At 68.6% G+C, this 56,774-nt stretch carries 50 protein-coding genes, 2 pseudogenes and 1 riboswitch (1 of these 53 running past the window's edge); of the genes and pseudogenes, 28 read left to right on the forward strand and 24 right to left on the reverse strand.

Annotated features, from left to right (window positions below; translation table 11 throughout):
- Nucleotides 1-409 (reverse strand): annotated as a pseudogene (locus FL344_RS01210) (protein-L-isoD(D-D) O-methyltransferase); the annotation flags it as partial.
- An 87-nt stretch (nt 410-496) separates the two neighbouring features.
- On the opposite strand from FL344_RS01210, the pseudogene FL344_RS39985 reads away from it, so the two are divergent.
- Nucleotides 497-664: pseudogene (locus tag FL344_RS39985) on the forward strand (di-heme oxidoredictase family protein); the annotation flags it as partial.
- 64 nt (nt 665-728) lie between these two features.
- On the opposite strand, the gene FL344_RS01220 reads toward FL344_RS39985, so the two are convergent.
- The 4 genes from FL344_RS01220 to FL344_RS01235 form a co-directional block, all read right to left on the reverse strand.
- Nucleotides 729-2,897 carry a diguanylate cyclase gene (locus tag FL344_RS01220; RefSeq protein WP_141594622.1) on the reverse strand — a complete coding sequence of 723 codons (2,169 nt, stop codon included), beginning with the start codon at nt 2,895-2,897 and terminating at the stop codon, nt 729-731.
- Nucleotides 2,894-3,175, reverse strand: a complete 282-nt coding sequence (locus FL344_RS01225; protein WP_141594620.1) for a septum formation initiator family protein — start codon at nt 3,173-3,175, stop codon at nt 2,894-2,896. Before FL344_RS01225 ends, FL344_RS01220 begins: the two co-directional genes overlap by 4 nt.
- 74 nt (nt 3,176-3,249) lie before the next feature.
- Nucleotides 3,250-3,765, reverse strand: a complete 516-nt coding sequence (locus FL344_RS01230) for a TlpA disulfide reductase family protein (protein ID WP_141617186.1) — start codon at nt 3,763-3,765, stop codon at nt 3,250-3,252.
- Between the two features lie 5 nt (nt 3,766-3,770).
- Nucleotides 3,771-4,253: a Fur family transcriptional regulator gene (locus tag FL344_RS01235; RefSeq protein ID WP_186817827.1), complete on the reverse strand. Its 483-nt coding sequence runs from the start codon at nt 4,251-4,253 to the stop codon at nt 3,771-3,773.
- Nucleotides 4,254-4,697: 444 nt separating this feature from the next.
- On the opposite strand from FL344_RS01235, the gene FL344_RS01240 reads away from it, so the two are divergent.
- The 3 genes from FL344_RS01240 (at nt 4,698) to FL344_RS01250 (ending at nt 7,271) form a co-directional block, all read left to right on the forward strand.
- Nucleotides 4,698-5,852 (forward strand): hypothetical protein, encoded by a 1,155-nt coding sequence (locus FL344_RS01240; RefSeq protein ID WP_228564672.1) that lies wholly within the window; start codon nt 4,698-4,700, stop codon nt 5,850-5,852.
- A gap of 29 nt (nt 5,853-5,881) precedes the next feature.
- Entirely contained in the window at nt 5,882-6,199 is a 318-nt protein-coding gene (locus FL344_RS01245; RefSeq protein ID WP_141617188.1) for an FmdB family zinc ribbon protein, read from the forward strand.
- A 325-nt stretch (nt 6,200-6,524) separates the two neighbouring features.
- On the forward strand, nt 6,525-7,271 hold the full coding sequence (locus tag FL344_RS01250) for a hypothetical protein (RefSeq protein ID WP_141617189.1): 747 nt from the start codon (nt 6,525-6,527) through the stop codon (nt 7,269-7,271).
- A 21-nt stretch (nt 7,272-7,292) separates the two neighbouring features.
- On the opposite strand, the gene FL344_RS01255 is transcribed toward FL344_RS01250, so the two are convergent.
- Nucleotides 7,293-8,021 (reverse strand): PHP domain-containing protein, encoded by a 729-nt coding sequence (locus FL344_RS01255; protein ID WP_011553715.1) that lies wholly within the window; start codon nt 8,019-8,021, stop codon nt 7,293-7,295.
- A 62-nt stretch (nt 8,022-8,083) separates the two neighbouring features.
- The gene (locus FL344_RS01260; RefSeq protein ID WP_090492493.1) at nt 8,084-8,359 is read right to left on the reverse strand and encodes a hypothetical protein; all 276 of its coding nucleotides are present in this window, start codon (nt 8,357-8,359) and stop codon (nt 8,084-8,086) included.
- Nucleotides 8,360-8,588: 229 nt separating this feature from the next.
- Between FL344_RS01260 and FL344_RS01265 the strand changes: the two genes are divergently transcribed.
- Entirely contained in the window at nt 8,589-8,798 is a 210-nt protein-coding gene (locus FL344_RS01265) for a hypothetical protein (protein ID WP_011553713.1), read from the forward strand.
- Nucleotides 8,799-8,856: 58 nt separating this feature from the next.
- On the opposite strand, the gene FL344_RS01270 is transcribed toward FL344_RS01265, so the two are convergent.
- Both FL344_RS01270 and FL344_RS01275 read right to left on the reverse strand, forming a co-directional pair.
- Nucleotides 8,857-11,010, reverse strand: coding sequence for an alpha-amylase family glycosyl hydrolase (locus FL344_RS01270; RefSeq protein WP_194862943.1), 2,154 nt, complete (start codon nt 11,008-11,010; stop codon nt 8,857-8,859).
- Between the two features lie 91 nt (nt 11,011-11,101).
- Nucleotides 11,102-12,991: a serine/threonine-protein kinase gene (locus FL344_RS01275; protein ID WP_228564673.1), complete on the reverse strand. Its 1,890-nt coding sequence runs from the start codon at nt 12,989-12,991 to the stop codon at nt 11,102-11,104.
- An 89-nt stretch (nt 12,992-13,080) separates the two neighbouring features.
- Between FL344_RS01275 and FL344_RS01280 the strand changes: the two genes are divergently transcribed.
- Nucleotides 13,081-14,466 carry a sigma 54-interacting transcriptional regulator gene (locus tag FL344_RS01280; protein WP_141590449.1) on the forward strand — a complete coding sequence of 462 codons (1,386 nt, stop codon included), beginning with the start codon at nt 13,081-13,083 and terminating at the stop codon, nt 14,464-14,466.
- Nucleotides 14,467-14,601: 135 nt separating this feature from the next.
- Nucleotides 14,602-15,531 (forward strand): DUF4382 domain-containing protein, encoded by a 930-nt coding sequence (locus FL344_RS01285; RefSeq protein WP_228564674.1) that lies wholly within the window; start codon nt 14,602-14,604, stop codon nt 15,529-15,531.
- 129 nt (nt 15,532-15,660) lie between these two features.
- Here FL344_RS01285 and FL344_RS01290 read toward each other — a convergent pair whose 3' ends face one another.
- Together FL344_RS01290 and FL344_RS01295 are read right to left on the reverse strand one after the other, a co-directional pair.
- Nucleotides 15,661-16,620 (reverse strand): hypothetical protein, encoded by a 960-nt coding sequence (locus FL344_RS01290; protein ID WP_141617192.1) that lies wholly within the window; start codon nt 16,618-16,620, stop codon nt 15,661-15,663.
- Nucleotides 16,621-16,631: 11 nt separating this feature from the next.
- Nucleotides 16,632-17,324: a hypothetical protein gene (locus FL344_RS01295; RefSeq protein ID WP_141590446.1), complete on the reverse strand. Its 693-nt coding sequence runs from the start codon at nt 17,322-17,324 to the stop codon at nt 16,632-16,634.
- Between the two features lie 193 nt (nt 17,325-17,517).
- Between FL344_RS01295 and FL344_RS01300 the strand changes: the two genes are divergently transcribed.
- Together FL344_RS01300 and FL344_RS01305 are read left to right on the forward strand one after the other, a co-directional pair.
- Nucleotides 17,518-17,874: a hypothetical protein gene (locus FL344_RS01300; RefSeq protein ID WP_141617193.1), complete on the forward strand. Its 357-nt coding sequence runs from the start codon at nt 17,518-17,520 to the stop codon at nt 17,872-17,874.
- Nucleotides 17,875-17,935: 61 nt separating this feature from the next.
- On the forward strand, nt 17,936-18,574 hold the full coding sequence (locus FL344_RS01305) for a pentapeptide repeat-containing protein (protein WP_141590444.1): 639 nt from the start codon (nt 17,936-17,938) through the stop codon (nt 18,572-18,574).
- A 16-nt stretch (nt 18,575-18,590) separates the two neighbouring features.
- Here the strand turns inward: FL344_RS01305 and FL344_RS01310 are convergent, their stop codons facing one another.
- Nucleotides 18,591-19,190: a sigma-70 family RNA polymerase sigma factor gene (locus FL344_RS01310; protein WP_141617194.1), complete on the reverse strand. Its 600-nt coding sequence runs from the start codon at nt 19,188-19,190 to the stop codon at nt 18,591-18,593.
- Between the two features lie 220 nt (nt 19,191-19,410).
- On the opposite strand from FL344_RS01310, the gene FL344_RS01315 reads away from it, so the two are divergent.
- From FL344_RS01315 to FL344_RS01335, 5 genes are all read left to right on the forward strand, one after another.
- Complete coding sequence (locus FL344_RS01315; RefSeq protein WP_141617195.1) at nt 19,411-21,408, forward strand: alpha-1,4-glucan--maltose-1-phosphate maltosyltransferase; 1,998 nt, start codon at nt 19,411-19,413, stop codon at nt 21,406-21,408.
- Nucleotides 21,409-21,424: 16 nt separating this feature from the next.
- On the forward strand, nt 21,425-23,080 hold the full coding sequence (gene treS / locus FL344_RS01320) for a maltose alpha-D-glucosyltransferase (RefSeq protein ID WP_141590441.1): 1,656 nt from the start codon (nt 21,425-21,427) through the stop codon (nt 23,078-23,080).
- A complete protein-coding gene (locus FL344_RS01325; RefSeq protein ID WP_141617196.1) occupies nt 23,077-24,411 on the forward strand; it encodes a phosphotransferase in 1,335 nt (444 codons plus the stop codon). The genes treS and FL344_RS01325 overlap by 4 nt, the downstream gene beginning before the upstream one ends.
- Complete coding sequence (glgB, locus tag FL344_RS01330; RefSeq protein WP_141617197.1) at nt 24,408-26,612, forward strand: 1,4-alpha-glucan branching protein GlgB; 2,205 nt, start codon at nt 24,408-24,410, stop codon at nt 26,610-26,612. The genes FL344_RS01325 and glgB overlap by 4 nt, the downstream gene beginning before the upstream one ends.
- Nucleotides 26,613-27,495: 883 nt before the next feature.
- Nucleotides 27,496-27,705, forward strand: a complete 210-nt coding sequence (locus FL344_RS01335; protein ID WP_141590438.1) for a hypothetical protein — start codon at nt 27,496-27,498, stop codon at nt 27,703-27,705.
- A 203-nt stretch (nt 27,706-27,908) separates the two neighbouring features.
- Here FL344_RS01335 and FL344_RS01340 read toward each other — a convergent pair whose 3' ends face one another.
- Genes FL344_RS01340 through FL344_RS01350 form a run of 3 tightly spaced genes read right to left on the reverse strand, consistent with a single transcriptional unit; the run spans nt 27,909 to nt 30,042 of the window.
- Nucleotides 27,909-28,430, reverse strand: a complete 522-nt coding sequence (locus FL344_RS01340) for a gamma-glutamylcyclotransferase (protein ID WP_141617198.1) — start codon at nt 28,428-28,430, stop codon at nt 27,909-27,911.
- A gap of 20 nt (nt 28,431-28,450) precedes the next feature.
- Nucleotides 28,451-29,047 carry a GbsR/MarR family transcriptional regulator gene (locus FL344_RS01345; RefSeq protein ID WP_141590436.1) on the reverse strand — a complete coding sequence of 199 codons (597 nt, stop codon included), beginning with the start codon at nt 29,045-29,047 and terminating at the stop codon, nt 28,451-28,453.
- Nucleotides 29,044-30,042 carry a polyprenyl synthetase family protein gene (locus tag FL344_RS01350; RefSeq protein WP_090492460.1) on the reverse strand — a complete coding sequence of 333 codons (999 nt, stop codon included), beginning with the start codon at nt 30,040-30,042 and terminating at the stop codon, nt 29,044-29,046. The genes FL344_RS01345 and FL344_RS01350 overlap by 4 nt, the downstream gene beginning before the upstream one ends.
- 206 nt (nt 30,043-30,248) lie before the next feature.
- Between FL344_RS01350 and FL344_RS01355 the strand changes: the two genes are divergently transcribed.
- The 9 genes from FL344_RS01355 (at nt 30,249) to FL344_RS01395 (ending at nt 41,085) form a co-directional block, all read left to right on the forward strand.
- Complete coding sequence (locus FL344_RS01355) at nt 30,249-31,739, forward strand: MFS transporter (RefSeq protein ID WP_141617199.1); 1,491 nt, start codon at nt 30,249-30,251, stop codon at nt 31,737-31,739.
- A 258-nt stretch (nt 31,740-31,997) separates the two neighbouring features.
- Nucleotides 31,998-34,001: a M36 family metallopeptidase gene (locus FL344_RS01360; RefSeq protein ID WP_228564675.1), complete on the forward strand. Its 2,004-nt coding sequence runs from the start codon at nt 31,998-32,000 to the stop codon at nt 33,999-34,001.
- A 95-nt stretch (nt 34,002-34,096) separates the two neighbouring features.
- Nucleotides 34,097-34,606 (forward strand): TlpA disulfide reductase family protein, encoded by a 510-nt coding sequence (locus FL344_RS01365; protein ID WP_141617201.1) that lies wholly within the window; start codon nt 34,097-34,099, stop codon nt 34,604-34,606.
- Nucleotides 34,607-34,640: 34 nt separating this feature from the next.
- Entirely contained in the window at nt 34,641-34,943 is a 303-nt protein-coding gene (locus FL344_RS01370; RefSeq protein WP_141617202.1) for a hypothetical protein, read from the forward strand.
- A gap of 155 nt (nt 34,944-35,098) precedes the next feature.
- A complete protein-coding gene (locus FL344_RS01375) occupies nt 35,099-35,368 on the forward strand; it encodes a hypothetical protein (RefSeq protein ID WP_141617203.1) in 270 nt (89 codons plus the stop codon).
- Complete coding sequence (locus tag FL344_RS01380; RefSeq protein WP_141617204.1) at nt 35,369-36,928, forward strand: efflux RND transporter periplasmic adaptor subunit; 1,560 nt, start codon at nt 35,369-35,371, stop codon at nt 36,926-36,928.
- Between the two features lie 5 nt (nt 36,929-36,933).
- A complete protein-coding gene (locus FL344_RS01385; RefSeq protein WP_141617205.1) occupies nt 36,934-40,020 on the forward strand; it encodes an efflux RND transporter permease subunit in 3,087 nt (1,028 codons plus the stop codon).
- A gap of 42 nt (nt 40,021-40,062) precedes the next feature.
- Nucleotides 40,063-40,332, forward strand: a complete 270-nt coding sequence (locus FL344_RS01390; protein ID WP_141617206.1) for a DUF2277 domain-containing protein — start codon at nt 40,063-40,065, stop codon at nt 40,330-40,332.
- Between the two features lie 111 nt (nt 40,333-40,443).
- The gene (locus FL344_RS01395; protein ID WP_141617207.1) at nt 40,444-41,085 is read left to right on the forward strand and encodes a cysteine hydrolase family protein; all 642 of its coding nucleotides are present in this window, start codon (nt 40,444-40,446) and stop codon (nt 41,083-41,085) included.
- A gap of 26 nt (nt 41,086-41,111) precedes the next feature.
- Here FL344_RS01395 and FL344_RS01400 read toward each other — a convergent pair whose 3' ends face one another.
- The 4 genes from FL344_RS01400 to sugE all read right to left on the reverse strand — a co-directional run bounded on the left by FL344_RS01400 (nt 41,112) and on the right by sugE (nt 45,302).
- Entirely contained in the window at nt 41,112-42,644 is a 1,533-nt protein-coding gene (locus tag FL344_RS01400; protein WP_141590427.1) for a methyl-accepting chemotaxis protein, read from the reverse strand.
- A gap of 200 nt (nt 42,645-42,844) precedes the next feature.
- A complete protein-coding gene (locus FL344_RS01405) occupies nt 42,845-43,546 on the reverse strand; it encodes a hypothetical protein (protein WP_228564676.1) in 702 nt (233 codons plus the stop codon).
- A 174-nt stretch (nt 43,547-43,720) separates the two neighbouring features.
- A complete protein-coding gene (locus tag FL344_RS01410; RefSeq protein ID WP_141617208.1) occupies nt 43,721-44,920 on the reverse strand; it encodes an MBL fold metallo-hydrolase in 1,200 nt (399 codons plus the stop codon).
- 61 nt (nt 44,921-44,981) lie between these two features.
- Complete coding sequence (gene sugE / locus FL344_RS01415) at nt 44,982-45,302, reverse strand: quaternary ammonium compound efflux SMR transporter SugE (RefSeq protein WP_011553683.1); 321 nt, start codon at nt 45,300-45,302, stop codon at nt 44,982-44,984.
- A 17-nt stretch (nt 45,303-45,319) separates the two neighbouring features.
- Nucleotides 45,320-45,390, reverse strand: a riboswitch (guanidine-III (ykkC-III) riboswitch).
- A 200-nt stretch (nt 45,391-45,590) separates the two neighbouring features.
- Here sugE and FL344_RS01420 point away from each other — a divergent pair.
- The gene (locus FL344_RS01420) at nt 45,591-46,208 is read left to right on the forward strand and encodes a hypothetical protein (RefSeq protein WP_228557983.1); all 618 of its coding nucleotides are present in this window, start codon (nt 45,591-45,593) and stop codon (nt 46,206-46,208) included.
- A 41-nt stretch (nt 46,209-46,249) separates the two neighbouring features.
- Here the strand turns inward: FL344_RS01420 and FL344_RS01425 are convergent, their stop codons facing one another.
- Nucleotides 46,250-47,392, reverse strand: a complete 1,143-nt coding sequence (locus FL344_RS01425) for a hypothetical protein (RefSeq protein WP_228564677.1) — start codon at nt 47,390-47,392, stop codon at nt 46,250-46,252.
- A gap of 194 nt (nt 47,393-47,586) precedes the next feature.
- On the opposite strand from FL344_RS01425, the gene FL344_RS01430 reads away from it, so the two are divergent.
- A complete protein-coding gene (locus FL344_RS01430) occupies nt 47,587-48,591 on the forward strand; it encodes a formylglycine-generating enzyme family protein (RefSeq protein ID WP_141617211.1) in 1,005 nt (334 codons plus the stop codon).
- Nucleotides 48,592-48,725: 134 nt separating this feature from the next.
- Nucleotides 48,726-49,616 carry a GNAT family N-acetyltransferase gene (locus FL344_RS01435; RefSeq protein WP_141617212.1) on the forward strand — a complete coding sequence of 297 codons (891 nt, stop codon included), beginning with the start codon at nt 48,726-48,728 and terminating at the stop codon, nt 49,614-49,616.
- Nucleotides 49,617-49,647: 31 nt separating this feature from the next.
- On the opposite strand, the gene FL344_RS01440 is transcribed toward FL344_RS01435, so the two are convergent.
- Both FL344_RS01440 and FL344_RS01445 read right to left on the reverse strand, forming a co-directional pair.
- On the reverse strand, nt 49,648-50,247 hold the full coding sequence (locus FL344_RS01440) for a YdeI family protein (protein WP_228564678.1): 600 nt from the start codon (nt 50,245-50,247) through the stop codon (nt 49,648-49,650).
- Entirely contained in the window at nt 50,234-50,662 is a 429-nt protein-coding gene (locus FL344_RS01445) for a VOC family protein (protein WP_141617213.1), read from the reverse strand. The genes FL344_RS01440 and FL344_RS01445 overlap by 14 nt, the downstream gene beginning before the upstream one ends.
- A gap of 78 nt (nt 50,663-50,740) precedes the next feature.
- On the opposite strand from FL344_RS01445, the gene FL344_RS01450 reads away from it, so the two are divergent.
- A complete protein-coding gene (locus tag FL344_RS01450) occupies nt 50,741-51,460 on the forward strand; it encodes a YafY family protein (protein WP_141617214.1) in 720 nt (239 codons plus the stop codon).
- A 91-nt stretch (nt 51,461-51,551) separates the two neighbouring features.
- Here FL344_RS01450 and FL344_RS01455 read toward each other — a convergent pair whose 3' ends face one another.
- Nucleotides 51,552-52,301, reverse strand: a complete 750-nt coding sequence (locus tag FL344_RS01455) for a hypothetical protein (RefSeq protein ID WP_141617215.1) — start codon at nt 52,299-52,301, stop codon at nt 51,552-51,554.
- Between the two features lie 193 nt (nt 52,302-52,494).
- Here FL344_RS01455 and FL344_RS01460 point away from each other — a divergent pair, with 193 nt between their 5' ends.
- Nucleotides 52,495-55,881, forward strand: a complete 3,387-nt coding sequence (locus FL344_RS01460; RefSeq protein ID WP_141617216.1) for a DUF4082 domain-containing protein — start codon at nt 52,495-52,497, stop codon at nt 55,879-55,881.
- Between the two features lie 134 nt (nt 55,882-56,015).
- Here the strand turns inward: FL344_RS01460 and FL344_RS01465 are convergent, their stop codons facing one another.
- On the reverse strand, nt 56,016-56,774 hold the 3' end of the coding sequence (locus FL344_RS01465) for a thiamine pyrophosphate-requiring protein (RefSeq protein ID WP_141617217.1). Its footprint extends 1,026 nt past the window's final position; 759 of the gene's 1,785 nt are visible here — the last part of the coding sequence; the start codon falls outside the window, past its right edge; its stop codon occupies nt 56,016-56,018.

Raw genomic sequence — 56,774 nt, forward strand, 5'->3', positions numbered from 1 at the left:
GCGCCAGGCTCCGCTCCAGCCCCACCACGCGCCCCGAGGGCCCCACCGCCAGTGACGCCACCATCGCGTCCTGCGCCAAGCCCAACGTGCAGTCCAGCACCGCGTCTCCGGCGCGAAGCTCGGCCACCCGAACGAAGGCATCCGGCTCCCCCGCCCGCAGCCGCATCCGCCGCAGGTGCGCCATGCCCGCGTGGAACCCGAACGAGCCCTCCGCGTCCCACAGCGTCACGCCGTCACCGCCCACCACCAAAAGCGCCGCCGCCTTCGTCCCCAGCCACGGCGCCACGCTCTCCTTCGCGCGCCGAGGCAGGAAGGGCACACCCCACCGCGCCGCCACGGCCCGCGCCTCGCGCACCAGCGCCGCGTCCACCTTCGTGCTCGTCGTCACCGCCAGCGGTACCAGGGTCACCCTCCTGACTCGCATCCACCATGCCCGCAGCGAAGGAGCAACGGATTCCGCCATCCACGACGCTACACGGTCGGCTCGAGCGGCGTGGTGCCCGTGGACGGCCAGGCCACGGGCGCGGATTGGCGCACGGCCCCGCTCTGGGGCATCGGCCTGACGGCGGGCGTCAGCGGCGGCGAGGGCCAGGCGGCGCGCAACAACTTCGCCAACATGAACAGCACGGACCGCAACGCGCGGCTGGCGTTCCTGCGCTCGCTGCAATCCGCTGAAGGCAACGCCCGGGGGCCGCGCGTCATGGGCGGCCCCCGGCTGCATCAGGGACTCAGGACGCGTTCGCCGCCTTCAGCTGCTTGCGTCCCCCCTGCATGATGTCCACGGTGACGGACTGGTTCCGGCCGTTGCGCTTCGAGTGGTAGAGGCACTGGTCGGCCAGGTCGATGAGCTGCTGCTTCTCCATGGCGCTGTCGGGGAAGGTGGCGATGCCCAGCGACATGGTGATCTTCAGCGGCCCCATCTCCGTCTGGAAAGTCTCCGCCTTCACGGCCTCACGGATGCGCTCGGAGATGGTGAAGGCGCCCTTGGCGTCCGTCTCCGGCATGATGATGACGAACTCCTCGCCGCCGTAGCGGGCGACGATGTCCGTGTCGCGCGCCATCGTCTTGATGATGCGGGCCACGCCCTTGAGCACCTGGTCGCCCGTCGGGTGGCCGTAGGTGTCGTTGACGCTCTTGAAGTGGTCCACGTCCGTGAGGATGAGCGAGAACTTGCGCTGGTAGCGCCGGGACTGGGCCAGCACCTCGTCCGCCTTCGCCTGGAAGGTGCGGTGGTTGTACAGGCCGGTGAGGCCGTCCGTGGTGGCCATGCGCTCCATCTGCTCGTAGAGCTGCGCGCGCAGCACCGCCTGCGCGGCCTGGATGGCGATGACCTCAATCATCCGCAGCACGTCCTGCTCGAACGCGGCCTTCTTGCGCGAGCCGGCCACCAGCGTGCCCAGGATGCGGTCCCCCGCAACCAGCGGGAAGATCTTCAGCGCCCCCAGGCCGCGAATCTGCGTCTCGTCGTCGAAGATGATCTGCCGGTCCATGGCCTTGATGTCGCGGCCCGGCAGCGGCGCCCCGTAGCGGACCACGTTGGCCACCAGCCCGTTGTTGTCCTCGAAGCTCTGGCCAGACAGCGCCTGGCCCTGCGCCGTCACGCCGGACATGCGCACCACGCGGTGCATGCGCTTGCCGTCGACCTCGGACACCAGCGTCACCGCGCAGAAGTCCAGGCCCGCCAACTGCCGGGTGCTCTCCAGCACCGCCACGAACACCTGGTCCGGGCTGCCCGCGCGGTTGAGCTCCTCGATGGCGCGGAAGAACCGGTCCTTCTCGTCGCGCGTCTTGCGGATGTAGCTCATCACCCGCTCCACCTCGATGGAGCGCAGCACCTCACCGGCGATGGTGGAGAGCAGCTTTTCGTCCTGGTCGCTGAAGGGCTCGTTCGCCAGCCGGTCCGCCACCAGCACGCCGCGCACCAGGCCGCTGGCCTCCAGGATGGGCACCGCGAGCAGCGCCTGCACCGCGGGGCCGCCGCCCTCGTAGTGCGTCACGCCCTTGAGCCCGTTCGGCGAGTTCATCCGCACCGGGGCGCGGCGCTTGAGCACGCCGCCGATGATGCCCTCCCCCGCGTTGAAGCGCTCGCGCTGCACGCGCTCAGAGCCGGAGCGGCAGTCGTACAGCTTGAGGCTCCGGTCATCCGACGTGAGCAGGAACGCGGCGCAGGTGTACGTGCGCAGGCCCGTCTCCGCGATTTCGAGCGCGGCCTGCACGGCGCCTTCGATCTCCTTCACCGAGGCCACCAGCCACTTCTCGTCCGAGCTCATCCCACTGAAGCTGTCCTGCGTACCGGACGACACCAGCCGGAAGGTGCGCGCCCGCTCCTCCACCTCGCGGATGCGCTTTTGCACCGCGTCGCTCTCCGCCCGGCGCGCGGCGGCGATGCGTGCCGCCAGCACCAGGTGGTAGAGGCCGGAGAACAGGGCCAGGAAGGCCGCGTGTGTCAGGTAGCCCGTGGCGTTGGGCACCGGACCGCCCAGGGTCACCAGCGCGTCGTACACCAGCGCCACGCCCAGCAGCGTGAGGCCCGCGTTGCGCGGCAGGAAGGCCACCAGGAACGCCATCAGCAGGTAGACGATGGGGAACAAGTCCCCGCCGCCAATCGCCACCACGACGAAGGCCGCGGAGATGAGCGAGCCGCCCAGGTCCAGGTCATCGCGCAGGTCGACGACGGCGCCCACCGCGCCGCGCATGGCCCGGCGCCAGGCGGCCACGGCGATGCCCACCAGGAGGCATCCCACCAGGGCCGCCTCGGTCCACCCCAGGGTGTTCAGCCCCCGGAAGCCGCCGCGCGCCAGGTGGATGAACGTGGCGAGCGAGGCCGCGGCGGGAATGGACCGGACCGCGAGACGCAGCAACCTTCCGGGAGACGGAAACTCGGGAAGCGACGTCATGGGGACTCCAGGTGGAAGACAATCTCGCCCGGCTTCACGAAGCCGAGCTCCTCACGCACGGCGCGCTCCAGCGCGGCCGGGTCCTTGCGCAGTGCGGCAATCTCATTGCGCAGGGCCTCATTCTGAGCGGACAGGGTGCGGTTGCGGGCCTGCACCGACTCCACGTCCTGCCGGAGCGAGAGGTAGCGGCGGAAGCCCTTCGCGTCCACGACGGACACGAGGCTCAGGGCCGCAGCCAGCCCTACCGCCACCAACAGGAACTTTCGCCTCGCCGTCATGAACGCGGAGGACCGTACCAGTGGCCCCCTGCCCCGCAAGATTTCCGCTCCAGGCCTGTAGCAATGCCGGGGAACTACTCGGGCTGGGTCAGGAGCTTCTCCACGGCCTTCGCCATATCGGCGTGGGATTCCACGCCATGCCAGCCGGCCACGGCCCGGCCCCGGCGGTCCAACAGCACGGTGGTGGGCAGGCCCTGGATGGCCCCGAAGGCGCTGTGGCCTTCAATCATCGCCTGGTTCGCGACCAGCACCGGGTAGCGCAACGCATAGTGGTCCGCGAAGGGGGCCAGGACCTTCTCCCCTTCTAGGTCCATGCCCACCGCCACCACCTGGAAGCCCCGGGGGCCGTAGTCCTTCTGGAGCGCCTCCAGCGTGGGCATCTCCGCCAGGCACGGGAAGCACCACGTCGCGAAGAACGAGACGAGCACCACCTTCCCGTCCAGCGCGCGCACGTCATGCGGCGTGGGCCCCACCGACGGCAGCGCCAGCGCGTTGAGGAAGGCATACCCCGCGTCCACCGGCCGGGTGCCCCGGCAGCCGGCCAGCGCCACCAGCGCCACGACGGCACCCCGTAGCAGCACGCGGGACATGGCGATCAGGCCTCCGAGGCGGCCGGCCCGGCCCGCTGACAGTCACGACACAGGCCGTACAGCTCCATCTTGTGCGACGTCACCTTGAAGCCGTGCTTGCGGGCCACGGCGTCCTGGAGCGCCTCGATGCGCTCGTTCTCGAACTCGATGATGGTGCCGCAGCGCGTACAGACCAGGTGGTCATGGTGGTCGCGCCCCGCGGCCGCCTCGTAGCGCGTCTGCCCGTCCCCGAAGTTGCGCGCGTGGGCCAGGCCGCACTCGCTGAGCAGCTTCATGGTCCGGTACACGGTGGCGACGGACACCTTGGTGTCCTGTTCACGCACCTTGTTCCACAGCTCCTCCACCGACAGGTGGCCTCCCACCGCGAAGAACGTGTCGATGATGAGGCTGCGCTGCCGCGTGCTCTTCAGGCCGTGCTGGGCCATGTAGCGGGCAAGCACCTCGTCCTTGTCCGGGTCGTCGTGGTGATGGCTGTGACTGTTGCTCATGTAAAAAACCCTTCAAAGTCGCCGCGGGTCCGCGCCATGCCTCGGGCGCACTTGGGTGGAGGCCCGCGCTGCCTCGCCCTCCGCTCTTGTTGTAACCAATTCGGCCAACTCTCGCGACCCGGCCATTTCCCAACAAAGGCGCCCCGCCGGAGAAGAAAACGTCACCGGCAGGTGTTGGCCTCCGGACGCGGCGGGCCTGATACTCCGGTCCCATCCTCCCCGCAACGCTTGGCGTGCGGCCCTGGGGAGCGCCTCCCCTCCCGTCCGCTCGCCCCCGCGACTTGCATTCGCCGTAGGCTGTTTAGATTGGAATCGGACTGGCTCATTGACACCTGTCTGTGGGCGAAGATAGAGGCATCCGCCCTCGTAAACGAGCATTTTTCCGCGACATTCATGAACAGTCCCTGGCAGAGAAGACGACAGCCCGACGACGTCCCCACCCCCGTGGCGGTTGCCGTCTCGGACTTCTGCCGGCGCGCGAAGGCACCCGCCCCGGCACCCGAGGTCCGCGAGGCGCTGGCCCTCCTCGCCGAGGCTGATGATTTCCGCGTCCGTGCACTGACGGACGGCGAACCCGAGGCGTCCCCTCTGGGGCCCTTCGCCGTCGTCGACATCCTCAACGGCACCCAGGCCTCCGTGGCCGCGCAGCGTCAAGCGTGCGGCTTCTACGAGGTCGCCCGCGAGCTGGCGCACGTGCGCGAGCAGAAGACGCCACCGCCCGCGCCGGCTCCCGCCGAGCCCCCCCTCACCTTCGCCCCGCCGCCCGCCGCGGACGCGTCCGCCGGGAAGAAGGGTGGCAAGGCCGCGAAGGAGGACCTGGAGGCCACCGTCAAGGAGCGCATCGCCCCGCGAAAGCGCGCCCCCACGGAGGACACCCTGGGCTCGCCCGCCGACTTCGCCGAGGAGCCCGCCCTCTCGCGCAGGGACCTGCCGCGCCCCCGGGGCCGGTTCACCCGCGTGGAGGCGCCGCGCGCGTCCTTCATGGAGCTGACGCGCCTGACCGGCAAGCCCGTCGTGGAGGCCGCCATGGAGGCCGCCGACCACCGCTTCGCGCTGCTGCGGGCCCTGTCCCAGCGCTTCAATGGCGCGCGGGGCGAGCTGACGCAGGTGGATCTGGAGAACGTGCTCCGGGACCACGGGCTGATGGATGCGATGGTGGAGAAGGAGCGCCGCCAGGTGCTGGACGGCTTCACCACCCAGCGGGGCGCCGCCGGCCGCGTGGCCTGGGCCCTGGGCCTGAGCCCGTCGGAGCTGCAGCGGCTGGTCTCCATGCTGTCGCTGACGGAGGACGTGGAGGGCCTGCGCGAACGCTTCCGCCGCGAGGCCCTGGCCACGCCCCACCTGACGCACCGGCTGGACCTGCTCGGGCGCGAGAAGTACCTGACCGACCTGGGCATCCAGAAGAAGTTCGCCGACACGCTCCGCAAGGAACTGGAGCGGCTCGTCGGCGACGTCCTGCACGATGCCGGAGACCTGCACGAACTGGCGGATGCCGTTGCCCGCAAGCACGGCGCCCCGTCCGAGCTCGTCTTCCGCGCCTTCGAGCGATTGGGACTGGCGGATGGACTGCGCAAGCAGTTGCTGGCCGGCTCCCGCTGACTCAACACCCTGACGAGGCACTGAGAACCATGCCCATCTACGAGTACTCCTGCCAGAGCTGTGGAAAGATGATCGACGTGCTGCAGAAGATCTCCGACCCTGCCCCTGCCACGTGCAGCGCGTGCGGCGCCGAGGGGTCGATGACCAAGGTCGTCAGCCGCTCGAGCTTCGTCCTCAAGGGCGGGGGTTGGTACTCCGACCTGTACAGCTCCACCAAGAAGGACGGCAGCAGCTCGTCGTCGAGCAGCAGCTCCTCCTCGTCGTCGAGCGCATCCTCGGCGGCCAGCAGCGCGCCCAGCACGCCCGCTCCGGCCCCTGCGCCGGCGGCCTCGGGCGACAAGAAGTAACCCCCAGGCCCGCGCCCACCCGGGCCGGGCCCGCCGAAAATTCGCTCCGGGCATGGGAGCGGCGCACACTCACGCCCCGTGCCCTTCCCCCCCTCCAAGCGTCCTCCCCGTCAGTGCGCGCTGTGTGGCCATCCAGAGCTGACGGACACCCGCGGGCTCGGCCGTTTCCTGCTCGTCGCGGATCCCCATGGCCGCGGCCCCATCTGCCCGCCCCAGCGCGGATGCCGCGGCGGCAAGCGCGAGGCGATGGAGCCATCCCCGCTGACGCAGCCGGCCCGGTGAGCTAATCAGGACACCTGCCGCGCCCTGTCCCCGCGGAGGTGCCATGCCGCTCGCCTCATTCCGAATCCTGTCCCTGTCCATGCTGACCGTGCTTGGCGCGGGCTGTGCGTCCCAGACGCGCATGCCGCCCGAGGCGCGGACCTCCCTCAACCAGACGCTCTCCGGCCCGGAGGCGGAGCAGTACCTCCGCGTCTCCAGCAACGTCACGCCGCTCTTCGGAGACGCCTCCAAGCGCCTGCTGACGCCCTACGCCCCCGAGGACGTCCGGCTCCTCGACGACACGAAGGGCGCCCCCATCAACCCGGGCGCCGTGGAGCGCGTGCTCCCCGCCGGGACGAAGCTGCGCATCACCCGCGTTGAGTTCCCCACCTCCTGGGTCATCACCGAGCGCGTCCTCTACAGCCCGCGCGCCTGGCCCTGGGTGTACCTCACGGAAGCCGGCGCCCCCGCCAACGCGCCGCCGCTCATCCTGGTGATGCCGCCCAACCTGGAGCGCCCGGAGGACTTCCGCACGGAGCTGGAGAAGTACCTGTCCGCGCGGGACTTGAAGCCCACCCTGGACGCGCTGCCGCCCGCGGTGCAGGAGGCCGTGCGTGAGAAGCGACTGGTGGCCAACATGTCCATGGACGCGGCCCGCATGGCCTGGGGCCCGCCGGAGACGGTGCGGCGCTCCCTGGAAGGCACGGCCAGGCACGAGGAGTGGATCTACCCCGGTGGCCGCCGCCGCGCCTTCTTCACGGACGGACGCCTCGCGCGCGCCGAGGAAGGCGGCAACCCGGTCGCCCCCTGAGCTGACTTCGGTGAGCGCCGGCTAACGACGGCGGCGCTTGCCACCACCACCCCGGCCGCCACCACCGGACTTGCGCGCGGCCTGGGCCTCTCCCGGGCGCGTGAGCCGGGGAAGGTCGCCGGCCATCACCGGCCAGAAATCACCCTTCTGCAGCTCGGCCACCAGTTCGGCCTGCGTCTGCACGGGCCGCTTGAAGAGCGTGGCGCCCCGGCCGACCTCGTCGAGCGAACCCCGGGCGTCACTGCCTCCCACACAGGGAAGCTTCAGCGCCGCGGCGGCCTCCACGGCCAGGTCATTGGACGTCTGCTTCACCCGGGCGTTGTAGCCCTCCACGGCGCTCAGCACGCCGAGGGAGCGGATGAAGTCCATGGCCGGATTCTGCGAGTCCCGGTCATAGGGCCGCGCGGCGACGATGGCGGCACCCAGGGCCTTCACCTTGGGGAGGCACTCGGCGGCGCTCCACGGCTTCTCGCGGTTGCTGCCCCACATCTGCACCGGCTCCGGGGCCAGCTCCGGCTTCGGGAAGAAGCACAGGTACTGTCCACGATCCGTCACCAGCTCCAGCCCGACGAAGACCTTGAGCTTCGACTTCGCGCCAATCTCGAAGAGCTCGTCGCAGCCGTCCTGGGTGTTCGTCTCGGTGAAGGCCACACCGTCCAGGCCGAACAAGGCGGCCCGCTCCAGCACGGCGCGAGGGTCCAGCTCGCAACCCTTGGACAGGTGGGAATGGGCGTGCATGTCGATGAGCATGGGCGCTGCTCCCTAACAGGCTCCCCCGAGCCCTGTCGAGCCTGCAACGCCCTGCCCGCGGCTCAGGCGAACGCGTAGGACTGGAAGGTACCCTGGGTGGCCTGGGTGTTCTTCTCCTCGTAGGTGCGGATGAGGTACCCCATCAGCATCAGCGAGGACGTGTTCTCCAGCACCCGGGACGGGTCCTTGGAGATGAGGTTCGCACTGTAATTGAGGAAGAACTGGGCCAGCTCTTCACCTGCCTCCTTGACGATGAGCGCATTCAGCGCGGAGGGCTCCATCGTCCGGATGGTGTTGATGAAGTCTACGGCCAGGTCCTTCTTGGTCTTCATGTCCACGGGCCTTCCCCCTTCCCCACTCCGCCACCACTCGCGGCCCTCTGCCACGAGCGCCCCACGCAATCCGGTGCGACCCGAGCAACATAGGCACGGGCGGGAGACTGCAAACCCCCAGGCATGGACGATCAACATCCCCACAACAGGGAAGCCGGGTTTTTGACACCCCGGAACGGCGCGTGCGATAACTTCCTATTGTCCTGAATCAGCACCGCACAAGGAGTGGCAGGCGATGTTCACGGGCGTGAAGGTCTTCTCCGCCACCAAGGCGAAGGAGCGCGAGGAGCTGGGTGAGAACGTCACCCGCTGGCTGAAGAGCAACTCCGACCTGGAGATTGTGGACCGGGTCGTGTGTCAGTCATCCGACAACGAATTCCACTGCTACACTCTCGTGCTTTTCTACAAGCACGGCAAGAGCGAGCAGGCGGCCCCTCAGTCCTGAGTGGGATGCGCCGGCGGTAGGGGGACGGCCCACCCCTCCACCGGAACATCCCAACCTGTTACTCCTGGTGGGGCACGTAGACAGCGACGCCGCGCGGCGGGACGACAAGCACCGTCTCCGTGCCGGCGAGCTGCAGCGTCTGCCCGGAGAAAATGTCCACGTAGGTGCCGCTGCTCGCGGCCAGGCTTCCCATCAACTCCAACACCACTGAGCGCTCCAGGGCGCTCCGGTTGATGGCCACCAGAGCACCCTTCCCGTTCGGCAGATCGCGCTGGAACACGTAGAGGTCGTCCTCCACGCGCAGGGTCCGCCGCGCGCCCGTCTGCAGCGCCTCGTGCGCCCGGCGCGCCTGCCCCAGCTTCCGCACGAAGTCGAGCAAGTCCCGCTCCAGCGGCGCAAGCGCGCTGCCGAAGCGCATGAAGCGGCGGTTGTCCGGATCATTCGCGCCCGGCAGGCCGACCTCGTCGCCGTAATACACCAGCGGCACGCCCGGCTGCGTCAGCACGAAGGCGAAGCCGTACTTCATCTTCTCGAAGGCGGCCGGATCCGTCACCACCGTGGACGGGCGGTTGGGACCGAAGGGATCACTCCCTCCCTCGTGCAGTTGCCCCGCGGCCTGGGAGATGAAGCGCGCCACGTCGTGGTTGCCCAGAAAGGGCGAATTGAGCGTTCCCGGCACATAGGCCTCCTCGTTGGCGCGCACGGCGTCGTCCACACGCTGCAAGCCCTTGCCGTCCGCGAAGGCCTCGCGCACGGGCCAGTACAGGGGAAAGTCGAACTGGCCGTCCAGCTCCCGCGGGCTGATGTAACGGGCAATCTGTGGGCGCCCATCCGTGAAGACGTACGTCTCGCCCACCAGGTAGAACTCGGTGCCCGTCATCGCGGTGATGTCATTCAGCTTCCCGCGGATGGTGCGCCCGGCCACCTGCTCCATGTGCTTCACCGCGTCCATGCGGAAGCCGTCGAAGTCCGCCTGCTCCAGCCACCAGAGCGTGTCCGCGGCGAACTGGTCCACGAAGTCCGACGAGCGCCAGTTGAAATCCGGCAGGTAGTCCGTGAACTTGCAGGTGAGGCGCTTGGCGTCCCAGTCGCAGTCCTGCGTGCCACACACGCAACTGGCGGCGGTGTTGAACCAGCCGTCCCGCGCGTGGTTCGCCCAATATGGGTGCTCCTCGTGGACATGGTTGAGCACCAGGTCGGCGATGACGCGGATGCCCCGCTTGTGCGCGGCCGCCGTGAGCGCGCGCAGCTCCTCCAGCGAACCGAAGCGATGCTGCGTCTCGCGAGGCTTCGACGGCCAATAGCCGTGATAGCCGGTGTAGTACTTGCCACCGGTGCCGATGAAGCGCCCCTCGGGGTTCTGATCCACGGGGGAGATCCACAGCGTGCGGATGCCCAGCGCGTTGAAGTACCCCTCCTCCAGCTTCTGGGTGATGCCCGCGAAGTCCCCGCCAAGATAGTTGGCGATAGGGTCCACGTCCGCCACCGGCGCGTCGTTCTCCCGCCGACCATTGTGGAAGCGGTCCGTGAAAGCGAAGTACATCAGCCCCGAGTCCCAGCGGAAGCGCTCCGGCTCCACCCAGAACGGCAGGTAGAGCGACTCCGCCTCGCGGCCCTGGCTGTCCTTGGCCACCACCTTCACGTGGTGCTTGCCCTGCTCCAGTCCCTGCACGTTCAGGCTGAAACGGCCGGTGGCGGCGTCATAGGCGTCCGGCCGGGGCGTGCCGTCCAGCGACAGCACCATGCCCTCACCCGCCGGGCCAGCCTTGTCCGTCCCATCGAGGTAGGAGACGGCCACGTCCAGCGAGCCCTCGGGCGTCACCGTGAAGCGGTTCAGCTCCAGCACGGGCTGGCGGCAGTCCGGGACGATGACGCGCGAATATTCCTCCGCGCGAACCCAGCGCGAGTACGGGTTCTCCGGGTCCATCTCCTGCTTGTCGCCCACCACGAAGCGGTAGCCGTAGGCGCGCGGCTCCAGCCCTTCCAGGCGGAGCGTGAACACGCCGTCCCCCCGGTCGGTCATGGGCTGAGACAGGGAGGCGAAGTTGTTCCATTCCCCCATGACCTGAACAGTGCCCGCCACCGACTGCTGCGGTGCGTAGGTCAACGTCACGTCGCAGGTCCGGACTGGGATGGAGTCAGACTCGCCACATGCGGCTGCCGTCAGCAGCGCAGGGAGCGTCAGGCGTCGGGGAAGGCGGAAACGCTTCATGCGAGCCCCCTTGTACGGGAGGCGCGCTCGCTTTTCCAAGCCCCTGGCGGGGAGCCAGGGGCTCCAATGCGTCGAATCGTGGACGCCCGACCTAGCGGGCTTCGTATTCCTGCAGAATGCGCAGGACGGTGCTCGCGAGCGGATGGTCCGACGGGGCCAGCTCCAGGAAGCGGTGGTAGTGGCGAGCCCCCTCCTCGATTCGCCCCAGCTTCACCTCCACGGCACCCAGCAGCAGGTAGCACTCAGCATTGCCGGGCTCGAGCCGGGCGCACTCACGGGCGGAGTTCCGCGCGTCGGTGTACTTCCCCTCGCGCTGGAGGGCGCGCCCGGCGGTGAGCACCCGGTGCGCGGGCCCCACCGTCACCGGCGACACCGCCAGGGCGTTGCCCGCCTCGCCCAGCAACACCACCTGGGCCTGCCGCGTCTGTCCTCGAACGCCCGTGCCAGCCGCGTGAACGACCTTGCCGCTCCGCGCCCCGGAGACCGGACGCGCCATGCTGGAATGCCCGGCCGCGACCTCGACTGCGTCATCCGGCGTGTCGGCGTTTCCCGACACCTCGTCGTCATCCGCGTTCTCGACCATGGCCTCGGAGGCCCGCGGAGGCACCTCCTCCGCGGCCTGGGGCTTCGAGGGCGCGGCCACGGGTGGAGCGGGAGGCAACGTGGGCGGAATGATCCGCTGCGCCACCGGCGGCCCAGGCGCGCGCGCCTCTTCCTTGGCGGCAGCCAGCAAGTCGGAGCCCACCTGCGTCACCGCCACCACGGCGAGCACCGCGGCCACCACCAGGCCGACACCGGCCACCCACTGGGAGCTGCTGCTGCCTTCGGCGAACAGGCCCACCCGCGTCGCACGCGGCGCGGGAGCCCCCTTCTCCGCGTCGTCCACCTCGACGGGCCCGCTCTCCTCGGTGCGGTAGTCCGGCTCCAGGCCCAGCGCTGGCACACCGTGCTGCGTGGGCGCGGGCAGCGGGGGCGCCTCGCGCCAGATGGACATCTCCTCCGAGAAGGAGGCCGGCACCCGGACATCCATCCCGAGCGCCTCCAGGTCCGGGCGGTACAGCTCCCGCAGCAGGTACCCCACGGACATGGGCGAAAAGCGCGGGGTGGTCGAGTAGAGGAACCCGGCCAGGGCATCCCCGAGCGCATGGGCGGACTCGAAACGGGAATCCTTCTGGAGCGCGAGCGCCTGCTGGATGATGGCATCCAGCGCCACCGGGATGTCGGGCCGCACCTGTCGCGGCGAGGGCAGCGGCTGGCCGCTGTTCAATCGCCGCAACACCGTGTGGACCTGACCCTCCAGCGGCAGCCGGCCGCAGAGCATCTGGAACAGCACCACGCCGGTGGCCCAGACGTCCGTGCGGGCATCCACCGCTTCCCCGCGCGCCTGCTCCGGCGAGAAGAACAGGTACTTCCCCTTCACCACGCCGGGCTCGGTGTTGAAGCTGCGCAGGGAGCGCGCCTTCGCGATGCCGAAATCGACGATCTTGACCTGCCCCTCGTAGCCGATGAGGACGTTGTCGGGGGAGATGTCGCGATGGACGATGCCCAGCGGCTCGCCCTTTTCGTCACTGCGAGTATGGGCGTAGTGCAGGCCGCGGCACATCTCCATGGCGATGAAGACGGCGATGGGCACTGGCAGGGCGTGGAAGCCGGAGCGCAGCGCCCGCTTCAGGATGCGGTTCAGCGGATGGCCTTCCACCAGCTCCATGGCCAGGAAGTACTGCCCGTCCACCTTCCCGAAGTCGAAGACCTGGGCAATGGCCCCGTGCGACAGCGTGGCGGAGATGCGCGCCTCGCTGATGAACATGGACACGAAGGCTTCGTCGTTGGCGTACTCCGGGAGCACCTTCTTGATGAGCACGGACTTGGTGACGCCCGCCGCGCCCCGGAGCCGGGCGCGCCACGTCTCCGCCATGCCGCCCTGGCCGACCCGCTCTTGAAGTTCATACCGGCCGAATCGTTCTCGTGGCGCACTTGCCATCGCGGGTGACACCCCCTTTCAAACCTTACCGCATAACCCGGGAATGCGGAGGCAAACCCCTGCAAGGCGGCTGTGATATCGTCCGCGCCGTGGCGAGTCTGGGAGATGAGGACGGGGACGACGAGCTGGTCCGCACCGATGCGTTGCCGGCCATTCGTGTCCAACGGGTGCGTACCCGGTTGGTGGTGTTGTCGGGTCCGGACGCTGGCCGCGACTGGCCGCTGATGCCGGGACGCTATCGCGTGGGGTCGGGCCGGGATGCGGACATCCTCCTGTCGGACCGGGCGGTGTCGCGCCAGCACCTCATCCTCGAGGTGAACGAGAGTGGCGTGCGCGCGGTGGACCCGGGCTCGCGCAATGGGTCCTATTGCGAAGGCATGCGCTTCCAGGAGCTGGAGGTGCGCACGGGCGCGGTCCTCAAGCTGGGCACCACCGAGCTGAAGCTGATGCCGGAGAGCGAGCGGCCCCGGGCGCGCCCGCTGTCCGCGCGCAGCGCCTTCGGCTCACTGGTGGGAAACAGCCGCCGCATGCGGGAGCTCTTCACGCTGCTGGAGCGGCTGTCCGCGGGTGAGTCGGACGTGCTCATCCAGGGCGAGACGGGCACGGGCAAGGAGCTGTGCGCGGAGGCCATCCACACGCACAGCCCTCGGGCCCGGGGACCTTTCGTCATCGCCGACCTGGCGGGCATCGCCCCCTCGCTGCTGGAGAGCGAGCTCTTCGGACACGTGAAAGGCGCCTTCACGGGTGCGCACTCCGACCGCGCGGGCGCCTTCGAGCGCGCCCACGGCGGCACGCTCTTCCTGGACGAAGTCGGCGAACTGCCGCTGGAAGTCCAACCCCGCTTGCTGCGCGCGCTGGAGCGCCGGCAGGTGAAGCGCGTGGGCTCCAACGACTACCGCACCTTTGACGTGCGCGTCGTCGCGGCCACGCACCAGGACCTGGAGGGCTCGGTGCAGGCCGGGCGCTTCCGTGGTGACCTCTTCCACCGGCTCGCGGTGCTCCGCGTCGGCCTTCCGCCGCTGCGGGAGCGACTGGAAGACGTGCCGCTGCTCGTCGATACGGTGCTGCAACGGATGGGACGTCCGCCCAGCGCGCTGTCGGACCAGACGCGCGCCCTGCTCGCGCAGTACCCGTGGCCGGGCAACGTGCGCGAGCTGCGCAACGTGGTGGACCGGGTGGTGAACCTGGGCGACGAGGCCCTGCCGGACATCCCGGACCTGCCTTCCCCCGCCGAGGACCCCACCACCCTGCCGCCGCCTTCGGACGACCCGGAGAGCACGCGCCCCATCTCCCTGGACCTCCCCTTCAAGGAAGCCAAGGACCGCATCATCGAAGGCTTCGAGCGCGACTACCTGCGCGCCCTCATCGACCGCTGCGAGGGCAACGTGTCCCGCGCGGCCCGCGAGGCGGGCATCGACCGCGTGTACCTGCGCAAGCTGCTGCGCAAGCACGGCCTGGACACATCACCGGCGTAAGTGGGTGTGGGCCTCCAGGCCCCCTGCTTTCGCGGCGACATCCGCAGGATCGCGTGGCCGGATGTTTCCGGGCCGGGTCATTACGTGTCGAACGGCCCGGCATTCCAGCGGGCCCTATTCCGGGACGTGCCGACCATGACTATTCGCTCGCGCCTACGCTCGACCCTGTTGGCCCTGCTACCCATCGCCCTGCTCCCGCTGATGGCGTGTGGTAGCAACGAGGGCAAGGTCACCCTGCTTCTGACCGACGCACCGGGAGACGACATCCGCACCGCTGTCGTCACCATCTCCGAAATCTATCTGCAAGGCGGCGACGGCGAAGGTGGCCGCGTGGTGCTGCGCGATACCCCCGCCACCGTGAGCTTGCTGGAGCTCGCCAACTCCACGTCCGAACTGGTGTCTGACGCGGTGGTCCCCAATGGCGACTACTCCGAGATTCGCTTCGTCATCACCGGTGGCTACATCGAGGTGGCGAATGAGGACGGCGCGTCGACCGTGTTCGCGTCGTCAGCCGACTACGCCGGCCTGCCCGAGGGCACGCAGGTGGACGGCCAACTTCACATGCCCAGCTTCGGCACGTCCGGGCTGAAGGTGAAGTTCTCCGAGAAGCTGACCATCGAAGGCGAGCAGAAGGTGCTGCTCGTGGACTTCGACGTCGGCCAGAGCTTTGGCAAGGAAGCCGGCAACGCGGGCAAGTGGGTGATGCATCCGGTCATCAAGGCCGCCGAGGTGACGGCCTCCGGCAGCATCCGCGTGACGGCGGACACGGCCCCGACGGTGACGCTGCCCGTGGTGGACGGCCATCAGGTGACGCTGGGCGACTTCAACGCGGTGATGACGAACGAGGCGGGCAGCAGTGAGCGGCTGGCGCTGACCGACGAGGATGGCGACGGCACCTACGAGGCGGTCTTCAAGTTCCTCATTCCGGGCACCTTCACGGTGCACCTCGAGCCGCCCTCCTTCGTCAGCGCCTCCACCACGCCCGACCAGCCGGTGACGGTGGAAGTGGGTTCGGGCCGCGACGTGGCGAGTCACTTCACGATTACGGGTGCGACCCAGCAGTAGCGCGGGCGCGACCTGCACACGGTTACGTGGGGACTGGCGCGGGGTCGGTTCCCAGGGCGAGGCGTCGGGACAAGCATCCCGGCGCCTCGTTTTTTTCTGTGTCACCGACGCGTCCGCGTCGAAGGCCGCTCAGTAGACGACGAGCGCCTGCGGCGCGTGGTAGCTGACGATGGTCAGCACCGGGATGCGCGGCGCTTCGTCATCCGTCTCCGCGCCGCCCGACGTGAGGCGGACACCGTCAAAGCGCGCGAGGATGACGTAGTCGCGCCGGGTCTCCAGGAACGGGTCGGCGCTCGCCAGACGACCGAGTGCCTCGCGGCCCGTCTCGTCGGAGATGTTCTCCACGAAGCGCCGCGTGGTGTTGCGGCCGGAGCGCTCGGACGCGCTCACCGCGCCCCCGACCTGCCCTGGCCCCGTGAGCACGGACTGTCCGGCCAGGTCACCCGAGTACGAGGTGACGGAGTCGATGCGCTCGCCATGGCCCACGACCCCGTCCGTCTGGACGGAGCTGAGGGCCTGCTCCACCAGCCACACCGTGGGACGCTCACCTTCCGAGCGCTGGTCCGCGACCTGCGCGCGCAGCAGCACGTAGCGGCCCTTGTACGTGTCCGGCCGGTCCATGGCGGAGGCCAACGAGAAGATGGGGATCTGTTTCTCCTGGAGGTAGCGCAGCTCGCCCGTCACGCTGCCACCGCGCTGGGCCACCACGCGGGCAATGAGCTTCGCGCCTTCGGGACGCACGCTCAGGTCCTGCGCCCAGGCGCGGCCCAGCAGCGCGTTGAGCTGGGTGAAGGGCGTGTGCTCGATGCAGGCCTTCAGGCCATCCCACGCCTCATCCCGCGAAGCGCCCTGGAGGCGCCGCGCGGCGGCTTCACACACGGCCGGGTTGGCGTACCGGGCGGCGAACGCCTTGGGGTCCGAGGTGGGGCTGGGCGCGGGCGGCTCCGGCGGAGGCCTGGCGACGAACACCTCCTCCTTCGGATGAGGCGCATCCTCCGACCACGTCACGTGGGAATGCGAGGCGCCGCAGCCGGCGGCGAACGTGCCCATCAGGGCCCAGGAGGACAGCTTCCAGGAAGGACGGCGCATGGGCGGAACTCCTAGAGGGAAGCGGAGCCAGGGCTGGAAGAACGGTTGCGCTTCTGGACGGTGGGCGCGGGGTGCGCTCCGGAGCGAGGCAGCACGACGGCGCACGCATCCGCGCACCTGTCACTCAGGCACGCCTGCGTCTGGGGCGCGGTGGCCTGCTGGGCGACCTCGGCATAGCAGCGGTCCGCGGTGCCCGGGCAGTTGGCGCGGGCGGCGCACTCGCAGCATGGCGAGGCCACCGTGGCCATGAACTGCACCTCTTGAAGGACGTTGGCCAGCGCGCGGTAGCAGGAGCGAGCGCCGGGAGCGAAGCGGCCCTTGGCGTCCACCACGAACGACGTGCCTTCCAGTCCGCACTGGTCCACGGCGGTGATGTAGCGCCGCTCACAAAGCGCGGTGAGCGTCGCGTCCGGGCGGCCCTCGCGGATGTTGCCCACCGCCTCCGTGCACAGCGCGCGGGCCACGTCCTGGAGGAGCTTCTTGTTGGACGCGTCCTGCGAATCGCTGGGCGCGCCCGCGGACAGGTCCGCCTCGAACACGCATTCCTTCCCAGCACGCAGGGTGTCCACGGTGCAGGACCACGCGGTGGGGGACTCATCCGCGACAGGGGGCGCCGCGAGCGCTTCAGGCGGAATCGCTGGCGCGCTGGAGTCGGGCGCCGAGCCCAACAGGAAAAGGGAGACGAGGATCGCCTTCATGGACATGGCAGGTTAGGACGGCGCCTCGCCGGGCACAAACCGGCCCGCCGCAACTGTTCCGCGAACCGCGGCGTACTCCCCTTCCCTACCTCCTCCGCGCCGAACCGACGTCCACCTCCGGACGAAGCGGAGGCCTCGGAGTCCTGGAGCATCCGCCCCGGGGCACGCATGATGGCGCCGGTTTCCTTGCAAGGGGTGGATGGTGGGACGTGCGGACGACGCGACGTGGCGGCCATATGAAGACGGGGGCTCCATCGGGTGGATGGGGACCCAGGGCGGCACCATCGCGCGGGATGAGGACTTCGGCGGCCTGGCGCGGCTCACCTACGAGTTGGATGACACCCGCTCCTTCCATGCCATCGCCTGCTCCGTCACCGGCTGGCTCCTCTACCACCGCTTCTTCGACAACGCGGCGGCGGCCACCGCCGCCTTCGAGGAGATGAAGCCCGCCTTGGAGACGCTCCTCACGCAGCTTCCCGAAGGAGGGCCGACGTCTCCCGCGAACACCCGCCTGGCGGGGCCCCTGCTGGCGGCCTTCACCGTCCGTCATGGATAGAGAGTCCGGGGCGAAATGACCTGGCCCGCGAGCGCCATCTGGCGTTAGTGACGGGCCCGCCATGGCCTCCCAGCGCATCCACGAAGAAGACAGCTTCGAGAACGAAACCTTCGCTGACCTGAACCTCCAGGAGACGGACCTGGGCGGGAAGGAGTTCTACCGCTGCACGTTCCTCAACTGCACCCTGCAGGAGAGCCGCTGGACGAGGGCTCGGATGGAGTCCTGCGTCTTCACCGGTTGCGACCTCACGCGAGCCCGGTTCACGGAGACGTCCCTGCGCGACGTGCGCTTCGAAAGCTCCAAGCTGATGGGCATCGACTGGACGGACGTGGGCACCTTCCCCGAAGTCACCTTCGACGGCTCCAACCTGCGCTACTGCACCTTCGCGGGGCTCAGCTTGCGGAAGACGGCGTTCCTGCGCTGCACGGCGCTGGAGATGAACTTCATCGACACGGATCTGTCCGAGTCGGACTTCAGCGATTCGGACATCACCGGCAGCAACTTCCGCGGCTGCACGCTCACGAAGGCGGACTTCGGAACCGCGAAGGGCGTGTTCATCGACCCCGCGCGCAACCGGGTGAAGGCCACGCGCATCCCCGTGGATGCCGCGGTGAACTTCGTCCAGACGCTCGGGCTCGTGGTGCCCGGCTACGATGAGGGCCCGAAGGCGAAGACGGAGCGCAAGAAGGGCCGCTCCTGACTCACCGGCATGGGGGCTAGGCGGGGGGGCGCAGCATCTCCAACAACGCCCCCAGCTTCTCCAACGCGAGCCGCGCACGGGTCTTCACCGTGCCCAATGGGTCTCCGGTGCGCTCGGCAATCTCCCGCTGGGAGAGGCCTTCGAAGTAGGCAAGCTCCACCACCGCCCGCTGGTCCGGAGGAAGCTGGGCCAGCGCCGCCATCACGCGAGCACGCGCCTCCCCCTGGCTGAGCGCTTCGTCCGGCGCGGCGGGCGCGGCGCTGACCGGAGGCTCCTGTTGCACGGCCCCTTCCACCACGCGGGCCGCCGTTCCCTGCGCCCGCAGCCGGTCGATGGCGCGCGTGCGCACAATCGTCGTCACCCAGGCCTCCAGGCCGCCGCGTTCTGGATTGAACTCTCGGGCGCGCCGCCAGACCTCCAGGAAGGTCTCCTGCAACACCTCTTCCGCGTCAGCGTGGGTCGGTAGCAACCGCAACGCGATGGCGAAACACCGTCCGCCGCAGCGCGCGTAGACGTCGCGCATGGCCTGCGGGCTTCCCATGGCGACTTGCCGGAGGAGGGCCCGGTCCAGCGCTGGGTCGCTTGCTCGGGGCACAGCGAAGGAAGGAGGCGCCATGTTCGTCCCGGATAGCTCAAACGGCAGGGCAGTTCCCAGCTTCAAGTATCGGCAAGCGGGCACCCGGGCGCGCCGTGCCTTCCAGGGTGGGCAGTGCCCGCCCCCATCCCTAACGTTGACGAGCCAACGCGGCTGGCGTGGAAGGCGTCCAGCATCGACAACAGCCGCGATTCGCCGCGAGGCAATCACAACCCAAGACCTATAAGGGCCGCCAGCCACCATGACTGAACGACTCGGAAGCGTATTCATCGAGGGAGTCAGCCCCGAGCTGGACGCTGGACGTCACGCCGTGAAGCGCGTCGTGGGAGAGCGGTGCACCGTCAAGGCGGACGTCTTCAAGGAAGGCCACGACGTCCTCGTCGCCGTCGTCCGCTGGCGCCAGGTGACACCCAGGGCGCAGCAGACCGACTGGGAGGAAGTGCCCATGCGCTTCCTCGGCAATGACCGGTGGGAAGGCGAATTCCCCCTGAAGCGGAACGGCCGCTACGAGTACACGATTGAGGCCTGGCCAGACCTCTTCCGGACCTGGACGTCCGAGCTGAAGCGCAAGGTCGACGCGGGCCGCGACGTGCGCAGCGAGTTGCTGGAAGGCGCCGCCCTGCTGGAAGGCGCCGCCGCCCGTGCCCGTACGGCGAAGCAACTGGACGACGCGCGAGTGCTGGACGAGGCGGCCGTCCGGCTGCGACAGCCCCCCTCCCCGGACCTCCTCGCCGTGGCCCTGGCCCCCGAGCTGGCCGACGTGGCCTCGACCCATCCGGACCGTTCACTGGCCCGCCGCTACGACAAGGTGTTGGAGGTCTTCGCGGACCGGGAGAAGGCCCGCTTCAGCGCGTGGTACGAATTCTTCCCGCGTTCGGCGAAGCGCGACGGCGTCACCCACGCCACCTTCCGGGACGCGGAAGGCTGGCTGCCGTACATCCAGCAGCTCGGCTTCGACACCGTCTACCTCCCGCCCATCCACCCCATTGGCCGCACGGCGCGCAAGGGCAAGAACAACAGCCTCACCGCGGCGCCTGACGACGTGGGCAGCCCCTGGGCCATCGGCGCATCGGAAGGCGGCCACAAGGCCGTGCACCCGAAGCTGGGGACGCTGGAGGACTTCCGGCACTTCGTGGAGACGGCGCAGGCCCACGGCATCGAGGTGGCGCTGGACCTGGCCTTCCAGTGCTCGCCGGACCACCCGTACGTGAAGGAGCATCCGGAGTGGTTCCAGCACCGGCCGGACGGCACCATCAAGACGGCGGAGAACCCGCCCAAGCGCTACGAGGACATCGTCAACTTCGACTGGATGGGCCCCGCCCGTGAGTCGCTCTGGGCGGAGCTGGAATCCGTCGTCCTCCACTGGGTGAAGCAAGGGGTGAACACGTTCCGCGTGGACAACCCGCACACCAAGCCCACGCAATTCTGGGCCTGGCTCATCCGGCGCGTGCAGGAAGCCCATCCCCAGGTCCTCTTCCTGTCCGAGGCCTTCACCCGTCCCAAGGTGATGAAGGCCCTGGGCAAGGTGGGCTTCACCCAGTCGTACACCTACTTCACCTGGCGCAACTTCAAGGGCGAGCTCCAGGAGTACCTGGAGGAAATCACCCAGCCGCCGGTGTCCGAGTACTTCCGCGGCAACCTCTGGCCCAATACGCCGGACATCCTCCCGGAGTTCCTCCAGAACGCGGGACCCGGTGCCTTCCGTCTGCGCGCGGCGCTGGCCGGTACGCTCTCCTCCGTGTGGGGCATGTACTGCGGCTACGAGCTGTGCGAAGGCCGCCCCATCCCGGGCAAGGAGGAGTACACCGATTCGGAGAAGTACCAGCTGGTCGCGTGGGACCTGGACCGGCCCGGCAACATCCGGGATTGGATTGCGCGCCTCAACGCCGCGCGCCGCACGCACCCCGCGCTGCACCAGTACGGGACGCTGCGCTTCTTCTCGTCGAACAACGACCGAGTCCTCTTCTACGGCAAGCGCACGCCAGACGGCGGCAGCACGGTGCTGATGGCGGTGAGCCTGGACCCGTATGCCGCCCAGGAGGCGCTGCTGCACGTGCCACTGGAGTGGCTGGGCGCGCGCCCTGACGAGACGTATCAGGTGCACGAGCTGATGTCGGACCAGCGCTCGCTATGGCAGGGTCCGGACGTGCAGGTGCGCCTGACGCCCGAGCAGCCCGCGGCCCTCTGGGCCGTTCACCGGTTCCGCCGTACCGAGAACGCGTTCGACTACTACGAGTGACAACCCGAGAGGCGTAATGGACCTGGATCCCCTCTGGTACAAGAAAGCCCTTATCTACGAGCTGCACCTGCGTGCCTTCCATGACTCCAATGGCGACGGCCACGGGGACATCCCCGGTCTGATTGAGAAGCTTCCGTACCTCCAGGACCTGGGCATCAACTGCCTCTGGTTGCTGCCCCACTACCCTTCGCCGCTGCGCGACGACGGCTACGACATCGCGGACTTCTACGGCGTCCACCCGGACTACGGCACGCTCGCGGACTTCCAGCGGCTGGTGGATGAGGCGCACAAGCGCGACATCCGCGTCATCACCGAGCTGGTGGTGAACCACACCAGTGACCAGCACCCCTGGTTCCAGGAAGCGCGCAGCGACCCCAACAGCCCCAAGCGCAACTGGTACGTCTGGAGCGACACCGACGAGCAGTACAAGGGCGCGCGCATCATCTTCCTGGACACGGAGCGCTCCAACTGGACGTGGGATCCGGTGGCCAAGCAGTACTTCTGGCACCGCTTCTTCAGCCACCAGCCGGACCTCAACTACGACAACCCCGAAGTGCAGGAAGCCATGCTGGACGTCATGCGCTTCTGGCTCAACATGGGCGTGGACGGGTTCCGCTGCGACGCCGTGCCCTACCTCTTCGAGCGTGAAGGTACCAACTGCGAGAATCTCCCGGAGACGCACGCCTTCCTCAAGCGCCTGCGGAAGACCATCGACTCCGAATACAAGGGGAAGATGCTGCTGGCGGAGGCGAACCAGTGGCCCGCCGACGTGCGCGTGTACTTCGGCGACGGCGACGAATTCCACATGGGCTTCCACTTCCCGGTGATGCCCCGCCTCTACATGGCGGTGCGCCGCGAGGACCGCACGCCCATCGTCGAAATCATGCAGCAGACGCCGGACATCCCGGACAACTGCCAGTGGGCCATCTTCCTACGCAACCATGACGAGCTGACGCTGGAGATGGTGACGGACGAGGACCGGGACTACATGTACCGGGAATACGCCACCGATCCGCGTATGCGCATCAACCTGGGCATTCGCCGCCGGCTGGCGCCGCTGATGGACAACGGCCGCCGGCGCATCGAGCTGATGCACAGCCTGCTCTTCACCCTGCCCGGCACGCCCGTCCTCTATTACGGCGACGAGATTGGCATGGGCGACAACATCTACCTCGGCGACCGCAACGGCGTGCGCACGCCCATGCAATGGACGGGAGACCGCAACGCGGGCTTCAGCCGCGCGGATTACGCACGCCTGTACGCGCCCGTCATCGCCGACCCGGTGTACGGCTATCAGTCCATCAACGTGGAAGCGCAGGAGCGGGTGAAGTCCAGCCTCCTGCACTGGGTGAAGCGGATGATTCGCATCCGCCAGCGCTACCCCGTCTTCTCGTTGGGGAACCTGCGCTTCCTCCAGACGGACAATCGCAAGGTGCTGGCCTTCATCCGTGAATGGGAGGGCCAGACGGTTCTGGTGGTGTGCAACCTGTCGCGCTTCGCCCAGCCCGCAGTGCTCGACATGCGTGAGTGGGAGGGCGCTGTGCCGGTGGAGCTGATTGGAGAAACCCCCTTCCCGCGGGTGAGTGAGATTCCGTATCAGCTCTCCATGGGCCCCTTCATGTTCCTGTGGTTCCGGCTGGACAGGTCCCAGCAGGTGAGGAGCCTCGAATGACAACCCTCGACTTGACCAAGCTCCCTGAGTACCTCAAGCACCAGCGCTGGTTCAGCGGCAAGGCCTGGCCCATCAAGCACGTCACGGTGATGGACCACGCCGCCGTCGAATCGGGCGGCTGCTCCTTCAGCCTCGCCGTGGTGGAGGTCATCTACGAACTGGGCAGCCCGGAGCGCTACCTGCTGCCCGTCCATCCCTCCACCGAAGGCGTGCGAGACGCGCTGGAGAGCGATGAATGCCTGCGCGGCCTCTTCGACCTCATCCGAACCGGAGGCCAGGTGGCGTCCGCGTCCGGCCGCGTGCAAGGTGAATGGATTGGCGGGCAGGACGGATTGCTCGCGCTCCCCGCGTCACCGGAGGTGCGGCGGCTGCAGGTGGAGCAGAGCAACACCTCGGTGGTGCTGGGTGAGAAGGTCATCCTGAAGATCATCCGCAAGCTGGAAGCCGGCGTGAACCCGGAGCATGAGGTAGGCCGCTTCCTCGCGACCAAGACGTCGTTCCGCGCCACGCCCACGCTGTTGGGCGCGCTGCATCTGGAAGGGGCGGCGGGCGCGACGCTCGCGGTGGCCCACCGCTTCGTGCCGGATGCGACGGACGGCTGGAAGTACACGCTGGACCGGCTGCGCCAGGAGCGCGCCGTGGGCCCGCGCTTCCAGTCGGAGATGCGCGACCTGGGCTCGCGTCTGGGCGAGCTCCACCTGGCGTTCGCCTCGGCGACCGACGAAGACCCGGCCTTCACGCCAGAGCCACTGTTGCAAGAGGACCTCCAGCGCTGGAGCGCCTCCATCGTCGGGGAGCTGGGCGTGACGCTGGCAGACGCCAGCCGGCAGAACCCGGAGCTGGAGAACCGGCGCGAGGACCTCATCGAGTACGCGAAGCGCCTGGCGCAGGTGCCGCCCTCCGGGCAGAAGATTCGCATCCACGGCGACCTCCACCTGGGACAGGTGCTGCGCGCCAACAACCAGTGGCTCATCTTCGACTTCGAAGGCGAGCCCGCGCGCTCCTTCACCGTCCGCCGGGAGAAGTACAGCGCGCTGCGCGACGTGGCGGGGATGATCCGCTCGTTCGACTACGCGGAGGCGACGGTGGCGCTGGAGGGTGGCACGCCCCACGAGCGCATCAGCACCATCCGCGACGCCTTCGTGGAAGGGTACCGGCAGGTGACGCGCGGCGCGCCCTTCCTGCCCCCGGACGACGACACTTTCGACGTGATGCTGCGTGCGTTCGAGCTGGAGAAGCTCCTCTACGAAGTGCGATACGAAATGCAGAACCGGCCCGACTGGGTGCGCATCCCCCTCCAGGCCCTCTTGCGTATGGAGGCATCCAAGTGAGGAAGCCAGCCGACAAGGCCCAGGTCGACGCGGAGCTTCAGCGCGTCGTGGAGCTGAGGCACCCGGAGCCGCACTCTGTCCTGGGCATCCACCCGGATGGAGACGGCGTGGTGATTCGCGCCTTCCGCCCGGACGCCGTGGCCATCCACGTGCTGCCGGAATCCGGCGGTCGCGTCGCGATGACGCACCGGCTGGGCGGCGTCTACGAGGCCCGCATCAACGGCAAGGACCAGACGTTCAACTACTTGCTGGAGGTGGAGTACCCCGGCAAGCGCGTCTTCACGCTTCGCGACCCGTACAGCTTCCTCCCTACCCTGGGGGAGATGGACCTGTATTACGCCGGTGAAGGCCGCCACGAGCGCCTCTGGGAGCGCATGGGCGCGCACCTGCTGCACCACCACGGCGTGCGCGGCACCTCGTTCGCGGTGTGGGCCCCCACAGCGGCGGGCGTGTCCGTGGTGGGTGACTTCAACGGCTGGGACGGCCGCCTGCACTCCATGCGCCGCATGGGCTCCTCCGGCATCTGGGAGCTCTTCGTCCCCGAGGTGGGCGAAGGCACCCGGTACAAGTTCGAGATTCGCCCCGGCCAGGGCGGGCCCAACGTCCTCAAGGCGGACCCGTTCGCCTTCCGTACCGAGGCCCCCCCCGCCACGGCCTCCGTGGTGCACGACCTGGCGCGCTACACCTGGGGCGACTCGGCATGGCTGGAGCAACGTGCGCAGCGGCGGGACGTCCATCACCAGCCGTGGAGCGTGTACGAAGTCCACCTGGGCAGCTGGCGCCGGGTGGTGGAGGACGGCGACCGGCCCATGACGTACCGGGAGCTGGCACCGGCGCTGGCCGAGTACATCAAGTTCACCGGCTTCACCCACATCGAGCTGCTCCCCGTGGCCGAGCACCCCTACGGTGGCTCCTGGGGCTACCAGGTGGGTGGCTACTACGCGCCCACGGCGCGCTTCGGCCACCCGGATGACCTGCGCTTCTTCATCGACCACATGCACCAGGAAGGCATCGGGGTGCTCGTGGACTGGGTGCCCGGACACTTCCCGCGCGACCTGCACGCCCTGGGACAGTTCGACGGCACGGCCCTGTATGAGCACGCGGACCCGCGCAAGGGCGCGCAGCCGGACTGGGGCACGCTGGTCTTCAACTTCGGCCGCAATGAGGTGCGCAACTTCCTCATCGCCAACGCGTTGTTCTGGATCGAGGAGTACCACATCGACGGACTGCGCGTGGACGCGGTGGCGTCGATGCTCTACCTCGACTACAGCCGCAAGCAGGGCGAGTGGATTCCCAACCGCTGGGGCGGCCGGGAGAACGAAGAGGCCATCCACTTCCTGCGCGAGCTGAACGAGACGGTCCACCGCAAGCACCCGGGCGTCGTCGTCATCGCCGAGGAGTCCACGGCCTGGCCCAAGGTGTCCGCGCCCGTGTCCGAAGGCGGGCTGGGGTTCGACTACAAGTGGAACATGGGGTGGATGCACGACACGCTGTCGTACTTCTCCAAGGACCCCATCTACCGGCAGTACCACCACAACCAGCTCACCTTCGGCCTGCTGTACGCGTTCAGCGAGCAGTTCATGCTGCCGCTGAGCCATGACGAGGTGGTGCACGGCAAGGGCAGCCTGTACGGGCGCATGCCGGGCGACCCGTGGCAGAAGCGCGCCAACCTGCGTGCCCTGTTCGCGTGGATGTGGGCGCACCCGGGCAAGAAGCTCGTCTTCATGGGCGGTGAGTTCGGCCAGCCGGCCGAGTGGAACCACGACAAGAGCCTGGACTGGCACCTGACGCACGACCCGGGGCACCACGGCATCCTTCAGCTGGTCTCGGACCTGAACCGCATCTACCGGGACATGCCCGCGCTTCACGACGCGGACGGCGAGCCCATGGGCTTCCAGTGGCTCCAGCCGGACTCGGCCGCGTACAACGTGTTCGCGTTCGTGCGGCGCGCGCGTCAGCCAGGACGGCATGTGGTGTGTATCGCCAACCTGTCGCCAACGGTGCGTGAGAACTACCGCGTGGGCTTCCCGTTCCAGGGCCGCTACGTGGAGTTGCTCAACACGGACGCCGAGCAGTACGGCGGCTCCAACCTGGGCAACATGGGCCAGATTCACACCGAGCCCACGGGCTGGGATGGCCAGCCGGCTTCGGCCACCCTCACCCTGCCCCCGCTGTCCGTGTTGTGGTTCACGCCGGGCTGAGCCCATGCCTCGACACAGGGGCGTTCGCCGCAGCATCACCGCGGACTCCCCTGCCCGCCCTCAAAGACAACCATCAATCACTGACAATTCAATCTCAAACACAAATCAAGACACATTAAAACAACCAGACATCCGGCCAGCGAACGGGAACCAGCCAGGCACAGACCGAGCAGGCCCGTGGACTCGACACACGGGGTGCCAAAAATCACTGAACATCCAGTCAGCCAAAAGACGGCGATCAGCCATGCAACGACACTGAACGCGCGGACATGTAGGCATTGATGTTTCAGGCGGTGCCCGAATCACTGAACATCCAACCAGCTGCAAGCCTCAATCAGGGCGACACGCGACACTGAACGCGCGAACATGTAGGCATTCGCGACCAAGGCGTCACCCGAATCACTGAACATATCATCAGCAGACAGGTCGCGATCGGGGCTCCGCACACCACTGAACACGCGCCCATGTGGGCATTGGCGCAATCGAGGGCACTCGTCTCACTGAATGCGCCATCAGTAGCGGGAGCGACCAGAACCCAGCGTGCCACTGAAGCCCACTTACAGCGGCACCGCGATCATGAGACCGAAAATGCCTGATAGCTCGTTCATGTAGGCATGGCCCAACCGACCACCGCACGACCCACTGAACATCCAGACAGGCAAACTGTCCCGATCAGCCATGTTGGGCCCCCTGCCCCGATGTTCATGTAGGAACGAAGGTCTCAGGCCCCCCTGAAAATACCTGATGGTTCGTGCATGTAGGCACTGCCTCACCAGGCTCCGACACATCGCCCATACACCAGGCGAGCAGGCGACGCCGCTTGCTCCCTCCTCCATCCGACCCCAGCCTACTTCTGGGCGATCGACTCACCAGGAGGACGGGGATGACGAAGAAGAGGATCATTGAAGGGTACGGCGGGACCAGTGAGCAGCGTCAGCGCCACCTTCAAAACGACAACTTCTCGGAGCGGGCGCCTCGAACGCCGGATGAGACGGAGGCGGTGCGCAGCACGCCCGACAAGGACGGGCGCGAGATCACCATCCATCCACTGGAATCCGAGGACTCGGACGACCTATGGCACGGCAAGCCGTGAGCCGAGCCCAGGGACTGGGCCTCAGCGCATGAACAGCAAGTAGAGCACCGCGCTCAGGGCGATCGACACCAGGATGCTGCCGATACAGCCGAGCCGGTTCGAGAAGAAGAAGAACATACGCGCCGCCCAAGCTGTGCACTCCCAGCGCGGAGGGAAGGCACGCCGCTGGATTTTGTCCGAGGGCCTACGGAACGCCTCGGGGGCTACTCGCCGCGCTTCAGCCGCTCCACGTAGGCCGCTGGCAGGCCCGCGGCCTGGGCACCGCGCACCAGCGCGTCCACGAAACGGGTGCTGACCGGGCCGTCCGCCGACGCACGCCGCGGATTCGTGACGAACGCCGTGGCCTCCAGCTCCTGCCCATCCACGCGCACGCGCACCGGCCGCTCCACGCACATGCTCGTCACGAAGCCTTCCTTGTGCTGGATGATGGGCCAGTCCTGGCCGCGAATCTCGAACAGGCGGCCGTACACCTTCTGGCCCGCGGAATCCGTCAGCCCCGCGACGCGCCCACCCCACCAGCGCGACGGGAAGTCATAGACCAGATCCACATCCACGGCCTGGGCCAGCCGCCCCTCGGGCAGCTCGAAGAAGTCGTAGCTGTGCTGGGACCGCCACTCCTCGAACGCGGCGCGGTCCAGGATGGTCGAGTACGCGAAGTACAGGCGCGTGGCCGACGGGTCCGCGCCCGCACGGGCCTTCATCACCTGATCATAGTGCGAATCCATGTCCGCCCCTTTGACTGAGACTACTTCGAGCCCCGGCGCGCCCCGGTGGCCTCGTCCCGGAAGACGGACAGCACACCGGACACATCCAGCCGGGACGTCTTGATGAACAGCCGCAGCGCGCGCTCCACGTGCTCGGCCAGCGTGGCCATCTTCTCCAGTCGCTGAAGCCGGTCCGGGGGCAGCCCCGACTGGGTCTCCGCCAGCCGCCGGGCCTCCGCCAGGTCGGCGCGGATGCGCGCGACGAAGCCCGCCTCGCGCTCCTCGATGACGTGCGTCACCATCCGGACCAGGTCGTTCTCCGCGCCGTAACGCCAGACGGTGTCCTGGGGCAGGCGCACGCGCTGGATGACGCCCCAGCGCTCCAAGTCGCGCAGCAGCATGGAGACCCCGCCCTTGGACAGGTCCAGCTCCCGCTCGATTTCGCCCGCTGTCAGGGGCTCACCGCGCAGGTACAGCAGGGCCCAGACCCGCCCCTGGTTGCGCTTGAACCCCCAGAACTCAATGACATTGCCCACCGCGTCCACCGCGATGGCTTCCCAGGGCGCCAGCCGGCCATCTGCTGGCGGCGCCTCCGAGGCAACGCTACCGGGTCCCCCCGTCCACAGGTAGCCTTTCATGCAGCGCGCCCCTGGACTTGTTCGGCGATGCCGGCCGACAGCTTCCGCGCCCAGCTCACCAGCTCCGCACCCGCGGGCTCCTTGGCGAAGTGGCCCAGCTTGTCGAGCGCCGCCTCGATTTCGACGTTCATCCGCGCCATGGAGGCGTCGACGGCGCCCGTGGCCTCAATGGCCGCGCCAATCTCCTTCGTGCGATCTGGCGTGATCGCCGAGAACGCCCACGCGTCCTTCAGTTTGCGCCGCAGCGACTCATCCTTGGCCACCGCCAGGAGGATGGGCATGGACGGCGTGCGCGAGTGCACGTCCGCGTAACGCGGCTTGCCTACGTCCGTGCCCAGGATGTCGCGAATGTCGTCGGCAATCTGGAACGCCACGCCCAGGTGACGCCCGAAGCCGTCAAAACGTTCCACCGCCTCGGGGTGCTCCGCCAGCGTCGCCGCCGCGTTGCCACACCAGCCGAACAGCGAGCCCGTCTTGCCCTCGGCGATGAAGCGCAGCCGGTTGAGCGGCAGGTCCAGGTCGCCGCGAGCCTCCACCTCGGCGATGGCGGCGCGGGTCATCTCGGAGACGACCGACAGCGCGCTGCGCGTCAGCCGCGCGTCCAGTTGGGACAGTTGGTACAGGCCCGTGGACAGGATGAGGTCGCCGCTCATCACCGCGACGATGTTGCCCCAGCGCGCGTTCACCGTGGGCCGGCCCCGGCGGAACATGCCCGCGTCCACCACGTCGTCGTGCAGCAAGCTCGCGGAATGGATGAGCTCCGCGGCCACGGCCACGTCCACCAAACGCTCCGCCGGAACGCCCACCGCGCCGCCGAACAGCCGCGCCAGCATGGGGCGCGCGCGCTTGCTGCCGCTGCCCAGGCACAGGTGGCGGGCCGCCTCCATCAGCGTGTCGCCCTTCACGTCCGGACCGGCATCGCCATCCACCAGGGTGCTGCCAAGCCGCTGCTCCACCGCCCCCAGAAAATCCGTCAGCTCCCGAGCCAGATCCATAGTGCGCCGTCTCCTCGTTCGTTCATATAGTTCAAGACCGCTTGAACTGCACCTGATTCCAGCGCTGCCCAGCAGCCAGGCGCGAACGGGTGTTGGAGCATGTGGGACAGCCGCGCCGCTCCTGCCCGGAGAGCGGCCGAGCACCCTGGGGCCCACCGGGGGTGGATTGAGAGCGCCCGGCGGAGCGTGCGACAGAGAGCGGACCTGTGACCCGCGCAGCCTCCCGTCGTCAGCTCCTCCGCAGCTTCAGCTTCGCCTCCCTTGCTTCCGCGGTTCCGCTGTTCCGACCCGGCGCATCCCTGCCCGGCTCGACGGCGCCGCTCCTGGGAGCACCGCCCGCGGACGGGCCCGGACCGAGGGTCCGCCCTCATCAGGGACGGTTGCGCCGAACACTGGGCGTCTCCGTGGTGGAGGGCATGTTCTCGGAGGTCTTCACTGCGTGCGCGGGTGCGACGGTGCTGACCGCATGGGCCATCGCCCTGAAGCTGGGGCCCTTCCTCGTCGGCGTGATGACGGCCCTGCCCTTCTTCGCACAGTTCGTGCAGTTCCCCGCAGCCTGGCTGACGGGCCTCTTCGGCCACCGGCGCGTGGCCCTCACCGCGGTGTGTCTGTCCCGCGTGGTGATATTCCCCCTGGCGGTGCTGCCCTGGCTGGGCCTGCCCTTCGAATCCCAGCAGCGCCTGCTGCTGACAGTGGCCGGTGTCTCCGCCGCGTTGAGCGTGGTGGGCAACAACGCCTGGGTGGCGTGGATGGGAGAACTGGTGCCCCGCGCCGTCCGGGGTCGCTTCTTCGGACGCCGTACCGCGCTCACCACGCTGGCGGGTACGCTGGCCTCCCTCGGCGCGGGCCTCCTGATGGACCGGCTGCGCCCCGCGGACGGCGTGGGCGTGGCCCTGCCGCTGCTCGCGTTGGGGGCGTGCGTCATGGGCATCGTCACCACCCTGTTCATGGCCTCGCAGCACGACCCGGCGCCCCCGGGCACCACCCCGCCCCTGGAGCTCAAGGGCGCGCTGGTCCCTTTCAAGGATGGCAACGCGCGCCGGGTGCTCACCTACCAGGTGGCCTGGAACGCTGCGGTGGGGGTGTCCGCGCCCTTCTTCGCGCTGCACAGCCTCCAGAACCTCAAGATGACCTTCGTCATCATGGCGCTGCATGCCGCGTCGGTGGCCGGCGTGCGCATCCTGGCGGCGCCACTCTGGGGCCGCGCGATTGACCGCTGCGGCGCCCAGCCCGTGTTGATGGCGTGCTCACTGGGCATCGCCGCCATCCCCGCCCTGTGGCTGCTGCCCTCCGCGGGGACGCTGTGGCCCCTGCTCTTCGACGTCCTCCTCGCCGGGGCGCTGTGGAGCGGCCATGGTCTGGCCATCTTCGAGCTGCCTCTGACAGTCGCCCCCCGGAAGAACCGCCCCTTCTACCTGGCGGCCTTCGCCACCGCCGGCGGCCTGGCCTATACCGCCGCGGCCGCGCTGGGAGGCGCTATCGCCGCCGCCCTGCCCACCCAGTTCACCCTGGGCGGCCACGTCTGGGTGAACCTGCACGTGCTCTTCGTGCTGTCCTCGGTGGCCCGCCTGGGCGCGGCCCTGTTGACGGCGCGCATCCCCGAGCCCGGCGCCCACCCCGTGCGCTCCGTGAGGGCGCTGCTGTCGCGCCTGCTCCCGCGGCCAATTCCTGCTCACCACACAGCGTTGGATGATTGACATTCAAAAGACGCAACAGCGTCATTGCTTGTCATACTGCGGGACTGTGCAAATTCATTGCGCACAACCGCAGAATTCCAGATTAGCTGGTGATTTGCCATTTTCACTCAAAGTGTGATTTCTGCCGCTCCAGCACCGTAGCTCCCAGAGGAGCGCGGTCAACCCGCAGTGCAGGAGCACGACATGTCCTCAGGTCCTTACCGAAGGCGCCTTTTTCATGCGGTGTTTCTCGTGGGAACCCTCTCGGGTTCCGCTGCAATGGCAGTCCATTCAGAGGAAGGCGTTCGCAATTACGATGCGCGTGATGCCTACAACGCGCAGGCACGGTTTGGCATCTCGTCTGCCCAGACGTCCAGCCAGGCCGCGCTGCGGCAGGCCGTGCCGGAACTGATGGTGGAGTTCGACGAGTCCAACGGCCTGGTGCGCTCGCTCACCAATCCGGTGGGTGCGCTCTCCGGTCCGCGCAGCGGGGACCCGATGGCCATTGGCCTGGACTTCGTCCAGAAGCACCGGGACGCGCTCGGGCTGGGGCTCAACGACCTGGCGAACCTCGAGGTGACGGACCGCGTCTATTCGAAGGTGAGCGGCATCACCAACCTGTACCTGCGCCAGACGTACCGGGGCCTGCCCGTCTACAACGGCCAGCTTCAGATCAACGTGGACCGCGACGGCCGCGTGCTCAGCGTGCACAGCGACTTCCTCCCGGCCCTGGAGTCCTCGCTCGCTGGCACCACGCCGCGCCTGAGCGCCGCGGACGCGGTGGTGGGCGTGGCGAAGCACCTGGGCGTCCGCCTCTCCGCGGCGCCGCAGTCCCTGAAGGCCGAGCCCGGCGCGCGTCAGCGCACGCGCGTGGCGGTGGAAGGCCTGTCCACCGAGCCCATCGACGCGGAGCTGGCGGTGCTGCCGGTCCGCCGTGGTGAGGCCCGGCTGGTGTGGCGCTTCCAGGTCCACACCCTGGACAACGACCACGCGTACGACGTCACGGTGGACGCGTCCACGGGCGAGGTCTGGACCCGCTTCGACTGGGTGGCGGCCGATGATGCCTACCGCGTCTATCCCCTGCCGGTGGAGAGCCCCAACCACACCACGCCGCTGCCGCCAGCGGATGGGCGCGTGCTGGTCTCCAACCCCGCCAACGCCACGGCGTCGCCCTACGGCTGGCACGATACGAACGGAGCGGCCGGCGCGGAGTACACCACCCTCCGCGGCAACAACGTCCACGCCTACGAGGACACCAACAACGATGGCCTGCCGCCCGCCGTGCAGCCCGATTGCACCTCGCTCATCCACTGCGACTTCCCCATCACCCTCACGAGCGCGCCGTCCACGTACATCCCCGCGGCCGTCACCAACCTGTTCTACTGGAACAACATCATCCACGACGTCCAGTACCAGTACGGCTTCGATGAGGCGTCCGGTAACTTCCAGGTCAACAACTACGGCCGGGGCGGCATCGGCAACGACGACGTCCGCGCGGAGGCGCAGGACGGCGGCGGCATGAACAACGCCAACTTCATGACCCCGCCGGATGGCCAGCGGCCGCGCATGCAGATGTACCGCTGGAACACGGTGACGCCGAACAAGGACGGAGACCTGGACACCGGCATCATCGTCCACGAGTACGGCCACGGCATCTCCAACCGTCTCGTGGGCGGCCCCAGCAACGTGTCCTGCTTGTCGAACCGCCAGCAGCCGGGCGAAGGCATCAGCGACTTCCTGTCGCTCTTCTACACCGCGAAGGCGACGGACACCGGCGCGCAGGGCCGCGGCGTGGGCACCTACGCCCTGAACCAGCCCACCACGGGCGTGGGCATCCGTCCCCAGCGCTACAGCACCAGCAGCGCCGTCAACACCTGGACCTACGCCAGCATCAACGGCATGGCGGTTCCGCACGGCGTGGGTGCCGTGTTCGCCCAGGGCATGTGGGAGGCCTACTGGGCCCTGGTCAACCACCACGGCTTCAGCGCCAACCTGTACGACGCCACGGGCACCGCGGGTAACCAGCGCATGATGCTGTACTTCACCCAGGGCCTGAAGAACACGCCGTGCAGCCCCACCTTCACCCAGGTGCGTGACGGCATCATCACCGCGGCCACCACCCTGCACGGTGGCGAGGACGTCTGCCGCCTGTGGACGGCCTTCGCCGCGTTCGGCCTGGGCACCAACGCCGTGTCCAGCGGCTCCAGTGGCACGACGCCCACCAACGGCTTCGCGGTGCCCGCCGCCTGCGCTGCCTTCAGCGCGACGGCAGCCAAGCGCTAGTCGTTGAACCCCATCGGGCCGGAGCTCCCTCGTGGGCTCCGGCCTGGTTCCTGGCGCGCATAGCAGACGCCGCGTCTTGAGGTATCACCCTCAGGATGCGCACGCCTACCGCCGTGAGCCTGCTCCTGCTCGGCCTGTCGCCGCTGGCCTGGGCATGCAAGAGCGAGCCCCCACCGGTCTATGTCCGGCTCCAGGGGACCGCGCCCACCGTCGCGGACGTGCCGTCCTCCCGCGCCTTGCTCATCGTGTTCTGGGCGTCGTGGTGTCCGCCCTGCAGGCAGGAGACACCCCAGCTCGTCGCCCTGGCTAAATCGCCCCCCGAGGACCTCCAGGTCGTCGTCTTCAGCCATGACGAGACGCCCCAGGCGGTGGAGTCCTTCTTCAAGGGGCCTCCCCCCGCGCCGCTCCACCTGCGCCTCGACGTGGACAAACGAGCCGGTGACGCGTTCGGCGTGGACCAGCTCCCCGTCAGCGTCCTCCTGGTCGACGGCCGCCAGGTCGCCCGCTTCTCGGGCCCGCGGGAATGGGATGCCGGCGCGATGCGCCGTCTGCTGGAGCGCCTGATACGCGAGCCCCCACCTTCAGCGCCTCGCCCGCTGGATTGACACCGCCAAGCCCCATTTAATAAGCCGGTCCCGGATGCAGTCCCTCCTGCGATTTCTCGCTGTGCTCCTCGTCCTGATGACGGGCGGCGTCTTCCAGACGCTGGCCCTGGCGTCGGACGTGCACGACGACTGCGCGGAAGAGGCATCCGACGAGTGCGAGGACTGCTCGCCCAACTGCGTGCTGTGCGTGTGCTGCCCGCTGAGGGCCGCCCCCGCTCCCGCGTCGCCCAACGCGCGTCTCATCCCGCCGCCCCGGCCGCTGCCCATCCCCTCGCGCGTGGTGGAGCCCACGCTCTCCGGCGTCGGGACCGACATCTTCCAGCCGCCCAGAGCCTGACACCGCCCTTCACGGGAGACGTGTGTCTTGCGAGCGCCGTGGCCGGACGTGCGCGAACGTCCTCCCGCTCCGCCCAAGCCCTGTCCAACCTTCCCGCGCACCTTCGCGCGGGCCACCACCGCCGTGGGCACGCGCCCCGGCAGGAGCGCCTCATCATGCACTCGCTGCGTACGCTGTCCGTCGTCCTGTCCCTGTTCGCCGCCCCCGTCCTGGCCGACGAGAGCAAGCCCGCCCAGCAGCCCCAGACGGCCGGGCCCGAGAAGCCGCGCTGCGAGCACGGCGTCCAGAAGAGCCTCTGTGCCCGCTGCAACCCGAAGCTGGCCCCCGTCTTCAAGGCCAAGGGTGACTGGTGCCCCGAGCACGCGCGGCCCGAATCCCAGTGCGTCCTCTGCAACCCGGAACTCTCCAAGAAGGGCGTGAAGTAGATGCGTGCCTCCCGAGTCGGCCCCAGCGTCCTGGCGGTGCTGCTGGCACTGAGCGCCGCCAGTTGCAGCCAACAAGCGAGTCCCCCCACGGCGAAGGCGCCTTCACCGCCAGCCGCCTCGGGAGGCACGTCCACCCCGTCCGAGGTCGCGCTCTGTGAGCACCGCGTCCCCGCGGAGCTGTGCACCCGGTGCAACCCCGACCTCATCGACGTCTTCAAGGACCAGGACGACTGGTGCGGTGAGCACGGCGTCCCCGAATCCCAGTGCTTCCAATGCAACCCGGGCCTCACCTTCACCACGCGGGACACCGCCCCCACGGATTGGTGCAAGGAGCACGCGGTCCCCGAATCCCGCTGCACCAAATGCAACCCGTCGCTGGTCGCGAAGTTCATCGAGGCCGGTGACTACTGCCGGGAGCACGGCTTCCCGGAGTCCGTCTGCCCATACTGCCACCCGGAGTTGGTGAAGGCCGCGGGCGCCCAGCCCCCCACCTTCCCCGAGCCGGGCACACGCGTCCGCCTCGCGTCCGCCGAGACGGCCCGCGAGGCTGGCATCCAGACACGTCGCGCGGTGAAGCGGCCCTTTGCCCGGACCCTGGACGTCGTTGGGCAGCTCGACTTCAACCAGAACCGGCTGGCGCAGCTGTCCGCCCGCAGTGAGGCGCTGATAACGGAGGTCCGCGTGGACGTCGGCGACGAGGTGAAGGCGGGCCAGCCACTGGTGCTGGTCACCTCGGGGGCCGTGGGCGCGGACCAGGGACGGCTGTCGGCGGCACAGACGCGGCTGACGGTGGCGCGCTCGGCGCTCGAGCGCGAGCAGCAGCTGGCTACGAGCGGAATCCGCGCACGAAAACACGTGGAGACCGCCCAGGCGGAGGTCGCGGCGGCCGAGGCCGAGCGCAATGCCGCCCGCGCAGCGCTCTCCGCCGCGGGCGCCAACGGCCAGGGCCCGCAGGGGACCTATGCCCTGTCGGCCCCCTTCACGGGGACGGTGGTGGCGCGAGACGCCGTCGCCGGACGCCATGCATCCGCTGGACAGCCGCTCATCCAGGTGGCGGACCTGAGCACCATGTGGGCCCTGCTGGAGATTCCGGAGGCGGACGCGTTCCAGGTTCGCGCGGGACAGCGCGTCACCCTCACCTTCGAAAGTATGCCCGGACGGACGCGTGACGCCACGCTCACCCGCGTGGGCGCGTCGGTGGACCGGACCTCCCGCACGGTGCGCGCCCGGGTCGAACTGCCCAACCCCGACGGCGCCCTCAAGGCCGGACTCTTCCTCAGGGCCCGGGTGCAGGTCGCTCCGGAACATGAGGCGGTGCTGGTTCCCCACGCGGCCATCCAACGCGCGGAAGGCCAGACGCTGGTCTTCGTGCGCAAGCAGCCGGGGCTCTACGAGCCCGTCGCGGTAGAGCTGGGTGCCAGCACGCGCGAGGAGGTGGAAATCGTCAAGGGCCTCTCGGCGGGGGTAGAGGTCGTCACCACCGGCGCCTTTCTGCTCAAGACGGAGATTCTCAAGGACTCCATCGGCGCGGGCTGCTGCGAGACGGCGGGAGGCGAGTAGCCGCCATGCTCACCCGGCTCATCGAATGGTCGTTGTCCCACCGCTGGGCCGTCCTCCTGGGAACGGGGGCCCTCGTCATTTCGGGCCTGCTCGCCTTCCGGGCGCTGCCCATCGACGCCATCCCGGACACGACGCCCACGCAAGTGCAGGTCAACACCGTCGCACCGGCGCTCACGCCCAACGAAGTGGAGCGCCAGCTCACCGTCCCCGTGGAGCAGGCGCTCGCGGGCCTGCCTCGTGTCAGCGAGCTGCGCTCCATCTCCAAATTCGGGCTCTCCCAGGTCACCCTCCAGTTCGAAGACGGAACCGACCTGTGGTTCGCGCGGCAGCAGGTGTCCGAACGGCTGAGCCGAGTGCAGCTACCCGCGGGCATCGCGCCCCCTACGCTCGGGCCCGTCGCCACCGGCCTGGGCGAGGTTTTCCACTATCTCGTCAAGAGCCGGACGAAGAGCCTCGAGGAGCTGCGCACCCTGCACGACTGGGTCATCGCGCCCCAACTGCGCAGCGTGCCGGGCGTGGCGGAGGTGAATGCCTGGGGCGGCGAGGAGAAGCAGTGGCACGTCATCGTCGACCCCCGCCGCTTGCAGCAGTTCAACCTGTCCCTCGGCGACATCTACCGGGCGCTGGAGGAGAACAACGCCAACGTCGGGGGCGGCGTGCTCGAGCGGGGCGGCACGGCGACACTCGTGCTCGGGGTGGGAGTGCTCACGGACGGCAACGCCATCGAGGACGTGGTCATCGCGGCGCACCACGGCGTCCCCGTGCGAATCCGGGACGTGGCGCGCGTCGAGGTGGGCCATGAAATCCGGCGCGGCGCCACCACCGCGGATGGTGAGGGCGAAGCCGTGCTGGGCCTGGGCTTCATGCTGGTAGGCGAGAACTCCCACACGGTGACGAAGGCGCTCGCCCAGCGCCTGGAGGACATCCAGCGGACGCTGCCGGAGGACGTGCGCGTGGAGCCCGTCTATGAGCGCACCGAGCTGGTGGACCACGTGCTGCGCACCGTCCGGACCAACTTGCTGGAAGGCGCGTTGCTCGTCATCGCGGTGCTCTTCATCTTCCTGGGCAACTGGCGCGCCGGCCTCATCGTGGCGGCGGCCATTCCGCTGTCGCTCCTGTTCGCCTTCAACGCGATGCTGCGCTTCGGCATCGCCGGCACGCTCATGTCGCTGGGCGCCATCGACTTCGGGCTCGTCGTCGACTCCTCCGTCATCATGGTGGAGAACGCGGAGCGGCGACTCTCCGAGGCCCGGGACGGACGCTCCCTGCTGGAGGTGGTGCGGGATGCCGCCGTCGAGGTCCGCAAGCCCACGCTCTTCGGCGAGCTCATCATCATGGTGGTCTACCTGCCCATCCTCGCCCTCGAAGGCGTGGAGGGGAAGTTGTTCCGCCCCATGGCGCTCACGGTCATCTTCGCGCTCCTGGGCAGTGCGCTGCTCTCCATGACGCTGATGCCGGTACTGGCCTCCTTCGCGCTGAAGCGAGGCGGCGGCAGCCCTCACCATGAGCCACGGCTCATGCGCTGGCTCCAACGAATCTACCGGCCCGTCCTCGAATGGGCGCTGGCCCACGCGCGTGTCACCCTGACCGCCGCCGCGCTCCTCATCGTGGGGGCCACCGTCGCCGCCACGCGCCTCGGCAGCGAGTTCGTCCCCCGCCTGTCCGAAGGCACGCTCGTCATCAACACCGTGCGCCTGGCGGAGGTCTCCCTCTCCGAATCCATCCGCTATGGCAGCCAGATAGAGCGGGTGCTGCTGTCCCGGTTCCCAGACGAGGTGCGACGCGTCTGGACCCGGACCGGCACCGCGGAGGTGGCCACGGACCCCATGGGCGTCGAGCTCTCCGACGTCTTCATCACCCTCAAGCCTCGGGCGCAGTGGAAGCGGGCCACCACCCAGGAGGAGCTGGTGAACGAGATGAAGGCCGAACTGGCAGACCTCCCAGGCATGCGCATGGCCTTCCTCCAGCCCATCGAGATGCGCGTCAACGAGATGATCGCGGGTGTGCGAAGCGACGTCGGCATCAAGCTCTTCGGGGATGACCTCGACGTGCTCAAGGCCAAGGCCCGTGAGCTGGAGACCCTGGTGAAGGCCATTCCCGGTGCCGCCGATGTCACCGTGGAGCAGGTGACGGGCCAGCCCGTGCTGGAAGTCACGGTGGACCGGGCGGCGGTGGCCCGTTACGGGATTCCGGCCCGCTCCGTCCTCGACGTCGTGGAAGCCGTGGGCACGCGCATCGTCGGGGAGGTGCGCGAAGGCGAGCGCCGCTTCGACCTGGCCGTGCGCCTCTCCGAGGAGTACCGCGAGGAGCCCACGAAGCTCGCCACCATCCCCGTGGCCGCACCCGGCGGCGAGCGCGTTCCCCTGGGACGACTGACGACCATGAAGGAGACGTCCGGCCCCACCACCATCCAGCGCGAGTGGGGCAAGCGGCGGCTGGTGGTCCAGGCCAACGTGCGAGAACGCGACCTCGGCGGCTTCGTCGCGGAGGTCCGCCGAACACTCGATGAGAAGCTGGAGCTGCCCGCAGGCTACTACATCCGCTACGGCGGCCAGTTCGAACACCTCGAACGCGCACAGACGCGCCTGCTCATCGTGGTGCCGGTCGCGCTGGCGCTCATCTTCCTGCTGCTCTACCTCACCTATCAGCGCGTCCTGGACGCCGTGCGCATCTTCGCGGGCGTCCCCTTCGCGCTCGTGGGCGGCGTGCTCGCGCTTCTGCTGCGGGGCCTGCCCTTCTCCATCTCCGCCGCCGTGGGCTTCATCGCGCTGTCCGGTGTGTCGGTCCTGGGGGACATGGTGCTCGTCTCACGGGTCCGCGCCTTGTTGGAGCAAGGCCAGGCCCTGGGCGAAGCCATTCGCCATGCGGCCGTGTCCCGGCTGCGGCCCGTGCTGATGACCGCCGCGGTGGCCGCCATCGGCTTCGTGCCCATGGCGCTCAACACCGGCGTCGGCGCGGAGGTCCAGCGGCCCCTGGCCACGGTCGTCATTGGAGGCGTCCTGTCGTCCACCCTGCTCACCCTCGTGGTGCTCCCAGTCCTCTACTCGGTCTTCGACGCCGGGAAGGACGCGCCCATGACGAGGGCTCCGTGATGCGCAATGGCCTGTTTTCCGGACTCGCCTTACCCTGAGGGCATGTGCCGGAACATCAAGCCCCTGTTCAACTTCGCGCCTCCCGCCACCGATGCCGACATCCGCGCGGCGGCGCTTCAATTCGTCCGGAAGATTGCCGGGACGCGGACGCCGTCGAAGCAGAACACCGACGCCTTCGAGGTCGCCGTCGAGGAAATTTTCCAGAGCTCGAAGCGCATGCTTGACGGGCTCGTGGCCACCACGCCGCCCAAGGACAGGGCCCGCTTCGAGGCCATGAAGCGCCTGCGCGACAAGAAGGCGGAGCCCCGCTGACGGAGGTGACTCGCCGTCCCCCGGGGCCGTGCTTACCCTTCCGCGCAGCAGCCTCCTGAAGACGGGGTGGATGTGACGCGGAAGGCCAGAACCACGAAGCCACGGCAGCGGATGTCAGCGGGGAAACGCTCCGACACGGCCCTGCTCATCATCGACGTCATCAACGACCTGGACTTCCCCGGCGGGGAGAAGGTCCTCCCGTGGGCCATGCGCATGGTGGAGCGCCTGGGCCCCTTCGCGGACAGGATGCGCCGGGCCGGCGTCCCCGTCATCTACGTCAACGACAACTTCGGGTACTGGCGCAGCAACTTCCGCGACACCTACGCCCATTGCACCCGCAAAGGGAGCCGGGGCCGGAACATCGCCCGAGCCCTCAAGCCGCAGCCGGATGACTACTTCATCCTCAAGCCCAAGCACTCGGCCTTCTTCGCAACTTCCCTGGTGCCCTTGCTGGAGCATCTGGGCACCCGGAAGCTCATCCTCGCGGGGCTGGCCACCAACCTGTGCATCTTCTTCAGCGCCCATGACGCGCACATGCACGAATACCAGCTCACGGTGCTGAGCGACTGCTGCGCGGCGGAGAGTGACAACGACCATGACCTGGCGCTCTCCCAACTCCAGCGCTTTCTCCATGTGCGCGTCTGCCGGAGCGATGAGGTGCATCTGAGCGCGAAGCGGCGCCGCGTCTCAGCGAAGCGCCCCCACGCCACGAAACACGCGTCACGGAAGAAGGCCGCTCCGTCCGCGTCGTAGCGGTCGAAGAAGCTCCAGCGGCGCCGTCAGACGTCGTAGGCGCGGACGACCTGGGAGACGCGTTCGGAGAGCATTCTCAGGGACATGGCGGAGTCACTGGTCGTGGAGATGCGGGACACGGTGTCCGTCATCAGGGTGTTCAGCTCGTTGACCGCGGTGAAGATCTGCTCGATGCCCGTGGCCTGCTGGCTGACCGTCCGCGCGATCTGCCGCGCCGCCGCGGTGCTGTCCTCGACGATGGCGGTGAGCTCCTTCAGCGTCTCGCCGGACGTGCGGACCTGCGCAAGCCCCGCCTCCATGCGCTCGGTGCCTTCGACGGTGATCTCCACCGTGCCGATGATGGCCTGATTGATGTCCTGGAGGATGCGCCGCACCTGGTTGGTGGCGCGGATGGACTGGTCCGCCAGCGCGCGAATCTCCTTCGCCACCACGACGAAGCCCTTCCCGTGCTCCCCGGAGCGCGCCGCTTCGATGGCGGCGTTGACAGCCAGCAGGTGGGACTGGTCCGCCAGATCCTTCACCGTCTCGGTAATGCCGCTGATCTGCCTGGTCCGCTCGCCCAGGGAGGTGATGCGCGCGGCGATCTCCGCCACCTGATTGCGCACTTCCTCCATGCCGTCGATGCTCGCCGAGACGGCCTCTTCGCCGGTGCGGCTCAGTTGCTCGGCGCGCTCGGCCACCTGGATGACGGACTCCGCGGAGCCCGACGCCAGCATCGCCGTCTGGCGAATCTCCTGCGCCGTCACCTGCGTCTCCTGGAGCGCGGCCGCGTGGCGCGTCACCATCTCATTCTGCTGATCCGCCGACTCCGTCAGCCCCGACACCGAGTCACTCAGCAGCTCCGTGGAGGACTGGAGCTGATGCAGCAGCTCCTTCAGCTTGCCCACCAGCATGCCCACGGCCCGCGCGAGCTGCCCCACCTCGTCATCCGAGTCGATGCGAATGGTCTGCCGCAGGTCGCCGCGCTCTGCGATATGGCGAACCGCGGAGGAGAGCTGGTTCAGGGGCGACACGATGGCGCGGCCGACCAGGAAGGCCGCCGCGGTGAAGACGAGCAGCGCGACCAGCACGGTGATGCCCACGTTCGCCAGCGCCCCCTCCACGAGCCCCCGCGCATGGGTGCGGTCGAAGCCCACGTGGACCCAGCCGGCGTCACCTGGTACCGGCGCCACCAGGTCCTGCAACTCCGTATCCCCATCCCGCAGGACGAGCCCTCCCTCGGAGGACCTCAACTGCTCGCGGGCATCCCGTAGCATCTGGGCCTTCTCACCGGCCACGCCCACCAACGTCCCACCCGCGTCGAACGCGGCGACGTAGGCCGCCCCACCATGCCGAGCCACGGCCTCCAGCGTCTGCTGGACCTCGTCGTGCGCGCTCCGCTTCATGCCGTCCGCCACCGCGGCGGCGAGCACCGCAGGCAGCGCGCCGCTCAGCTCCCGCCCCTGCGCCTCGAAGGCTTCCTGGAGCCGAGGCACGGTGTAGCCCTGGGTGAGAAGGACGAACAGGAGCGCCACGATGATGGGCGCCAGGGTGATTTTATGGGTGAGTGAGAGTCGCATCCGGCCGTGCCCGATTCGGGCTCAAAACGGGAAATGATGCTCCATCTGACAATCCAGACGCGTCGCATTGTGGGCGCCAGCGTGCGGGGGTGCAATCCCTCGGGAACCCCTTACTCCGCGGACACCGGCGACTGCTTTCCCAGCGCAAATTCACGCCGGGCATGGACTTCACCCACCACAGCTCGGCATTGAAACCAGAGTCAGAACGTGGCCCCGAACCGCAAGAGGTCCAGGTTCAGGTCCACGACGAACTTGTCTTTCCAGCCACGTGCCGGCTCCCGAGCAAAGAGCCATCCCGGGTCGACCCGCCTGCGCTGCTGGTTCCAGCTATAGCCCACGCCCACGCCGATCACCGGAGCCAGGAAAGAACGCGAGCCGCGGGACGTCTTCCGGTACCCCACGTCGAACCCGAGGGAGACCTGTCCGCCCGTCTCCATCCTCGTGCCCTCCGCCGTGACTGGGATTTCCGTCCCACGCACGGTCTGATGCGTCACCATGCCACTCAGCTTGGGCTGGATGAAGAAGCCATCGCCCCGCTCGCCCGGCCAGGGCGTCCACGCCAGGCCCACCGTGGCCCGAAGGGCTTGCAGGGTGCCGCAACGGGGCACGGCGTCTCCGTGGATGTTGGTGCACCGCTTGCGCGCCAGCATGGGCCGGAGTTCGAAAACGCCATCCGTTGTCTCCGTCAAAGGCACGTTCATGCCCACTGGCAGCGCGACATTGAGGCCCACGCCCAGGATGGGCCCCACCAGAAGCAGGCTCCAATCCATGACGGAGGCCGTCCAGATGGCCAGCCCGGCACGCTCCGCTCGAGGGGCCTGCGGCACCGACGCGGCCTCCACGCCTTGAGCCTTCCCGGTGCCTGCGAACAGAAGCACCGCTACGAGTACCGTTCGAATCATGCCCGGCCGCACTGCACGTCCCATACCCAACGACAGACATCTCAGTGCATCGCCGGGAGACCTTGGATACAGGCCGAAGCACGACAAAGCAGTCATACGCGACCGCCGAATGTTCAGGACGTGGTTGTCAGGGTGCCGACTGACTCCGGGTGACGTCAGGGCCTCGGCGATACATCAAGGCGCGTCGCCAACGACCGCAGCGGCCTGCACCGTGCTCCACCACGCCGTGTCCGCGCGCTCCCGCGTCGGCTCCACGGGGCGTCCCAGGACGGGCGTGAGCAGACTCACGCCCCGCTCGCGCGCCCCGGCCGCCAGCTCGTTCGCGGGCGCATCCCAGGCGTGCAGCGCCAGGTTGAACGTCCCCCAGTGAATGGGCAGCAAGGTGCGCCCCCGCACCATTTCATGCGCCTTCAGCGCCTGCTCCGGCCCCAGGTGGATGCTTCCCCAAGAGGGATGGAAGGCCCCCACCTCGAACATGGTGACGTCGAACGGACCGAAGCGGCGCCCCACCTCCGCGAACTCCTCCGTCAGCCCCGTGTCCCCGCTGAAGAAGACCCGATGCTGCGAGCCCAGCAGCGTCCACGACGTCCAGGACGTGCTGTTGCGGTCCGTCAGGCCCCGGCCGGAGAAGTGCTGCGCGGGCGTAGCCACCATGCGCAGGCGGCCCTCCCCCTCCCCCAGTGACACCTCCTGCCACCAGTCCAGCTCCACCACGCGCTCCGCCGGAACGCCCCACTTCTCCAGGTGCGCCCCCACGCCCAGCGGCGCGTAGAACTTCACCTGACGCGGCACCAGCGCCCGGATGGTGGGCATGTCCAGGTGGTCGTAGTGGTCGTGAGACAGCAGCACCGCGTCCACGTCCGGCAGCGCGTCCAGCGGAAGCGGAGGCGGATGGAACCGCTTGGGTCCAGCAATGGTGGACGGCGACGCGCGCTCGCCCCAGATGGGGTCTGTGAGGATGCGGAAGCCGTCAATCTCCACCAGCAGCGTGGAGTGGCCCAGCCACGTCACGCGCAGGCCGCTCTCCGGCGGCTTCGCCAGCGCCGCGGCCACATCCCGTTCCATGGGCAGCGCGGACGGCGGCGTACGCTGCTGGGTGCCGAAGAGCATCTCCTTCAACGTGCCCCAGTCCGGCCCATTCTGCGGCAGCCTGGCACCGGCGGTGTTGATGAAGATGCCAGCCTGATAGCGCGACGATGCCTTCATCCGCTCCAGGCGCGCCCCATCCGCCCGTGCGCCGAAAGACTGGAGGCCGTCCGTCGTCGTCCACGTGAGGAGGGCACCCACGCCCGCGCCCAGCCCCATCACGCCCAGGGCATACCGCCACAGGCCCCGCCGCTTCGGACGACCTCCACCCAGGAACGCATCGCGCATGACCCCCACGTGTAGCGCCGCCTTCAAGGCAGCGCCTGGGAAATCAGCACCGAAAGGCCACCTACCGGCCGCTGGTGACCTTCAAGCCCACGATGGAGGTGAGGAGCAGCACCAGGAAGAAGACGCGCGCGGGCGTGGCCGGCTCATTGAAGAGCACGATGCCCATGATGGCCGCGCCCACGGCGCCAATGCCGACCCAAACACCATAGGCCGTGCCAATGGGCAGGTTCTTCGTGGCGATCCCCAGAAGCACCATGCTGGCGACGATGGCGCCGCCCGTGAGGACGCTTGGTACCAGCCGGGTGAAGCCCTCGGTGTACTTGAGACCGATGGCCCAACCGACCTCGAGCAACCCCGCGATGACGAGTAGAATCCAGGACATGACGTACGACTCCCGTTGTCGCGTCGTCTTGTCCTGACCGGGTACGGCGCGCCTCGTCCGGGCCAGACACCCTCACGATGAGGCCGCTGGCGCCCCCCTCTATAAAGCCACGCGATTCCCGTTTCAACCCGGCCGGACAACGCCACGGCACCAAGTGGGGTGTCCGGCGGTGGGACACAGGCACGCTTGGGAGGGCTCGCGGAGACGCCTTGCCGGCTCGCCTTGAACCCGTCTGTCCGCGGCCCCAGCTTCCTGGCGGAACAACCCCGTCTGTTGGAGGCGCTCGAAATGAAACGAATCCAGGCACTGGTCGTCGCGGGCGCGTTGTGCGGAGGCACGGCGCTGGCCAAGGACAAGCCCGACATGCGCGGGCTCACCGTCACCGTGGGCGGCGGCGTGGAGGGCTACAGCGGTGGGCTGGCCCCCCGAATCGATCCGGGCGCGGCGTACGGCGCCACGGCCACGCTCAAACCGTCCACCGTGCTGGGCATCGAGCTGGGCTACACCGGCGCCATCAACAAGCTCGACCGGCGCGGCCTGGAGGACCTGGCGCGCAACCCGGACATCGTCCGCAACGGAGGTCAGGCCGTGGCCACCATCGGCCTGACGGCGAGCCCCGTGCAGCCGTACCTCCTCGGCGGCCTCGGCATGAACTGGTACAACGTCCGCCGCGGCGCGGAAGCGCTGGGCTACCGCGACGACACCGCTGGCGCCGTGCCGCTGGGCGCGGGGCTGCGCTTCTACACCGGCTCCTTCACCGCGGACCTGCGGGCCAACTACAACCTCCTCTTCAACCAGGAGCTCGTCCCCACGCTGCCGCCCGCGGAGAACCAACCCGTGACAGACGTCACGTTCGCGGGAGGCTCCAGCTACAACGCCACGCTGAACGTGGGCGCCACGTTCTGAGCGCATCGGCATGACCGGGCCCGGAGCCCTCCTGGCCCGCGTCACCGCAAGCCATCGTGGATGAACTTGAGGACGGAGATGAACTGCCGGTCCATCACCAGCAACATGATCAGCGGCGCCAGCGCCGCCCCCACCACGGCCAGCAGGGCCATCTTGTCCCAGAGCAACAGGCGCATCCTCCGCGCCAGCGTGAAGGCCGTGCCGATGTCCGCCAGCGAGGACATCTCCGGCGCGCCCAGCAGCTCCGGCTCCGGTCCGCCCCGGAACCACTTGTGTTCGAACTGCCGCGAGTGCTTGGCCGCGACCTTCGAGAAGTCCTCGTCACCGATCCGCTTCGCCCGCACGAGCTGGGGCACGAAGAAGCCCATCGGCGCGAACACCAGCACCACCGCGCCGGCCGCGATGACCACCAGCGGAATCACGTAGGCCGCGGGGTTGGCCGACAGGTCCTTGGGCTCCACCCGGGACGTGTATGCCGCCACCACCACGGCCAGGGAGAACACCACGGGCGAAAAGCTGGCCTGGCAGACAGGCAGGAACCCGAGCCCGCCCATCATGTCCGGATGTGTCGGTACCAGGGTCAACGGCAGACGTGACACACGCAGCAGGAAGGCGCTCCACATGACGCCACGCCAGATCCACCGGAGCGCCAGGAAACGGAACAGGGGTTGGCTCACGGCGAGATTCCACCACCCCGCCATGGAGAACCCGTCGCCGTTGAGGGTCCACGACCGGGTGGCGTCGGCCGGGGTGATGAACGTGAGGGCATACGCCACGATGAGCAGCAGCGCCTCCACGACATAGCTGTCCCGCCACCGCATGGCGCGCCGGGCATCCGCTTCGAACGTCTGGAGGCCGTCCGTCGCCACCAGGTTCGAATTGAGGAACTGGCGGACCGCGAAAGCCAGGCGGCCGTCGATGTAGGGCTCCGCGGCGAGGAGCACGGGCAGCGCCACCAGCAACTGCGCATGGACCTGGAGTTCCATGAACAGGGAGCCCACGGTCGGCCCACCCGAAGGCAGCGAGAAGAGCAGCAGGGGCAACCAGCCGATCGCTGAGAAGGCCAGCGCCCGTAACACGGGGTCATAACGCTTGCGCGGCCCCCGCCGGAGCCGGCGCTCGGTCTCGAAGAGCGGCCCGCCCTTCACCAGGGAGAATTCGGCAATCGTCGAGTGCGGGTCCATGAGGGCGCCGTCTCCACGGTGGGGCTGCGTCCAGGACGCCACAAGCGCCCCCAGGCCGGGCGACGACCGGCAGGCGCAGGCGCGGACACGAGGCCTACCCCTGAGGGCCGGATTGTTCCGTGCCGCGTGGCCCCCCACGTTTGCTGCCGGGGCACGGCGCGCCCCTCCGTTCTCGCAGGGAAGGAGGCACGCACATGAGCATCGACGTCATCGACGAAGTCCCGGCCCAGGGCGGCCGGCCCCTCGAGGACGGCGCGGGGCAGGAAGCCCGCTCGCTGCCGGGCATGGTCTACATCCCCGGTGGGACGTTCTGGATGGGCTCGGACCATCACTATCCGGAGGAGCGGCCGACGCACCAGGTGACGGTGACGGACTTCTGGATGGACAGCCAGCTGGTGACGAACGCGGACTTCGCGCGCTTCGTGGAAGCCACCGGCTACGTCACCGTGGCCGAGCGCCCCTTGAACCCCGACGACTTTCCCGGCGCGAATCCAGCGCTGCTCGTCCCGGGCTCGCTCGTCTTCAAGAAGACGCTCGCTCGCGTGGACCTGCGCGACCTGACGCAGTGGTGGTTCTATACGGCGGGCGCCTGCTGGAAGCACCCCGAAGGCTCGGGCAGCACCTGGCAGGGGCGCGAACAATACCCGGTGGTGCACGTCTGCTTCGAGGACGCGCTCGCCTATGCGAACTGGGCGGGCAAGACGCTGCCCACCGAGGCGGAATGGGAGTACGCCGCGCGCGGAGGCCTGGACCGGAAGGTCTACGTCTGGGGCGACGAGTTCGCGCCGGGTGGCAAGCTGATGGCCAACACCTGGCAGGGTGAGTTCCCCTGGCAGAACCTGAACACGGATGGCTTCGAGGGCACGTCCCCGGTGGGCAGCTTCCCACCGAACGCCTACGGCCTCTTCGACATGGCCGGCAACGTGTGGGAGTGGACCTCGGACTGGTACCAGGAGCGGCACGAGGGGAACGGCGGAAAGCCCTGCTGCATCCCCGTCAATCCGCGGGGACCGGCCACGTCGGCTCGCAGCCTGGACCCGTGCCTGCCGAAGGTGAAGATTCCCCGGCGCGTCCTCAAGGGCGGCAGCCACCTGTGCGCGCCGAACTACTGCCTGCGCTACCGCCCGGCTGCGCGCTCGCCGCAGGCCGTGGACAGCGGCACGTCGCACATCGGGTTCCGCTGCGTCGTCCGCCCCTGAGCCGCCTGGAGTTCCAGCGCAAGCTTCCCGAAGCTGGCATTTCCAAAAGAAGGGCTTGCGACGTTGTCGCGGCGCTTCCACTCGCCGCGACTCCATCCCTATCGTGTCGCCCGCCTCCAACGACACAGGGACCCATGAAGCAGAAAATCACAGGCTTCCACCTCGACCGGGAAGACCACTGGGTGGCTGACCTCGAGTGTGGCCACCGGCAGCACATGCGCCATGACCCGCCCTGGATGGTACGCCCCTGGGTCCTCACCGAGGACGGGAGGCGCAGCCGCCTCGGTGTCGAGCTCGATTGCAAGCGTTGTGACGAAGCAGGGCACGCGGTCGCCGAGGCGGTTCGCGAAGCGCTGCGGACGGTGGCCCTGCGGGCCCATGAAGACGGCGGCCTGAGCGGGCTCTGCGCCGAGGGCCGATGGGAGCTTGCCCTGGACGCGCTCGGTGCGGCCGACCTGCGCCCAGTCATCCAGCGCGCGCTCGCTCCTGAGCGCGGGGCGGGAGCCCTCGTGAGTGCCCGGATGATTCTCCGTCCCCTCCTCCCTGACGACGCCAGCGCCATTCAGCGCCTGGCGGGTGACCGCGAGGTGGCGGCGAATGCGGCGGGAATCCCACATCCGTTCGAGGACGGCATGGCGGAAGCCTGGATTGCCTCGCTGGATGCACATTCCCATGTCTTCGCGCTCGGCCATTCCGAGTCTGGCGAGTTCATGGGCCTGGCCGGGCTGGTGGAGGCCGACGAGGAGCGCCCTCGCACGGCCGAACTCTCATACTGGCTCGGCCGCGCGTACTGGGGACAGGGCTTTGGGACGGAGGCAGCCCAGACCCTGGTCCGCTACGGCTTCGAGACGCTCGGGCTGGAATCCCTCCATGCCAGTTGTTTCTCCCGCAACCCCGGCTCCCGGCGTGTGCTGGAGAAGGCCGGCTTTCGCCACGCGGGCCACCAGGCGCGCGCGCTCCGCCATCTGGGGCAGGACGAGGACCTCGATCGCTTCATCCAGGAGCGGAGCCGCTCGTGCCCGTGAGCGGACTGCCCCCCGTGTACCCCGCCCGCGCTCAATCCGCCGCCGCGTCCAACTCCTCGACGACGCGGCGGACCTGACTCGCGCGTCCCTTCTCGGTACGCGCTGTCATCACCTTGAGGATGAGTCCGTACCGCCGCGTCTTGCCAAGCGCCTCGAACGCCCGCGCGGCACGCGGGCTCGCGGACAGCGCCACGGTCAGGTCCTCCGGCACCGTGGCATTCTTCTGGGACGCGTAGGCCGCGGCCCAGCGTCCATCGGCCTTGGCTGCCTCGACCTCGGCGAGGCCCGAGGGCCGCATCCTGCCCGCGCGTAGCAGCGCCTCGACCTTCCTCACATTCACACAGGACCAGCGGCTGCGCGGCCGGCGCGGGACGTACTTCTGCAGATAGAAGCGCGCATCGAGCGACCTCCGTTGCCCCGAAATCCATCCAAAGCAGAGCCCCACGTCGACCGCCTCGTCATCGGTGAGCGACGGGATGCCCGTCCCCTTCTTCGCGAGCTTCAACCAGACGCCAGAAGGAGCATCGGCATGCGTCTGGAGCCAGGCCTCGAACTCCGCCGCCCCCCGGAACGCAATCACCGGCGCATCCATCGCCGCGCCCCCACGCACCTCCCGCCTAACGCTGGCCACGGGCACCTCCCAGGACGTCCAGGTAGTGACGGTTGAACATGATGCCCAGCACGTTCCCGAAGGGGTCGATGACGGACGCTGTGACGAAGCCCGGGCCACGCTCGGTGACGCCTTCGAGGAGCTGGGCCCCCAGTGAGCGCAACCGTTCGAGCGTGGCGGCGATGTCGTCGACGTGCCAGTAGGCGACCGTACCGCCCCGGGTCGTGGTGAGTCCCGGCGGAGCAAATCGCCGGTCGATGATGCCCAGCTCATGCTGGTAATCGCCGATGCGGAACTCGACATACCCGGGACCGCGTCCGGCGGCCTCGCTGCTGAAGTAAGGCTCCACGCCGAGCAGATCCGCGTACCAGCGCGTCGCCGCCCGAAGGTCATCCGCCCAGAGGTTGAAGGTGCACAATCCGCGCAAGGTGCTCATGGGGCTCTCTCGTATCCTGGCCGCGCCCGCTCGCGACCCCATGACCATGGCCCCAGAACGTGACAGAATGAGTCACGTTTGAAGCGCGAGCCCGTCACCGACCGCCTGGACCGAGTCCTGGGCCTCCTCGCCTCCCGGCCGTCCTGGACGGCCCCGGAGCTGGCGGAGGAGCTCGGCGTCTGTGTGCGTACCGTTCGACGGGACTTGTCCCGGCTTTCCGCCCGCGGGGTCCCCATCGAGTCGGACGCAGGCCGAGGCGGCGGCATCCGGGTACCGCCCCGGACGGGGCTCGGGCGCGTGCAGCTCAGCGCCCAGGAGCTGCTCGACCTCCTGCTCGCCCTGGCGCTCGCCGAGCGACTCGAGTCCCCGCTTCTGCTCTCGACACTCAAGAGCCTGCGTCAAAAGCTCGCCGCCTCGTTCCCACCGGAGGAGCGCGCACGCGTCGGCAAGCTGCGCCGTCGCATCCTGGTCGGCCCCACTTCACGGAACGTCACCGCGACCTGGAAGCCTCCCCGAGCGGCGGTGCTACGTCCCCTCCAGGAGTCCTTCTTCGAGCAGCGCGCCCTGGAGCTGGCGTACCGCTCGAACGACGTGCGCACGGTGCGCATCGTGGAGCCGCACTACCTGCTGCTGAGCTGGCCCGCGTGGTACCTGCTCGTCTGGGACCACCTGCGCGGAGCGGTGCGCATGCTCCGCGTCGACCGCATCGAATCCGCGAGCGTCCAGGCTGCGACGTTCCAGATGCGGGACTCGGAGTCGATGCTCGCCACCCTCGGCGACATCTTCGCGGCGCTCTGATGCCCCCTGTGTCAGGAAGGTTGCCGCTTCTGCTGACCGGCCGGGCCGTGTTGTCGCCTCCCGAGACGGAGAGGCCGAGCGTGTGCCGCGATCAGCTCGCCGACAACGCGTTGCGGAGCTTCGGCACGACTCCTTGAGGCTTGAGTCGCGTCTCAGCATCGACGCGCCTCGCGCTGAGCGTCGCCAGTGCTCCGGGCTGAAACGGGTCCTTCCCGCTCGTCATCAACTCCCACACCGCACCCTCGTCAATTCCACCGTCCTCATCCAGCGCCTCGGCGACGAAGAAATCTGCGGCCACGTCATCGTCGGTGAAGTGTCGAGGCAGGCCCCAGCCCTGGCTCGCGAACACCACCGCATCGAGATGCTGAGCGTTCACTCCGGTGTTGCCGTCGAGCATCAATACGCGCGCCTTCAGACGGATGGTGTGGAGTTCGGCCGCCTCGTCACCGTGATCCCCGAAGCAGCCGCCCGCAAGCTCGACCGACTTCGTCACGTAGCAACACGCGCTTCCGCTGAAGCGCAGGTTCTTCGCATGCACGCTGCCGAGCACCACGAACAAACTGATGTCGTAAGGCTGGGTCGACAGGTCGATGTCACTCGCGACCTCGAGATCTCCATCGACAACGAGAATCCACGGAGACGCAGGGGCGATCGTGTCGGCACGCACGAGCCCCGTCGCCAGATGGATCTCGACAGCGGGCTGATTCTGCTGCTGGGCGCGTTCCTGAATCCGCTCGAAGTGCTCGACGAACCAGCCGAAGGTCTCCGCTTCGTTCGCGGCCTCGAAGCGGACCTTGATTTCGTCGAGCTGGACAACCCGCGTTGCGAAAGAATGGAACATCCCCCCTTCATACCAGCCGCAGCGCATCTGCGCTTCCCCAACCTGGTCGCTGCAACATGGAGGCGTCAATGCATCGCGGCATGCGGCAATGACTCGCGGACCTACGTCTCGCGTCATTGTCCACGCCAGAAACAGACAGCAAAATGCCGCCGCTGCTCTGTCTCGTCGTGCCATCCCCCAAGGAAAAGTCCGAATGACATCCTCGAAGCCACGGCCCAACTGGGTCGCGAGGCAGCCACGCGCCCACGCGCTGGCGCTGCTCGCGGCCGTCTTGCTCGCGCTGCCCACCGCCGCGCGCGCCCAGCCGACGTACACGCTCTTCGCCCCTACCTCCACCCCGGCCGTTCCCTCTGTCACCAATGACTTCGCCCCGGTGGAGTTGGGCGTGAAGTTCCAGTCCGACATCGAGGGAGACATCCTCGGCATCCGCTTCTACAAGGGCCCCGCCAACACCGGCACTCACGTGGGAAGTCTCTGGAGCGCCGCTGGCGCGCGCCTCGCCTTCGCCACCTTCACGTCCGAGACGGCCACCGGCTGGCAGGAGGTGATGTTCTCCACGCCCGTGCGCATCAGCGCCAACACCACCTACGTCGCCTCGTACCACGCGCCTGGCGGCGCCTACGGCTTCACCAGCGCGGGGCTGGCCTCGACCGTGGACGCCCCACCCCTCCACGCGCTCGCGGGTGCCACCAGCGGCGGCAACGGCGTCTTCACCTACGGCGCCGCGGGCTCCTTCCCCAGCAGCAGCTTCGGCGACTCCAACTACTGGGTGGACGTCGTCTTCCGCCCGGCGGAGCCCGTCACCCTGTGGCCTGTCACCGCCACGCCCGCCGTCGCCTCCGTCACCAATGACTCCGACCCCGTGGAGCTGGGTGTGAAGTTCAAGACGAACGTGAGCGGCAACGTGCTAGGCATGCGCTTCTACAAGGGCGCCGCCAACACCGGCACCCACGTGGGAAGCCTCTGGAGCGCCAACGGGCAGCGCCTGGCCTTCGCCACCTTCACCTCCGAGACGGCCACCGGCTGGCAGGAGGTGACGTTCTCCACCCCTGTCCCAATCGCCGCCAACACCACCTACGTCGCCTCGTACCACGCCCCCGTTGGCGCATACGCCTTCGACAACGGTGGCCTCGCCAGCGGCCAGGACACCCCGCCCCTCTTCGCGCTGCCCGGCAGCACCAGTGGCGGCAACGGCGTCTTCACCTACGGCGCCGCGGGCTCCTTCCCCAGCAACAGCTTCGGCAACTCCAATTACTGGGTGGACGTCGTCTTCCAGGCCACCGGCGCACCGCCCCCGACACAGCCCCCGGACAACACCTTCCGCATCTTCGCCCCCACCGCCACGCCCGGCACCGCCACCGCCGCTGACACCGCCGCCATCGAAGTGGGCGTGAAGTTCCGCTCGGACGTGGACGGACAGGTGACGGGCGTGCGCTTCTACAAGGGCAGCGGCAACACCGGCGCCCACGTGGGCAATCTGTGGAGCGCCACGGGCCAGCCGCTCGCCTCCGCCACCTTCACCAACGAGACGGCCGTCGGCTGGCAGGAGGTGACGTTCTCCTCTCCCATCGCCATCACCGCCGGCACCACCTACGTGGCGTCGTACTTCGCGCCGCTCGGCGGCTACGCGTTCGACAACAATGGCCTGGCCACCGGAGTGGATGCCCCTCCGCTGCACGCCCTGCCCGGCGCCACCACCCCAGGCGGCAACGGCGTCTTCGCCTATGCCTCCACCTCCACGTTCCCCAACGGCAGCCACCAGAACTCCAATTACTGGGTGGACGTCGTCTTCGAGCCCTACGGACCGCCGCCCCGTCCGGGCGTCCACGGCGCGGGGCCCGTGCTGGTGGCCACTGCTCCCGGCAACCCCTTCACCGACTACCTGCGCGAAATCCTGGAGGCCGAGGGCATCGCCGCCTTCGCCACCACCGATGCCGGCAACCTGGGCGTCTCCGTCTCCCTCGATGACTACAAGGTGCTGGTGCTCGGCGAGCAGACGTTGAGCGCGGCCCAGGTGACGCTCATCACCCACTGGGTCACCGCTGGCGGCAGCCTCATCGCCCTGCGGCCCGCGGCGAACCTCCAGTCACTGCTCGGACTCAATGCCTCTCAGGGCACGCAGGCCAATGGCTACATCCTGGTCAACGACACCCAGGCCCCGGGCACGGGCATCACCACGGAGACGATGCAGTACCACGGGCTCGCGGACAAGCGCACCGTCGTCACTGGCACGCGCACCGTCGCCACGCTCTACTCGGACGCCACCACCGCGACGACGTTCACCGCCGTCAGCCAGCGCGCCGTGGGCAGCGGCACCGCCACCGCCTTCATGTATGACCTGGCGAAGTCCGTCATCTACACGCGACAGGGCAACCCGGCCTGGCAGGGACAGAACCGCGACGGTTCTTCCATCGGCCCGGGCGCGCGCGCCAACGACATGTTCTATGGCAACGCGTCCTTCGACCCGCAGCCAGACTGGGTGAACCTGGCCAAGGTCCAGATTCCCCAGGCGGACGAACAGCAGCGCCTGCTCGCCAACGTGCTGCACCAGACGAGCACCACGCCGCTGCCGCGCCTCTGGTACTTCCCCAGCGCCAAGAAGGCCGTCGTGGTGATGACGGGCGACGGACACCCGGGTGGCGCCACCATCCAGCGCTGGAACCAGTACCTCGCGGACAGCCCCACCGGATGCAGCGTGGATGACTGGGAGTGCATCCGAGGCACCGTCTACGATTACGTGGGCGGACTGAGCGCCACCCAGGCCAACACCTACGTGGCCCAGGGCTTCGAGTACGCCCTGCACATCAACACCGGCTGCGCGGACTACACGGCCAACACGCTGGACCCGAACTTCTTCACCCCGCAGCTCGCCAGCTTCGCGTCCGCCTTCCCCGCCGTCCCCGCGCCCGTCACCAACCGCACGCACTGCATCGCGTTCAGCGACTGGTCCACCCAGCCCAAGGTGTCGCGCCTGCACGGCATCCGCCTGGACACCAACTACTACTACTGGCCCGACTACTGGGTGCAGGACCGCCCGGGCATGTTCACTGGCTCCGGCCTGGCCATGCGCTTCGCGGACCTGGACGGCACTCCGCTGGACGTCTACCAGCTCGCCACGCAGATGACGGACGAGTCCGGCCAGTCCTACCCGCTGCACATCGACACGTTGCTGGACAACGCGCTGGGCCCCAAGGGCTACTACGGCGCCTTCAACGCCAACATGCACGTCGACTCGCAGCCGTCGGCCGGCTCCTCCGGATCGGCCGCCATCATCGCGTCCGCCAAGCGTGACGGCGTGCCGGTCATCACCGCGAAGCAGTTGTTGGAGTGGCTCGATGCCCGCGAGGCTACCCAGGTGTCCACCGTGGCATTCACCGGCACGGTGCTCACCTTCAACCTCACGAGCCCCGCGCGAAACCTGTCCCTCATGGTGCCCACCCGCACCACGACGGGCCGCACGCTGCTGTCCGTCACCCGCGCAGGCTCCGCTGTGACGACGGTGACGCGCACCATCAAGGGCGTGGACTTCGCCTTCATCGACGGCGCGCTGGCCGGCACCTACACCGCCACCTACAACTGAATCACTCGCGCCTCCCAAGGCGCGTCATCCTCCGGGGCCCGACGCGGTGCATTCGCGTCGGGCCCGTTTCATTTCACCACCGATGACACCTGAGAGGTCCTGCCTGTGACGTGTTGCGACGACAGGTCCGGCCGCTACCCCTTGTGCGGAAGGAGCTTGTCCACCATGCCCTTGAGGGATTGCCTGATGACGCCCGCCGTGTCCTCGTCCCCTTCCAGGAGCGCCTCTGCGAAGTTCCGGGCCTGCTCGAAGGTGATGTGCGGCGGCAGCGGCGGTACGTCGGGGTCCGTGTAGGCTTCCAGCAGCACGGGCCTGTTCGCGGAGAGCGCCTCGTCCCAGGCGCGAGCAATCTGCTCGGGGCGGTCCACACGCACGCCGCGCAGGCCCAGCGACTCCGCGTAGCGCGCGTAGGGGAAGTCCGGCAGCGTCTGCGTGGCCGGCGTCTTCGGGTCACCGGCCATGACACGCTGCTCCCACGTCACCTGGTTGAGGTCGCGGTTGTTGAGCACCAGGACGATGAAGCGCGGGTCCTTCCACTCCTTCCAGTACTTCGCCACGGTGACGAGCTCCGCGTTGCCGTTCATCTGCATCGCGCCGTCACCCACCATGGCGAGCACCGGCCGGTGTGGGAATGCGAACTTCGCCCCAATCGCGTACGGCATGCCGCAGCCCATGGTGGCGAGGTTGCCCGACAGCGACGCCAGCATCCCCTTGCGCATCTTCAAGTCGCGAGCGAACCAGTTCGTCCCCGAGCCCGAGTCCGCGGTCAGGATGACGCCGTCGGGCAGCTTGGGGCTCAACTCCCAGAAGACGCGCTGGGGGTTGATGGGGTCGGCCGAATTCATCGCCTGCGCCTCCAGCATCTTCCACCACTGGCGGATGCCCTTCTCGAG

Origin of the sequence: Myxococcus sp. AB036A (assembly GCF_006547355.1) — a bacterium.
Classification (GTDB): Bacteria; Myxococcota; Myxococcia; order Myxococcales; family Myxococcaceae; genus Myxococcus; species Myxococcus virescens.

Bases quoted from the DNA above. Each gene is read 5' to 3' on its own strand.
- FL344_RS01220 (WP_141594622.1), bottom strand. From the start codon at position 2,897: ATGACGTCGCTTCCCGAGTTTCCGTCTCCCGGAAGGTTGCTGCGTCTC.
- FL344_RS01225 (WP_141594620.1), bottom strand. From the start codon at position 3,175: ATGACGGCGAGGCGAAAGTTCCTGTTGGTGGCGGTAGGGCTGGCTGCG.
- FL344_RS01230 (WP_141617186.1), bottom strand. From the start codon at position 3,765: ATGTCCCGCGTGCTGCTACGGGGTGCCGTCGTGGCGCTGGTGGCGCTG.
- FL344_RS01235 (WP_186817827.1), bottom strand. From the start codon at position 4,253: ATGAGCAACAGTCACAGCCATCACCACGACGACCCGGACAAGGACGAG.
- FL344_RS01245 (WP_141617188.1), top strand. From the start codon at position 5,882: ATGCCCATCTACGAGTACTCCTGCCAGAGCTGTGGAAAGATGATCGAC.
- FL344_RS01250 (WP_141617189.1), top strand. From the start codon at position 6,525: ATGCCGCTCGCCTCATTCCGAATCCTGTCCCTGTCCATGCTGACCGTG.
- FL344_RS01255 (WP_011553715.1), bottom strand. From the start codon at position 8,021: ATGCTCATCGACATGCACGCCCATTCCCACCTGTCCAAGGGTTGCGAG.
- FL344_RS01265 (WP_011553713.1), top strand. From the start codon at position 8,589: ATGTTCACGGGCGTGAAGGTCTTCTCCGCCACCAAGGCGAAGGAGCGC.
- FL344_RS01270 (WP_194862943.1), bottom strand. From the start codon at position 11,010: ATGAAGCGTTTCCGCCTTCCCCGACGCCTGACGCTCCCTGCGCTGCTG.
- FL344_RS01275 (WP_228564673.1), bottom strand. From the start codon at position 12,991: ATGGCAAGTGCGCCACGAGAACGATTCGGCCGGTATGAACTTCAAGAG.
- FL344_RS01285 (WP_228564674.1), top strand. From the start codon at position 14,602: ATGACTATTCGCTCGCGCCTACGCTCGACCCTGTTGGCCCTGCTACCC.
- FL344_RS01290 (WP_141617192.1), bottom strand. From the start codon at position 16,620: ATGCGCCGTCCTTCCTGGAAGCTGTCCTCCTGGGCCCTGATGGGCACG.
- FL344_RS01295 (WP_141590446.1), bottom strand. From the start codon at position 17,324: ATGTCCATGAAGGCGATCCTCGTCTCCCTTTTCCTGTTGGGCTCGGCG.
- FL344_RS01300 (WP_141617193.1), top strand. From the start codon at position 17,518: ATGGTGGGACGTGCGGACGACGCGACGTGGCGGCCATATGAAGACGGG.
- FL344_RS01305 (WP_141590444.1), top strand. From the start codon at position 17,936: ATGGCCTCCCAGCGCATCCACGAAGAAGACAGCTTCGAGAACGAAACC.
- FL344_RS01310 (WP_141617194.1), bottom strand. From the start codon at position 19,190: ATGGCGCCTCCTTCCTTCGCTGTGCCCCGAGCAAGCGACCCAGCGCTG.
- FL344_RS01315 (WP_141617195.1), top strand. From the start codon at position 19,411: ATGACTGAACGACTCGGAAGCGTATTCATCGAGGGAGTCAGCCCCGAG.
- treS (WP_141590441.1), top strand. From the start codon at position 21,425: ATGGACCTGGATCCCCTCTGGTACAAGAAAGCCCTTATCTACGAGCTG.
- FL344_RS01325 (WP_141617196.1), top strand. From the start codon at position 23,077: ATGACAACCCTCGACTTGACCAAGCTCCCTGAGTACCTCAAGCACCAG.
- FL344_RS01335 (WP_141590438.1), top strand. From the start codon at position 27,496: ATGACGAAGAAGAGGATCATTGAAGGGTACGGCGGGACCAGTGAGCAG.
- FL344_RS01340 (WP_141617198.1), bottom strand. From the start codon at position 28,430: ATGGATTCGCACTATGATCAGGTGATGAAGGCCCGTGCGGGCGCGGAC.
- FL344_RS01345 (WP_141590436.1), bottom strand. From the start codon at position 29,047: ATGAAAGGCTACCTGTGGACGGGGGGACCCGGTAGCGTTGCCTCGGAG.
- FL344_RS01350 (WP_090492460.1), bottom strand. From the start codon at position 30,042: ATGGATCTGGCTCGGGAGCTGACGGATTTTCTGGGGGCGGTGGAGCAG.
- FL344_RS01360 (WP_228564675.1), top strand. From the start codon at position 31,998: ATGGCAGTCCATTCAGAGGAAGGCGTTCGCAATTACGATGCGCGTGAT.
- FL344_RS01365 (WP_141617201.1), top strand. From the start codon at position 34,097: ATGCGCACGCCTACCGCCGTGAGCCTGCTCCTGCTCGGCCTGTCGCCG.
- FL344_RS01370 (WP_141617202.1), top strand. From the start codon at position 34,641: ATGCAGTCCCTCCTGCGATTTCTCGCTGTGCTCCTCGTCCTGATGACG.
- FL344_RS01375 (WP_141617203.1), top strand. From the start codon at position 35,099: ATGCACTCGCTGCGTACGCTGTCCGTCGTCCTGTCCCTGTTCGCCGCC.
- FL344_RS01380 (WP_141617204.1), top strand. From the start codon at position 35,369: ATGCGTGCCTCCCGAGTCGGCCCCAGCGTCCTGGCGGTGCTGCTGGCA.
- FL344_RS01385 (WP_141617205.1), top strand. From the start codon at position 36,934: ATGCTCACCCGGCTCATCGAATGGTCGTTGTCCCACCGCTGGGCCGTC.
- FL344_RS01390 (WP_141617206.1), top strand. From the start codon at position 40,063: ATGTGCCGGAACATCAAGCCCCTGTTCAACTTCGCGCCTCCCGCCACC.
- FL344_RS01395 (WP_141617207.1), top strand. From the start codon at position 40,444: ATGTCAGCGGGGAAACGCTCCGACACGGCCCTGCTCATCATCGACGTC.
- FL344_RS01400 (WP_141590427.1), bottom strand. From the start codon at position 42,644: ATGCGACTCTCACTCACCCATAAAATCACCCTGGCGCCCATCATCGTG.
- FL344_RS01405 (WP_228564676.1), bottom strand. From the start codon at position 43,546: ATGATTCGAACGGTACTCGTAGCGGTGCTTCTGTTCGCAGGCACCGGG.
- FL344_RS01410 (WP_141617208.1), bottom strand. From the start codon at position 44,920: ATGCGCGATGCGTTCCTGGGTGGAGGTCGTCCGAAGCGGCGGGGCCTG.
- sugE (WP_011553683.1), bottom strand. From the start codon at position 45,302: ATGTCCTGGATTCTACTCGTCATCGCGGGGTTGCTCGAGGTCGGTTGG.
- FL344_RS01420 (WP_228557983.1), top strand. From the start codon at position 45,591: ATGAAACGAATCCAGGCACTGGTCGTCGCGGGCGCGTTGTGCGGAGGC.
- FL344_RS01425 (WP_228564677.1), bottom strand. From the start codon at position 47,392: ATGGACCCGCACTCGACGATTGCCGAATTCTCCCTGGTGAAGGGCGGG.
- FL344_RS01430 (WP_141617211.1), top strand. From the start codon at position 47,587: ATGAGCATCGACGTCATCGACGAAGTCCCGGCCCAGGGCGGCCGGCCC.
- FL344_RS01435 (WP_141617212.1), top strand. From the start codon at position 48,726: ATGAAGCAGAAAATCACAGGCTTCCACCTCGACCGGGAAGACCACTGG.
- FL344_RS01445 (WP_141617213.1), bottom strand. From the start codon at position 50,662: ATGAGCACCTTGCGCGGATTGTGCACCTTCAACCTCTGGGCGGATGAC.
- FL344_RS01455 (WP_141617215.1), bottom strand. From the start codon at position 52,301: ATGTTCCATTCTTTCGCAACGCGGGTTGTCCAGCTCGACGAAATCAAG.
- FL344_RS01460 (WP_141617216.1), top strand. From the start codon at position 52,495: ATGACATCCTCGAAGCCACGGCCCAACTGGGTCGCGAGGCAGCCACGC.